Annotated in this window: 46 protein-coding genes and 1 tRNA gene (1 of these 47 running past the window's edge); 14 read left to right on the plus strand and 33 right to left on the minus strand. The window is 68.8% G+C overall.

The genetic code is table 11. The annotated features are described in order from the left end of the window. The 3 genes from EGM46_RS04130 to EGM46_RS04140 form a co-directional block, all read right to left on the minus strand. Positions 1 to 1,262, minus strand: a 1,262-nt coding sequence (locus tag EGM46_RS04130; protein ID WP_125098914.1) for an L-aspartate oxidase, incomplete at its 3' end; no start/stop codon positions are given. Further along, the gene (gene nadA, locus EGM46_RS04135) at positions 1,259 to 2,596 is read right to left on the minus strand and encodes a quinolinate synthase NadA (protein ID WP_125098915.1); all 1,338 of its coding nucleotides are present in this window, start codon (positions 2,594 to 2,596) and stop codon (positions 1,259 to 1,261) included. The genes nadA and EGM46_RS04130, both read right to left, overlap by 4 nt. Then, a complete protein-coding gene (locus EGM46_RS04140; RefSeq protein ID WP_206427494.1) occupies positions 2,593 to 3,513 on the minus strand; it encodes an NUDIX hydrolase in 921 nt (306 codons plus the stop codon). The genes nadA and EGM46_RS04140 overlap by 4 nt, the downstream gene beginning before the upstream one ends. 333 nt (positions 3,514 to 3,846) lie before the next feature. On the opposite strand from EGM46_RS04140, the gene EGM46_RS04145 reads away from it, so the two are divergent. After that, positions 3,847 to 4,050, plus strand: coding sequence for a cold-shock protein (locus EGM46_RS04145; RefSeq protein ID WP_125098916.1), 204 nt, complete (start codon positions 3,847 to 3,849; stop codon positions 4,048 to 4,050). 199 nt (positions 4,051 to 4,249) lie between these two features. Then, entirely contained in the window at positions 4,250 to 6,322 is a 2,073-nt protein-coding gene (locus tag EGM46_RS04150) for an NADPH-dependent 2,4-dienoyl-CoA reductase (protein WP_277425209.1), read from the plus strand. A gap of 9 nt (positions 6,323 to 6,331) precedes the next feature. Here the strand turns inward: EGM46_RS04150 and EGM46_RS04155 are convergent, their stop codons facing one another. Continuing rightward, on the minus strand, positions 6,332 to 6,895 hold the full coding sequence (locus EGM46_RS04155; RefSeq protein ID WP_125098918.1) for a TetR/AcrR family transcriptional regulator: 564 nt from the start codon (positions 6,893 to 6,895) through the stop codon (positions 6,332 to 6,334). A gap of 121 nt (positions 6,896 to 7,016) precedes the next feature. On the opposite strand from EGM46_RS04155, the gene EGM46_RS04160 reads away from it, so the two are divergent. The 4 genes from EGM46_RS04160 to EGM46_RS04175 are packed head-to-tail and all read left to right on the plus strand — an operon-like array spanning position 7,017 to position 12,197. Next, a complete protein-coding gene (locus tag EGM46_RS04160) occupies positions 7,017 to 8,687 on the plus strand; it encodes an ABC transporter substrate-binding protein (protein WP_125098919.1) in 1,671 nt (556 codons plus the stop codon). A 2-nt stretch (positions 8,688 to 8,689) separates the two neighbouring features. Continuing rightward, complete coding sequence (locus EGM46_RS04165; protein ID WP_125098920.1) at positions 8,690 to 9,697, plus strand: ABC transporter permease; 1,008 nt, start codon at positions 8,690 to 8,692, stop codon at positions 9,695 to 9,697. Continuing rightward, positions 9,694 to 10,521, plus strand: coding sequence for an ABC transporter permease (locus EGM46_RS04170; RefSeq protein WP_241156170.1), 828 nt, complete (start codon positions 9,694 to 9,696; stop codon positions 10,519 to 10,521). Before EGM46_RS04165 ends, EGM46_RS04170 begins: the two co-directional genes overlap by 4 nt. Then, positions 10,518 to 12,197, plus strand: a complete 1,680-nt coding sequence (locus tag EGM46_RS04175; protein ID WP_125098921.1) for an ATP-binding cassette domain-containing protein — start codon at positions 10,518 to 10,520, stop codon at positions 12,195 to 12,197. The genes EGM46_RS04170 and EGM46_RS04175 overlap by 4 nt, the downstream gene beginning before the upstream one ends. Before the next feature lie 269 nt (positions 12,198 to 12,466). Here the strand turns inward: EGM46_RS04175 and EGM46_RS04180 are convergent, their stop codons facing one another. Beyond that, on the minus strand, positions 12,467 to 14,683 hold the full coding sequence (locus EGM46_RS04180) for an MMPL family transporter (protein WP_125098922.1): 2,217 nt from the start codon (positions 14,681 to 14,683) through the stop codon (positions 12,467 to 12,469). Positions 14,684 to 14,757: 74 nt separating this feature from the next. Here EGM46_RS04180 and EGM46_RS04185 point away from each other — a divergent pair, with 74 nt between their 5' ends. Together EGM46_RS04185 and EGM46_RS04190 are read left to right on the plus strand one after the other, a co-directional pair. Continuing rightward, positions 14,758 to 15,339 (plus strand): MarR family winged helix-turn-helix transcriptional regulator, encoded by a 582-nt coding sequence (locus tag EGM46_RS04185; RefSeq protein WP_125098923.1) that lies wholly within the window; start codon positions 14,758 to 14,760, stop codon positions 15,337 to 15,339. A gap of 11 nt (positions 15,340 to 15,350) precedes the next feature. After that, entirely contained in the window at positions 15,351 to 15,893 is a 543-nt protein-coding gene (locus tag EGM46_RS04190) for a YaeQ family protein (RefSeq protein WP_125098924.1), read from the plus strand. 45 nt (positions 15,894 to 15,938) lie between these two features. Here EGM46_RS04190 and EGM46_RS14680 read toward each other — a convergent pair whose 3' ends face one another. Further along, the gene (locus EGM46_RS14680) at positions 15,939 to 16,076 is read right to left on the minus strand and encodes a putative transporter small subunit (protein WP_164512809.1); all 138 of its coding nucleotides are present in this window, start codon (positions 16,074 to 16,076) and stop codon (positions 15,939 to 15,941) included. After that, positions 16,073 to 17,758 carry a sodium:solute symporter family transporter gene (locus EGM46_RS04195; RefSeq protein WP_125098925.1) on the minus strand — a complete coding sequence of 562 codons (1,686 nt, stop codon included), beginning with the start codon at positions 17,756 to 17,758 and terminating at the stop codon, positions 16,073 to 16,075. The genes EGM46_RS14680 and EGM46_RS04195 overlap by 4 nt, the downstream gene beginning before the upstream one ends. Before the next feature lie 348 nt (positions 17,759 to 18,106). Between EGM46_RS04195 and EGM46_RS04200 the strand changes: the two genes are divergently transcribed. Beyond that, complete coding sequence (locus EGM46_RS04200) at positions 18,107 to 18,532, plus strand: ester cyclase (RefSeq protein ID WP_125098926.1); 426 nt, start codon at positions 18,107 to 18,109, stop codon at positions 18,530 to 18,532. On the opposite strand, the gene EGM46_RS04205 is transcribed toward EGM46_RS04200, so the two are convergent. Beyond that, on the minus strand, positions 18,529 to 18,735 hold the full coding sequence (locus EGM46_RS04205; RefSeq protein ID WP_125098927.1) for a hypothetical protein: 207 nt from the start codon (positions 18,733 to 18,735) through the stop codon (positions 18,529 to 18,531). The genes EGM46_RS04200 and EGM46_RS04205 overlap by 4 nt on opposite strands. 46 nt (positions 18,736 to 18,781) lie before the next feature. Continuing rightward, positions 18,782 to 19,621 (minus strand): CPBP family intramembrane glutamic endopeptidase, encoded by an 840-nt coding sequence (locus EGM46_RS04210; protein ID WP_125098928.1) that lies wholly within the window; start codon positions 19,619 to 19,621, stop codon positions 18,782 to 18,784. Between the two features lie 244 nt (positions 19,622 to 19,865). On the opposite strand from EGM46_RS04210, the gene EGM46_RS04215 reads away from it, so the two are divergent. After that, positions 19,866 to 20,534, plus strand: coding sequence for a pentapeptide repeat-containing protein (locus tag EGM46_RS04215; protein ID WP_125098929.1), 669 nt, complete (start codon positions 19,866 to 19,868; stop codon positions 20,532 to 20,534). Here the strand turns inward: EGM46_RS04215 and EGM46_RS04220 are convergent. Then, a complete protein-coding gene (locus EGM46_RS04220; protein WP_125098930.1) occupies positions 20,524 to 20,838 on the minus strand; it encodes a chorismate mutase in 315 nt (104 codons plus the stop codon). The two genes, EGM46_RS04215 and EGM46_RS04220, sit on opposite strands and share 11 nt — an antisense overlap. A 298-nt stretch (positions 20,839 to 21,136) precedes the next feature. Further along, positions 21,137 to 22,780, minus strand: a complete 1,644-nt coding sequence (locus EGM46_RS04225) for a DUF6119 family protein (RefSeq protein ID WP_164512810.1) — start codon at positions 22,778 to 22,780, stop codon at positions 21,137 to 21,139. A gap of 579 nt (positions 22,781 to 23,359) precedes the next feature. Here EGM46_RS04225 and EGM46_RS04230 point away from each other — a divergent pair. Together EGM46_RS04230 and EGM46_RS04235 are read left to right on the plus strand one after the other, a co-directional pair. Next, on the plus strand, positions 23,360 to 24,163 hold the full coding sequence (locus EGM46_RS04230; protein ID WP_125098932.1) for a MerR family transcriptional regulator: 804 nt from the start codon (positions 23,360 to 23,362) through the stop codon (positions 24,161 to 24,163). 52 nt (positions 24,164 to 24,215) lie between these two features. Beyond that, positions 24,216 to 25,085, plus strand: coding sequence for a TrmH family RNA methyltransferase (locus tag EGM46_RS04235; RefSeq protein ID WP_125098933.1), 870 nt, complete (start codon positions 24,216 to 24,218; stop codon positions 25,083 to 25,085). Positions 25,086 to 25,206: 121 nt separating this feature from the next. On the opposite strand, the gene EGM46_RS04240 is transcribed toward EGM46_RS04235, so the two are convergent. The 3 genes from EGM46_RS04240 to typA all read right to left on the minus strand — a co-directional run bounded on the left by EGM46_RS04240 (position 25,207) and on the right by typA (position 28,076). After that, positions 25,207 to 25,283 (minus strand) — tRNA-Pro (locus EGM46_RS04240). A gap of 96 nt (positions 25,284 to 25,379) precedes the next feature. Next, positions 25,380 to 26,048: a maltokinase N-terminal cap-like domain-containing protein gene (locus EGM46_RS04245; RefSeq protein ID WP_125098934.1), complete on the minus strand. Its 669-nt coding sequence runs from the start codon at positions 26,046 to 26,048 to the stop codon at positions 25,380 to 25,382. A 120-nt stretch (positions 26,049 to 26,168) separates the two neighbouring features. Further along, a complete protein-coding gene (gene typA / locus EGM46_RS04250) occupies positions 26,169 to 28,076 on the minus strand; it encodes a translational GTPase TypA (RefSeq protein WP_125098935.1) in 1,908 nt (635 codons plus the stop codon). A 153-nt stretch (positions 28,077 to 28,229) separates the two neighbouring features. On the opposite strand from typA, the gene EGM46_RS04255 reads away from it, so the two are divergent. Continuing rightward, complete coding sequence (locus tag EGM46_RS04255) at positions 28,230 to 29,420, plus strand: multidrug effflux MFS transporter (RefSeq protein WP_125098936.1); 1,191 nt, start codon at positions 28,230 to 28,232, stop codon at positions 29,418 to 29,420. Positions 29,421 to 29,754: 334 nt separating this feature from the next. Here EGM46_RS04255 and EGM46_RS04260 read toward each other — a convergent pair whose 3' ends face one another. The 4 genes from EGM46_RS04260 to EGM46_RS04275 all read right to left on the minus strand — a co-directional run bounded on the left by EGM46_RS04260 (position 29,755) and on the right by EGM46_RS04275 (position 35,126). After that, complete coding sequence (locus EGM46_RS04260) at positions 29,755 to 31,452, minus strand: dipeptide ABC transporter ATP-binding protein (protein ID WP_125098937.1); 1,698 nt, start codon at positions 31,450 to 31,452, stop codon at positions 29,755 to 29,757. Beyond that, complete coding sequence (locus tag EGM46_RS04265) at positions 31,449 to 32,402, minus strand: ABC transporter permease (RefSeq protein ID WP_125098938.1); 954 nt, start codon at positions 32,400 to 32,402, stop codon at positions 31,449 to 31,451. Before EGM46_RS04265 ends, EGM46_RS04260 begins: the two co-directional genes overlap by 4 nt. Further along, positions 32,395 to 33,321 (minus strand): ABC transporter permease, encoded by a 927-nt coding sequence (locus tag EGM46_RS04270; protein WP_125098939.1) that lies wholly within the window; start codon positions 33,319 to 33,321, stop codon positions 32,395 to 32,397. Before EGM46_RS04270 ends, EGM46_RS04265 begins: the two co-directional genes overlap by 8 nt. 182 nt (positions 33,322 to 33,503) lie before the next feature. Continuing rightward, the gene (locus EGM46_RS04275; protein ID WP_206427495.1) at positions 33,504 to 35,126 is read right to left on the minus strand and encodes a peptide ABC transporter substrate-binding protein; all 1,623 of its coding nucleotides are present in this window, start codon (positions 35,124 to 35,126) and stop codon (positions 33,504 to 33,506) included. Between the two features lie 249 nt (positions 35,127 to 35,375). On the opposite strand from EGM46_RS04275, the gene EGM46_RS04280 reads away from it, so the two are divergent. Further along, the gene (locus EGM46_RS04280) at positions 35,376 to 36,179 is read left to right on the plus strand and encodes a CPBP family intramembrane glutamic endopeptidase (RefSeq protein WP_125098940.1); all 804 of its coding nucleotides are present in this window, start codon (positions 35,376 to 35,378) and stop codon (positions 36,177 to 36,179) included. A gap of 27 nt (positions 36,180 to 36,206) precedes the next feature. On the opposite strand, the gene EGM46_RS04285 is transcribed toward EGM46_RS04280, so the two are convergent. The 15 genes from EGM46_RS04285 to EGM46_RS04355 form a co-directional block, all read right to left on the minus strand. Continuing rightward, positions 36,207 to 36,911 carry a hypothetical protein gene (locus EGM46_RS04285; protein WP_241156171.1) on the minus strand — a complete coding sequence of 235 codons (705 nt, stop codon included), beginning with the start codon at positions 36,909 to 36,911 and terminating at the stop codon, positions 36,207 to 36,209. A gap of 13 nt (positions 36,912 to 36,924) precedes the next feature. Then, on the minus strand, positions 36,925 to 37,848 hold the full coding sequence (locus EGM46_RS04290) for a homocysteine S-methyltransferase family protein (RefSeq protein WP_125098941.1): 924 nt from the start codon (positions 37,846 to 37,848) through the stop codon (positions 36,925 to 36,927). Positions 37,849 to 37,859: 11 nt separating this feature from the next. Further along, positions 37,860 to 38,678: a phosphotransferase gene (locus tag EGM46_RS04295; protein ID WP_125098942.1), complete on the minus strand. Its 819-nt coding sequence runs from the start codon at positions 38,676 to 38,678 to the stop codon at positions 37,860 to 37,862. Between the two features lie 57 nt (positions 38,679 to 38,735). Continuing rightward, entirely contained in the window at positions 38,736 to 39,356 is a 621-nt protein-coding gene (locus EGM46_RS04300) for a GTP pyrophosphokinase (RefSeq protein ID WP_206427501.1), read from the minus strand. Positions 39,357 to 39,539: 183 nt separating this feature from the next. After that, on the minus strand, positions 39,540 to 39,749 hold the full coding sequence (locus EGM46_RS04305; protein ID WP_125098944.1) for a DUF4287 domain-containing protein: 210 nt from the start codon (positions 39,747 to 39,749) through the stop codon (positions 39,540 to 39,542). Positions 39,750 to 39,813: 64 nt separating this feature from the next. Next, complete coding sequence (locus EGM46_RS04310; protein ID WP_125098945.1) at positions 39,814 to 41,445, minus strand: alpha/beta hydrolase; 1,632 nt, start codon at positions 41,443 to 41,445, stop codon at positions 39,814 to 39,816. Beyond that, positions 41,438 to 41,938, minus strand: a complete 501-nt coding sequence (locus EGM46_RS04315) for a DUF1801 domain-containing protein (protein ID WP_125098946.1) — start codon at positions 41,936 to 41,938, stop codon at positions 41,438 to 41,440. Before EGM46_RS04315 ends, EGM46_RS04310 begins: the two co-directional genes overlap by 8 nt. A gap of 26 nt (positions 41,939 to 41,964) precedes the next feature. After that, a complete protein-coding gene (locus EGM46_RS04320) occupies positions 41,965 to 42,393 on the minus strand; it encodes a VOC family protein (protein WP_125098947.1) in 429 nt (142 codons plus the stop codon). 97 nt (positions 42,394 to 42,490) lie between these two features. Continuing rightward, a complete protein-coding gene (locus tag EGM46_RS04325) occupies positions 42,491 to 42,892 on the minus strand; it encodes a zinc ribbon domain-containing protein YjdM (protein WP_125098948.1) in 402 nt (133 codons plus the stop codon). A 56-nt stretch (positions 42,893 to 42,948) separates the two neighbouring features. Beyond that, positions 42,949 to 43,203, minus strand: coding sequence for a hypothetical protein (locus EGM46_RS04330; RefSeq protein WP_125099020.1), 255 nt, complete (start codon positions 43,201 to 43,203; stop codon positions 42,949 to 42,951). Next, entirely contained in the window at positions 43,172 to 43,594 is a 423-nt protein-coding gene (locus EGM46_RS04335) for a hypothetical protein (protein ID WP_125098949.1), read from the minus strand. The genes EGM46_RS04330 and EGM46_RS04335 overlap by 32 nt, the downstream gene beginning before the upstream one ends. Positions 43,595 to 43,714: 120 nt before the next feature. Further along, positions 43,715 to 44,083 (minus strand): hypothetical protein, encoded by a 369-nt coding sequence (locus EGM46_RS04340; RefSeq protein ID WP_125098950.1) that lies wholly within the window; start codon positions 44,081 to 44,083, stop codon positions 43,715 to 43,717. Positions 44,084 to 44,129: 46 nt separating this feature from the next. Then, positions 44,130 to 44,966, minus strand: a complete 837-nt coding sequence (locus tag EGM46_RS04345; protein ID WP_125098951.1) for a MerR family transcriptional regulator — start codon at positions 44,964 to 44,966, stop codon at positions 44,130 to 44,132. A 22-nt stretch (positions 44,967 to 44,988) separates the two neighbouring features. Next, positions 44,989 to 45,408, minus strand: coding sequence for a hypothetical protein (locus EGM46_RS04350; protein WP_125098952.1), 420 nt, complete (start codon positions 45,406 to 45,408; stop codon positions 44,989 to 44,991). 86 nt (positions 45,409 to 45,494) lie between these two features. Beyond that, a protein-coding gene (locus EGM46_RS04355; RefSeq protein WP_241156172.1) for an SdrD B-like domain-containing protein crosses the window boundary here: on the minus strand, positions 45,495 to 57,671 show its 3' portion. It continues 4,164 nt past the right edge of the window; only the last 12,177 of its 16,341 coding nucleotides appear in the window; its start codon lies beyond the right edge, outside the window; the stop codon is at positions 45,495 to 45,497.

The raw sequence follows: 57,671 nt of genomic DNA on the forward strand, positions 1-57,671 counted from the left end.
GCGAACCCGGTGCCGCGGCTCGCCCACGCCCCGCCGCGCGCACCGCCCCACGCCGCAGCAGCGGCGCCGGCGCGTCCGCCGAAGACGAGCCCCTCAAGGAGCGAGTTCGACGCCAGCCGGTTCGCCCCGTGGACACCGGAGGAGGCCACCTCACCGGCAACGAACAGGCCGGGCACGCTGCTGCGCCCGTCGAGGTCGCTCGCTACCCCGCCCATCGTGTAGTGCGCGGCCGGAGAGACCGGCACCGGCTCGCGTCGCCAGTCGATGCCGTGCGCGGCGAGCGTCGCGGAGATCCCGGGGAAGCGACGCGACAGCGTGCCGGCTCCCCCTGAACGCTCGATCCCCGTCGCGTCGAGCCAGACCGTGCGCTCGCCCCGCTCACGCAGCACCCGGTGGATGGTGCGCGACACCACGTCGCGCGGCGCGAGCTCAGCGAGCGGGTGCGCCTCGACCATGAACCGGCTCCCCGCGCCGTCGCGCAGCACCGCACCGGCGCCGCGCACCGCCTCGGAGACGAGGTCCCCGCGCCCGGCCCCATCGCCGAGGTGCAGCACCGTGGGGTGGAACTGCACGAACTCGAGGTCGGCGACGAGCGCGCCGACCCCGGCTGCGAGCAGCACGCCGCTCCCCACCGCGCCTGCGTCGTTCGAGGTGCGCGGGAAGAGGCTCGCGTAGCCGCCGGTGGCGAGCACCACGGCGTCCGCCGCGCACGCGCTCGACGCGCCGTCCGGCAGGGCGAGCTCGGCGCCCGTCACCACGCCGGCCGTGCGCCGCAGCCCGGTCACCCGAGTGTTCTCGCGGAGCACCAGCCGCCCGCCGTCGACCGCGGCGCACACCCGCGCGCGCAGGAACGCGTGCAGCGCGGCGCCCGTGCGGTCGCCGCCGGCGTGCACCACGCGCGGGGCGCCGTGCGCGGCCTCGCGCCCGAGCGCCGGACTGCCGTCGCCCCCGCGGTCGACCTGCCAGCCCGCCGCGATGAGTGCGCGCACGCGCGCCGCGCCGTCGGCGACGAGCACCGCAGCGGCCTCCGCGTCGACGAGCCCGGCGCCAGCGGCCACCGTGTCGGCAAGGTGATCGCGCACGGCGTCACCCGGCCCGATCGCCGCGGCAACGCCGCCCTGCGCCAGCGCGGTGTTGCCGCCTGCGCCGCCGGTGAGCGGATCGAGTCGCCCAGGCAGCACCAGCTCAACGTCGGCGCCGGCGTCGAGCGCCGCAAGCGCCGCGGAGAGCCCGGCGACACCGGAACCGACGACGAGGATCATGGCCGGGCCGCGAGCATGCGCTCGAGCGCGACGCGCGAGTCGTCGGCCACCGCGTCGGACACGGTGATGCGGTTCGGCGTCTCGCCGGCGAGCAGCGATTCGAGCGTCCACGCGAGGTACGCGGGGTGGATGCGATACATCGTCGAGCAGGGGCACACCACCGGGTCGAGGCAGAAGATCGTGAGATCCGGCCGCTGCTCCTGGAGGCGGTTCACGAGGTTGATCTCGGTGCCCACCGCGATCACGCTGCCCGGCGCTGCCGCCTCGATCTCCTTGCGGATGTACTCGGTCGAACCGGCGCCGTCCGCCGCCTCGACGACCGCTGCCGGGCACTCGGGGTGCACGATGACGCGCACGCCGGGGAAGTCCGCGCGCGCCTGCTCGATCTGGGCGACGGTGAAGCGCTTGTGCACCGAGCAGAACCCGTTCCACAGGATCACCTTCGCGTCGCGCAGCTGCTCCTCGGTGTTGCCGCCGAGCGCGAGGTGCGGCCGCCACAGCGGCATCTGGTCCTCGGTGATTCCCATCCCCTTCGCGGTGTTGCGGCCGAGGTGCTGGTCGGGGAAGAACACCACGCGCTGGCCGCGCGCGAACGCCCACTCGAGCACGGTGCGCGCGTTCGATGAGGTGCACACGATGCCACCGTTTCGCCCGCAGAACGCTTTGATGGCCGCCGAGGAGTTCATGTAGGTCACGGGGATCACCGGCTGCAGTTCCCCGTCGGCCGCTGAGCCGAGCGCGGCGGTGAGCTCGCGCCAGCAATCCTCCACCTGCTCGATCGTCGCCATGTCGGCCATCGAGCAACCGGCGGCGAGGTTCGGCAGGATGACCGCCTGCTCGGGGCCGGAGAGGATGTCGGCGGTCTCCGCCATGAAGTGCACGCCGCAGAACACGAACGCCTCGGCCTCCGGGTGCTGCTTCGCCGCCTGCGCGAGCATGAACGAGTCGCCGACGAAGTCGGCGTGCGCCACGATCTCGTCGCGCTGGTAGAAGTGGCCGAGGATCTGCACGCGCTGCCCCAGCTCGGCCTTCGCCGCGCGAATCCACTCGGTGAGCTGCTCGTCACTCGCGTTCGTGTAGCGGACGGGCAGCGGTCCCTGGCGGGGGGCCGCCCCCGGGATCTCGTCGTCGGCGGAGGCGCCGGGCCCGTAGCCCGGATCCTGATCGATCGCCCACGGGTCGCGCACGAGCCCCGTGTCGCAGCTGGAGACACCGGTGGCGCGCAGCGCGATCGGTCGCCGGTGCGGCGCAGCGCTCGGCCGGCCGGTGCCCTGCGGCGCGGTCGCCGCCTCGCGCGTTGCCGCGTCGCGGATGAGTTCGTGCACGCTCGTCATGCTGAGCTCCTTGTGGGTGTGTGGGTGAAGAGTGGGGTGGTCTGTGGTGCGTCGTCGCCGTCGGCCTCGCCGAAGCGGTAGAGCCGCGCCGGTCGATGCGCGCCGCCCGAGGTGCGGCGCCCCGTGTCGCGCAGGCCGCCGCGCGCGAGCGCCTGCCGGCGGAAGTTCGCGGGATCGATGGGCTCGCCGAGCACCGCCTCGGTGACCTCGCGGAGCTGACTGAGCGTGAACTCGGAGCCGAGGAAGCGGTACGCCACCGCCGCGTACTCGGTGCGTGCGCGGAGCCTGGCGAGCGCGTAGGCCACGATCTCCGCGTGGTCGAAGGCGAGCTCGGGCAGGGCGTCCGCGGTGAACCAGCGCACGTTGCCGCTCGCCGCCGCGTCGTCGGCCGCGCGGCGCCCAGCTGACCTCGACGCTGGCGCCGGCGCGAGCGCTGGATCCGGTGCTGGATCGTCCCAGCGCCGCGGCGCGTGCGCGAGCGGGGACCGCTGCTCGGGATCGGGATCCGCGGCGGCGGTCGACGCTGGCGCGGCGAGCTCGCGCTCACCGTAGAGCGCCCAGTACGCGATCGTGACGAGCCGCTGGGCGTCGGCCGAGCGCTCGACCCCACCGAAGGAGTAGAGCTGTTCGAGCGAGCCAGGATCGCGCCGCACGGCGCCGCGCAGCGTGCGCTCGGCGGTGTCGGTGAGCGTCTCGTCCCACTCGGTCGGCCCGCCGGGGAGGGCCCACTGCCCGAGGAACGGCGCGCGGGTGCGGCGCACGAGTGGCAGCCAGATCGCTGGCGCGCGGCGCGCGGTGAGTGCGGCGTCGTCGCGCTCCGCATCACTCGGCGGCTGCAGGGCGAAGGCCACGACCGACACTGCAACCGCAGGGGGCAGCGTGCGCCGCTCGCTCACGCTCGTGGTGCCGTAGGGCATCGCCGCTCCGTCCGTTCAGGAGGCCTCGCCACTCCCCGGGCGGGAGTTAAGGTCAAGATGACTATAACTCAGCGTACGCCACTTCTGCGCTCCGTCAAGTGGCGTGCGGGCACCCAGCGACCGCACCGCAAAGACACGAGATTGTCACGATTCCGCAACAGCGGGCTGCAGTGGGATATGCTCAGCCGCAAGACCAGTAATGCCGAACGTTGGGATTCACCAGCAAGTTTTGTCCGTCGCAAACATGCGGCACCGCTACCAGTCTCCACGTCGGCGCCGTCGCCGTGGCACCCCGGCCGCCTCTCGCGGCCAGCAACACAAAGGAAATACAGTATGGCCACCGGCACCGTGAAATGGTTCAACTCCGAAAAGGGCTTCGGCTTCATCACCCCCGACGATGGGGCATCCGACGTCTTCGCGCACTTCAGCGCGATCCAGGGCTCGGGCCGTCGCGACCTGTTCGAAGAGCAGCGCGTCGAGTTCGACATCGAGCAGGGCCCCAAGGGCCTGCAGGCAAGCAACATCCGCGCGATCTAAGCAGCGGACGTTCGGCGGCGCGCACGCGTCGCACCCACTGCTTGAGCGGTGAACGCCACAGAGAGGCGGGGCTTCGGCCCCGCCTCTCTGCTGTGTTCTCCCCCTCCGCGGCCGCATTGTAGAAAGGCCACAGCCCGTTCGACACCGCGCGCATCGCGTCGATACATTCGGAGGCACCGCGCACACCAGAGAGGGCCGCATGTCAATGCCGACGTATCCCCACCTGTTCAGCCCGCTCGACCTGGGCTGGGTCACCCTCCCCAATCGCATCATCATGGGTTCGATGCACCTCGGGCTCGAGGAGGAGCCCGACGGGGCCGAGCGCCTCGCGGCGTTCTACCGCGAGCGCGCGGCTGGCGGGGCCGCCCTGATCATCACCGGCGGCGTCTCCCCCAACGCGGCCGGCCGCCTCACCCCGGGCGCCGCGCTCCTCGCGGACGCGTCAGCGGTTGCGCAGCACCGCACGGTCACGGACGCCGTGCACGAGGCAGGCGGGCGCATCGCGCTGCAGATCCTGCACGCCGGACGCTACGCCGCGCACCCTGGCGCCGTGGCCCCCAGCCCCATCCAAGCCCCGATCTCCCCGATCACCCCGCACGAGCTGAGCGCCGCCGAGGTGGAGCAAACGATCACCGACTACGTGCGCACCGCGGAGCTCGCGCGCGACGCAGGCTACGACGGCGTGGAGATCATGGGCTCCGAGGGCTACCTCATCAATCAGTTCATCGCCGCGCGCACGAACCAGCGCAGCGACGAGTGGGGCGGCTCCTTCACGCAGCGGGTGCGCTTCCCGCTCGAGATCATCCGCCGCACGCGCGCGGCGCTCGGCGACGCCTTCATCATCGTCTACCGGCTCTCCATGCTGGATCTCGTGCCGGGCGGCTCCACCCCGGCGGAGGTCGCCGAACTCGCGCGCCTCGCCGAGGCCGCTGGCGCCACGCTCCTCAACACGGGCATCGGCTGGCACGAGGCCCGCGTCCCAACGATCGCGAGCTCCGTGCCGCGCGGAGCGTTCACGTGGGTGACGCGCCGCCTCATGGGCACCGTCTCGATCCCGCTCATCGCAACGAACCGCGTGAACACCCCGGAGGCCGCCGAGCGCGCGCTCGCGGCAGGCGACGCCGACCTCGTCTCGCTCGCGCGCCCCTTCCTCGCCGACCCGGAGTTCGTCGCGAAGGCCGCGGCAGGCACCCCTGAGCGCATCAACACGTGCATCGGCTGCAATCAGGCCTGCCTCGACCACACGTTCTCCGGCAAGCTGGCCAGCTGCCTCGTGAACCCGCGCGCCGGCGCAGAGACCGAGCTGCGCATCACCCGCTCGCGCGCGCCACGCAGGATCGCCGTCGTCGGGGCCGGGCCAGCGGGGCTCGCGTGCGCGACCACCGCCGCCGAGCGCGGCCACGACGTGACCCTCTTCGACGCGGCCGAGCGCATCGGCGGGCAGCTGAACGTCGCACTCCAGGTGCCGGGGAAGAGCGAGTTCCGCGAGACCCTGCGCTACTTCCAGGTGCGCCTCGCGGAGACCGGCGTCGACGTGAGGCTCGGCACGCGCGCGAGCGCCGAGGCGCTCGCGGACGGCGGCTTCGACGAGATCGTGCTCGCCACCGGTGTGCTGCCGCGCACCCCCGAGATCCCCGGCCTCGCAGATCCGCGCGTGCTCACCTACCTGGACGTGCTGCGCGACCGCGCGCCGGTCGGCGAGCGCGTCGTGATCCTCGGCGCCGGTGGCATCGGCTTCGATGTCGCCGAGTTCCTCACGCACGAGGGCACCGACGACCCGGCAGACGTCGCCGGGTTCCTCGCGCACTGGGGCGTGGATCCCGCATCGACCGAGCCGGGCGGCGTGCGCGCTGCGGTGGCGACCGGGGCGCGCGAGGCGAACCGGGCGAGCGGCGATCCCAGCGCGCACTCCCCCGCGCGCACGGTCACCATGCTGCAGCGCAAGCCGGGCAAGCTCGGCGCTGGGCTCGGCAAGACCACGGGCTGGATCCACCGGAGCGAGCTCGCCAGCCGCGGCGTGCAGATGGTGCCGGGCGCGAGCTACCTCGGAGTCACCGCGGCGGGCTTGCACATCGCCGCGGACGGGGCCGAGCGCACGGTGCCGGCCGACACGATCGTGCTCTGCACCGGCCAGGAACCCGAGCGCTCACTCCACGCGGCACTCGCGGAGCGCGGGATCGCGGCGCACCTCATCGGCGGTGCCGACGTCGCGGCCGAGCTCGACGCGAAGCGCGCGATCGATCAGGGCACGCGGCTCGCGGCGGCGCTGTAGCGGAAGGAGCTACTCGAGCACCTCGCCGGCGACGGCCAGCGCCTCGGCGAGCTGCGCGTCGAGCGGCGTCCGCCCGGCACCGCGCTCGGCCCACCGCCACACCGCGCCGAACATCGCCGCGGCGTAGCCGGCGCCAGCCACCTCTGCGGCGAGCGCGCCGCTGCCGTCGCGCACGAGCCGCTCGGAGATCGCTGCGCCGAGCCGGAGCTGGCGCTCGGCGCGGCCGGCGGCGAGCTCGGCCTCAACCCCCATCGTGCGCGCGTCGACGATCGCGAGCGCGAGCGTGTCGGGGTGCGGCCCGTCGGCGAGCCGCGCGAGCGCTGCGGGCAACCGCACCGCTGGATCCGCCACCGCGTCGAGCACGGCGGCGATGCGCTGGTCGAGCACGAACCACAGGATGTCCGCCTTCCCGGCGAAGTAGTTGAAGAAGCTCGAGCGGCTCACGCCCGCGCGCCGCGTGATTTCGGTCACCGCTGTGGCCTCGTACCCCTGCTCGAGGAACAGCTCGGTCGCCGCGTCAGCGATCGTCTCGCGGGAGGAGGCGCGGGGGCGCCCGCGCGCTGCGGTGCTCATGACCCCAGCCTATCGGGGCGCGGCCGGGCCGCCGCGGCACGCTGGCGCACCAGCGGTGCGTCCGTAGGCTAGACTGCTCGTTGTTGAACTCGATCTAACAACCCAGTTGGGAGCCGCCACCATGGCACTGCACACCCCGCGGGCACGCACCGCCCCGCGCGCACTCGGCCTCACCGGCCTCGCGATCCTCGCCACCGGCGCGGCCCTCGCGCTCAGCTCGTGCGCGAGCCCGGGCGGCGCGCAGCCCGACGCGGGGGCCGCGCGCGACGGCGGCACCCTGGTCTACGCCACCGGCGACGCCGAGCCCACCTGCCTCGACCCGCACGTCGGCGGCAACTACCCGCAGGCGCTCATCTCGACGCAGTACCTCGAACCGCTCGTCGGCCGCACCGCCGACGGCGAGATCACCCCCTGGCTCGCCACCGAGTGGAGCACCAGCGAGGACGGACTCACCTGGGACTTCACGCTCCGCGATGGCGTGACGTTCACCGACGGCACGCCGCTCGACGCCGCGGCGGTGCAGGCGAACATCGAGCACCTGCAGGATCCGGACACCCAGTCCTCGACCGGCTACCTCGCCGTCGAGAAGGTCGAGCGCGTCGAGGCGGTGGACGCCACGCACGCGCGCTTCCACCTCTCGGCCCCGGACTCGGCGCTGCTCGAATCGCTCAGCCAGCAGTGGACGGCCATCCAGTCGCCCGCCGGCATCGCCCGCGGCATGGAGGAGAACTGCCAGTCCCCCGTCGGCACCGGCCCCTTCATCGTCCAGGGCTGGGCCCCGCAGCAGTCGGTCACGCTCGTGCGCAACGAGGATTACGCGACGCCGGGCCCCGAGGCCGACCACGAGGGTGCCGCACACCTCGACGGCATCGAGTGGCGATTCATCCCCGACGCCGCGACCCGCTACGCCGCCCTCGCCTCCGGCGAGGTGCAGGTGATCGACAACCCGCTGCCCGGCGACATCGTCGCGGCGGAGGACGCCGGCATCGCACACATCAACGCGCCGCGGCCCGGCGCGTCAAACCGCATCGAGCTGAACTCGGCGCAGGCCCCGTTCGACGACATCCGTGTGCGCGAGGCGTTCATCCGCGCGGCTGACCCGAGCCCCGGGATCGAGTCGCTCACCCGCGGCACCGCTGAGCGCTCGACGTCAGCCCTCGCGAGTACGGAGCCCGCGGGCGTCAGCGATCCCGAGCGGTTCGTCACCGACACGGCGCAGGCGGCGACGCTGCTCGACGAGGCCGGCTGGGTCGACACCGACGCCGACGGCGTGCGCGTGAAGGACGGGAAGCGGCTCACCGTGCGCTTCCCCGTGAGCACGAACCAGTCGACCGCGGCCGAGCAGTCGCTCTTCGAGCAGATCCAGGCGAACACCGCGGAGCTCGGCTTCGACGTGCAGCTCTCCCCCGTCGACCTCAGCACCTGGTACGGCGCGCTCGGCGCGAACGAGTACGAGGCCGTGAGCGCTCCGTACACGAAGGTGGGCCCCGACGTGCTGCGCATCCTCTTCCACTCGGACGGGATCGTGCCAGCACCGTCCGGCTACTTCGCGAACCACGCGCAGCTCGCGGATCCCAAGCTCGACGCGATCCTCGACGAGGCGTCTCGCACCCTCGACGCCGACGCCCGAACGAAGCTGTACGCCGACGCGCAGGAGCGCATCCTCGCGAGCTACACCGTCCTGCCGCTCTATGATCAGCAGAACCACTTCCTCACGAAGGGGGTCACGGGCGTCGCGACGCTCGGCACCGTGGCCACACCGACCTTCGTGAACGCGCAGCTCACGGAGTAAGCATGACCGCAGGGGGCACCGGCTCCACCGGCACCGCGCGGGCGGCACGAGTCGCCCGCGCGGTGCTGCGACGCGCGGGATCGGCGCTCCTCGTGGTGCTCGTCACCGCGACGCTCGTGTTCGTCGCCGTGCGCGCCACCGGGGATCCGCTCGAGGCGATCCTCGGCGGGCCGGGATCCCAAGCGAGCGCCGAGGCCGTCGCGCGCGCACGCGCCGACTACGGCCTCGACCAGCCGCTCATCGTGCAGTACCTGGCGCAGCTCTGGCGCACCGTCACGCTGCAGTTCGGCGACTCGTACGCGCGCAAGCAGCCCGTCGGCGAGCTGCTCGCCGCGAACGTGCCGCCCACTGTGCTGCTCGCCTCGCTCGCGCTCGTGCTGGCCTGGCTGCTCGCGCTCGGCGGCGCGCTGCTCGCCGCGACCCAGCGCGGGCGCATCGGCCGCGCCGTGCGCGGGGCCCTCGCGGGCATCGAGACGATCGTGTCGGTGACCCCGCACTTCTTCCTCGGCGCGGTGCTGATCCTCGTCTTCGCCAGCGGGCTCGGGATCTTCCCCGCGACGAGCAGCGGCGCGTCCCCGGCCGGCCTCGTGCTGCCCGTCGTCACGCTCGCCGTGCCGATCGCCGGCTACCTCGCGCACGTGATGCACGGCTCACTCGAGGAGGCCGACGCCGCACCGTTCGCCACGACGGCACGCGCACGCGGCGCCGCGGAGACCCGCGTGCTGCTCACGCACACGCTGCGCCACGCCGCGCTCCCCGCGCTCGCGCTGTCGGGCTGGGCGTACGGCTCGCTCCTCAGCGGCGCGGTGGTGGTCGAGGCGCTCTTCGCCCGGCCGGGGCTCGGGCGCATGCTGCTCGAGGCCACCATGGTGCGCGACGTGCCCGTGGTGATCGGCGGCGTCACCGTGATCGCGCTCCTCTACGTCGCCGTGTTGCTCGCCACCGAGCTCGCCGAGCCGCTCGTCGACCCGCGCCTGCGCGCCGCCGTGCGGGCCGAGGCTCCCGCGTGAGCCGGGACCCTGGCGTGAGCGCGCCCCGCCTCCGCGTCCCCGAGCTCGCGAGCCTCGCCGTGCTCGCGCTCGCCCTCCTCGCCGTGTGCGCCCCCTGGCTCCTCGCGCCGGGCGATCCGCTCGCCATCCAGCCGGCCGACGCGTTCCTGCCGCCATCGCTCGCGCACCCGCTCGGCACCGACGAGTCGGGCCGTGACGTGGCCACCCGGGTGGTGCACGGCGCCCGCGCGTCCGTCGGCATCGGGCTCGCTGCAACGGGGATCGGGATCGGGGCCGGCGCGCTGCTCGGCTTCGTCGCCGGGCTCGGCCCGCGCCCCGTCGACGCCGCGCTCGGCCGCCTCTTCGAGGTGCTGTTCGCGCTCCCCACCCTCGTCATGGCGCTGCTCTTCATCGCGGTGCTGGGCAGCGGCCCCACCGCAGCGATCCTCGCGATCGGGATCGCCACCGTACCCGGATACGCGCGCATGCTCCGTGCGCGCGTGCGCGGGGTGGCGCGGAGCGGCTACGTGGAGTGGGCCCGCCTCGACGGGGTGTCCCCCGCGCGCGTGCTGGTGCGGCACGTCGCCCCGAACACGCTGTGGCCGCTCGTGTCGGCCGCGACGCTCGGCGTTGGGCAGGCGATCGTGTGGGTATCCGCGCTCGGCTTCCTCGGGCTCGGCGCCGAGCCGCCAGCCCCCGAGTGGGGCGCGATGCTCAACGCCGGGCGCGTCTACCTCACCTCCGCCTGGTGGATGACCGTCGGGCCAGGCCTCGCGATCGTCGTCACGGCCGCAGCACTCACCGTGCTGGGCCGCCGACTCGCACGCGGAACGGAGCTCGCATGACGGAACCGCTGCTCGAGGTCGCCGGGCTCAGCGTCGCGGCACCGGGCGGGGCTCCCGTCCTCGCCGAACTGGAGCTTGCCGTCTCGCCGGGCGAGTGCCTCGCGATCGTCGGCGAGTCAGGCGCTGGCAAGTCGGTACTTGCGCGAACCCTGCTCGGCCTCACGCAGGCCAGCGCGCGCTGGCGCGTCGACGCTGACGCGCTGCGGATCGCCGGGCGGGATCTGCGCCGCGCCTCGCAGCGGCAATGGCGCGGCGTGCGCGGGGCCGCCGTCGGCCTGGTGCTGCAGGACGCGCTGCAGTCCCTCGACCCGCTCCGCACGATCGGCGCGGAGGTCGGCGAGGCGCTCGCCATCCGCGGGGTGCGCGGGGCGGCCCGCCGGGCGGCGGTCGTCGCCGCGCTAACGGCCGCCGGCCTGCCCGACGCGGAGTCGCGGCTCGCGCAGCGCTCGGGCGAGCTGTCGGGCGGCATGCGGCAGCGCGCGCTCATCGCCGCCGCGCTCGCGGCTGGCCCACCGCTGCTCATCGCCGACGAGCCGACCACGGCGCTCGACTCGGCGACCGCGGCGCGCGTGCTCGCGCACCTGCGGGAGATCCGGGATCGCGGCACCGGCCTGCTGCTCATCAGTCACGACATCGGCGCGGTCGCGCGCGTCGCCGACCGGGTCGCGGTGCTGGCCGGCGGGCGGCTCGTGGAGTCGGGGCCGACCGCCGAGTTCCTTGCGCGTCCGAGGACCGCCGCGGGGCGCGCGCTCGTCGCGGCGATGCCGCGCGGCCCGAAGCCCGCGCTGGCGCGGGGCCAGGGGGCCGAGAACGGCGGTGCGCAGGATCACGGTGCGCAGGATCGCAGGGCCGGGGATCACCGCGCGCAGCCGGGTCTGGCCGATCCCACCGGCCTCCCGCCTGGCCGCGAGCTCATCACACTCACCGAGGCGAGCCGCCTCTTCGCCGCCCCGGGCGGCGGCACCACCGGGCTCCGCGGGGTCTCACTCACCCTCCGCGCCGGCGAGGCGCTCGGCGTGGTCGGCGAGTCGGGGGCGGGCAAGACCACGCTCGCCCGCGTGCTCGCGGGGGCCGAGCAGCCGGACGCTGGCCGCGTCGAGCACGGCCGTCCGGCACCGCGGGTGCGGCTCATCCCGCAGGACCCGCTCGCCACCTTCGACCCGCGGTGGCGCGTCGAACGCATCCTCGCGGCGTCGATCCAGCGCGACGCGGGCTCCGGTGTCTCAGGCCCTGGCATCTCACGCGCTCCCAGCGCGGCTGCACCGAACGCCCCCGCCACACCCCGCACCCCCGCGGAGCTGCTGCTCGCGGTCGGCCTCGATCCCGAGCTGCTGGGCCGCCGGCCGGCGACGCTCTCGGGTGGGCAGCGGCAGCGGGTCGCGATCGCGCGGGCGCTCGCGGCGGAGCCGGATGTGCTCGTGTGCGATGAGCCGGTGTCTGCCCTCGACATGGCGACGCAGGCGGGCATCCTGGCGCTGCTGCGCGAACTGCAGGCGCGGGAGGGCGTGGCGCTCGTGTTCGTGTCGCACGACCTCGCGGCGGTGCGCACGGTGGCCGATCGTGTGCTGATCATGCGCGACGGCGGCGTGGTCGAGGAGGGGCCGACGGAGCGCGTCTTCGGTGCCCCGAGCCACCCGTTCACGCGCGAGCTCATCGAGGCGGCGACCCCCTCCTGACCCTGCCGCTGCACCCACCCCACCCCACCCCACCCCAATCTTTGTTCGACTTTGATCCGGAACTGCCGTCTATTCCGACCCAAACCCCACGCAAGTCTGGGCAGCGGCGCGGGGGCACCCACCCACCCCGGATTTGGTGCGAGTTTGGTCGGGAATAGCGGTCTATTCCGGATCAAACTGGCAGGGAACAGGGGTGGGCGGGAGCGGGGCAGGCGGGCAAGGCGGGAGCGGAGCGGGCGAGCGGGCAGCGCCCCACCGAGCACCCCCTCCTAGCGCTCCCCCCGCGCCAGCTTCGACGGCCACCAGATCGCGCGGCCGATGTCGTAGCTCAGCGCCGGCACGAGCAGCGAGCGCACGATGAACGTATCGAGCAGCACGCCGAAGGCCACGATGAACGCGATCTGCACGAGGAACAGGATCGGGATCACCGACAGCGCGGCAAACGTCGCGGCGAGCACGAGCCCGGCCGAGGTGATCACCCCGCCCGTGATCGAGAGGCCGCGCAGCACCCCAGCGCGGGTGCCGTGCGCGAGCGACTCCTCGCGCACCCGCGTCATCAGGAAGATGTTGTAGTCGATGCCGAGCGCGACGAGGAAGACGAAGCTGTAGAGCGGCACCGCGGGATCCGCGCCGGGGAACTGGAACACGTGCGTGAAGAGCCAGCCGGCAACGCCGAGCGCCGTTCCGAAGGAGAGCACCGTCGTCGCGACGAGCAGCAGCGGGGCGACGATCGAGCGCAGCAGCAGCATGAGGATCAGCGTGATCACGAGCAGCACGATCGGGATGATGAGCGTACGGTCGTGGATCGACGCGTCGTTCGTGTCGAGCGCGGTCGCGGTGACGCCGCCGACGAGCGCGGCAGGCACGGCCTCAGCGAGCTCGGCACGGATCTCGCGGACGGTCTCCCCCGCGGCGTCGGAGTCGGCCGCGTCGCTCAGCGTCGCCTGCAGGAGCACGTCACCGTCCGCGACGGTGGGCTCGGGTGCCTCCGCGGCCGGCATCCCCGGCATCCCCGGCGGGCCGACCTGACCGATGCCGTCAGCCGTGACGGGCAGCGTGCCGCTCACCGAGTCGGTCGCGGTGACGCTCACGCTCTCGATGCCGTCCTGCGCGAGCAGCGCGTCGGCGGTGGCCTGCAGCTCGTCCTCCGGCGTGATCACCATCACGGGACTGCCTGATCCACCGGGGAAGTGCTCGCCGAGCGCCCGCTGGCCATCGCGCGCCTCGGAGGCGCCGAGGACGAGGTCGGACTGCGGCACTCCGCTCGCGTCGAGCTGGGACGCGCCCACCACACCGACGGCGAGCACGAGCGCGGTGACGATCCAGATCGGGCGGTGGCGGCGCTTGATCCAGCCGGCGAGCTTCGCCCACACGCCGCCGTGAATGCCGTGCTCGGCTGCGACGACCTCGGGCTCGAACTTCGGCCGCTTGGGCCAGAACGCTGCGCGCCCGAACGCGAAGAGCACGGCGGGCAGGAGCGTGAGCGCCGCGAGCATCGCGAACACGATCCCGATCGCGGCGATCGGGCCGAGCGAGCTGTTCGACTTCAGATCGGACAGCAGCAGGCAGAGCAGGCCGGCGATGACGGTTCCGCCGGAGGCGAGGATCGGTTCGATCGAGCCCTTCAGCGCGCGGACGGTCGCGGCGCCGCGATCCTCAACGAGCCGCAGTTCCTCCCGGTAGCGGGAGACGTAGAGCAGCGAGTAGTCGGTGGCCGCGCCGATCACGAGGATGAAGAGGATGCCCTGTGTCTGCCCGGAGAGCATGAGGAGGCCCCACTTTGCGAGCCACCAGTTGAGCAGGAGCGCGGCGGTGAGTGCGATGACGCTCGTGCCGAGCACGGCGACCGGGAGCAGCAGCGAGCGGTACACGACGATGAGGATGACGAACACCGCGGCGAGCGCGACGCCGAGCAGGATCCCGTCGATGCCGGAGAAGCCGTTGACGAGGTCGGCGGTGAAGCCGGCCGGGCCGGTGACGAAGACCTCGACGCCGGCCGGGGCAGCGGCGCGGAGCTCGTCGCCCACCGCGTTCACGGTGTCGCGGAGCTCGTCACCGCTGTCGATGGGCACGAAGAGCTGCGCTGCGCGGCCGTCCTCGGACGGGATCAGCGGCGAGAGGGCGTCGCTGACGCCCGGCACCTGATCGGGCAGCGCCGCTGCCGCGTCCCCCAGTGCGGCGAGCTGCTCGGGCGAGAAGGCCTCGTCCTGCGTGAGCACCACGACGGCGGGGATGTCGTCGCCGTCGCGGAAGTCCCCGAGCCGCTGCTGCACCTGCGTCGCCTCGGCGGAGGTCGGGAGGTAGGTGGTCTGGTCGTTCGATGAGACCTCACTCACCTTGCCGAAGTACGGGCCGCCGACGCCCGCCGCCGCGACCCAGATGAGGATCAGGGCCGCGGGGACCAGCACGCGCAGCCACGTTGGCCACCGTCGGGCGGTGCTGGAGCGCTGCGCGCGCTCCCTCGTGTCGTCGCGCTTCGTTGACATCCCCCACCTCACTTAGTTAGCCAGAGTTAATAATACCCCCTGGCACAATTTACCGGTGGGGATAACATAGCATCATGTCTGAGTTCGAGCCACCTCCCGGAACCCCCGGGATGTACGACGTGGCCGGCAACGATCCCGACGGCCGCCTCGTCGACCGCAGCGGGATGTCACCGCGGGACCTCGCCGAGATCGGCGCGCTCATGGCGGCGCTCGGCGCGCTCCGCGAGGCGGAGGACCGACTGTCCGAGGCGTCGCTCAAGTACATGGAGCTCGGCCGCACCGACATGCGCGCCCTCCATTTCCTCATCGTCACGGAAAACCAGGGCGGGATCGCCACCCCAGGCTCGATCGCCGCGCACCTCGGGATCACCACGCCCTCCACCACCAAGCTCCTCGATCGATTGGAGCGCGGCGGGCACATCAGCCGCTCGATCCACCCGAAGGATCGGCGCGCGTTCGCGATCGCGATCACGCCGGAAACGCGCGAGGCCGCTTTCCGCACGGTCGGCGCGCAGCAGGCGAAGCGATTCAACGCGGCGGCGCGCCTCACGAGCACGGAACGCGCGGCGGTCACCCGCTTCCTCACCGACATGACGCGCGAGATCGACGTCACCGGGCTCGACTGGGCGGGCGGCGACCCAGCCGCGGCCAGCTAGGCTCGAGAGCTATGGCTATCGGTGCGACCATCCACAACTTTGAGATCCAGCTGGCAGACGTCGACCGCGGGGTCTACGAGGAGCTGCAGCTGCGCGCTGCGCGCCACCCATCCGAAACCGCCGCGTACCTGGCAACGCGCGTGCTCGCGTACTGCCTCGAGTACGAGGAGGGCATCACCTTCGCCGCCGGGGGCGTGTCCGACACCGATGAGCCCGCGGTGCTCGTGCGGGATCTCACCGGCCAGATCACCGCGTGGATCGAGATCGGCGCGCCCGACGCCCAGCGACTGCACCACGGCAGCAAGCTCGCGGATCGCGTCGCGGTGTACACGCACCGGGATCCCGCCCGGCTCATGCCGAACTGGCAGGGGAAGACGATTCACGCCGCGGCAGCGATCCCGATCCGCTCGTTTGATCCCGGGTTCATCGACGCCATCGTGCCGCTCATCGAGCGCCGCAACACGATGACGGTGTCCGTCACCGAGGGGCAGCTCTACCTCGAGGTGAACGGCACGGCGCTCAGCTCGGAGATCCACGAGCACCGGATCGCGTAGCGCGATCCGGCACCCGCGGCGCAGAGGTCCGAGCGCGGCGCGGCGCTAGATCATCGAGCGCCCGTCACGCTTCGCCTCACGCCACTCCCGCACGAAGGCCCGAACAATGACCGTCAACGTGCCGGCAACGAGCACCGGCCACATCAGTACGTACAGGGTCAGGAGTACGGTGTTCCAGGTCATGCGCTGGTCCTCTCTACGTTGGTAATGGGTTCGCTCGCCGGTGAGCCTGCGACGGGATCAAAGTCGCCCGTGCGCTCGCGAATCAGCGCGAAATCGAAGGGCGCCTTCCGCGAAATGAGCGTCAGTGCAACGCACACGATGGTGCTCACTGCGTACGCCACGAGTGATCCCGAAAGCACCGGGTACAGGTGCAGGAACCCGATCGCGAACGGCGCTGCGGCGAGGGTCGACGCCGCGCCGACCACGAGCGCGACACGGAGCCCGAAGAACCCGAACGCCATGAGGCCGAGCACCACGCCGATGCCGATGGTGGCGAGCACGTCGCTCACGATCCCCACGCCACCGCTCAGTTCCACCCACGCGAAGCGCACCGGCAGGAACGCCGCGAGCGCCGCGACGACCGCCACACTGAACGCGACGTTCGTGACGCGGTCCCAATAGAAGCTCGCGATCACGGGGAACACCAGTGCGCCCCAGAGCGCGCCGACGAACACGAGCAGATCGAGGATGTTGAGCTGCGACCCCGCGAAGAAGATGCCCGCGGTCACCGCGACGATCATGGTGATCCGCCCGATGAGCACCATCGTGCGCGGGTTCGCGCGCCCCTTCCCTGCGACGTTCTGCCCGTAGATATCGGCCATCACAATCGACGCGAGCGCCGTCAGATCCGCGTCCGCGGTCGACGAGAGCGAACCGATGATCATGATGAAGAACAGCGCGAGCAGCGCCGGCGGCAGATATGTGGCCGCCAACTGCGGGATGAGGTTGTTCACGTCACCGCCCGCTGGCTCAATCCCCGCGTACAGCGCGATCACGCCGAGCATGCCAATGCCGATGATCGTGGCGCCGTAGCCCACCGTCGCGGTGACGAAGGTCTTCTTGATGAGGTCCTCGCGCACCGCGAAGAGGCGCTGCGCGATCGTCTGGTTGCCGATCGCGTACGCGAGCACGGCCGCAATGTAGGGTGCGCCTTGGTTGAAGAACGCGTCCGACGAGAAGAAATTCGACTGCTGCGGCGTGAGCCGGTGCGCGCCTGTCTCGAATAGCTCGGGCCCGCCTGCAGCGAAGAACACGACGGGAATGATGATCACCACGGCGCCCAGCATGAAGAGCACCTGCATGAAGTCAGTGAGCACCGAGGCGCGGAATCCCGCCCACAGCGTGTAGAGCAGCACACCCGCGCCGATCGCGATGATGCCCTGTGTGAAGGTGAACGGCGAGAGCATGTCGATGAGCGCACCACCAGCGATGAGGTTCGAGGTGAGGCTGATGATGCTGCCCAACACGTTGGAGCCCGCGAGCATCAATTGGCTGGAACGGCCATGCCGCGCGAACATCACCTCCGCGATCGTGTGCGCGCGGGGCGCGACCTGGCGGATCCGACGTCCAAAGGGATAGATCAGCAGAATCATCAGCGCGCCCCAGAGTCCGTAGTGGATCGGGCCAGAGAGTCCGTATTGGAAGCCGGAGGTGGCCGAGGCATACATCGACGCCGCCCAGATCCAGGTTGCGGTCATCGAAGCGGCGGAGATACCGAAGCCGATGCCGCCTCCGCCGGTCATGTACCCGTCGGCGTTCTCGCGCCTGCGGCTGATTCGGAGAGAAATGATGAGGCTCGCGCCAAAGAAGAGAATGAAGAGCCCGAGAACAACCGGGCCCGAGAGCTGCTGGAGCTCTGACATTGCGTGTTCCTTTCAAGATACGGATGGTCGGCGTCAGTGCCGGAAACCGAATGGTGAAAAGAGAAGACGCTAAGTGGGGATGAGGTCGGACGGCGTAAACCGCTTGGTGACATCGATCAGGCGCTCGCGGAGCGGCGCGGGACGAGCAGTGACGATAGATCGAGAATGGACGTGTACCGGCGGGTGGATAGGGCTCCCCTTTCGATGAGGTTTTGTGGAGTATCGGGCGAAGTCGCCAACACCATACCTATCGGTTTCTCGTGAGGAGGGCCAATTGGGGCGAATCTGAGCGCCTCATGCACGGGCGAACGCGGAGGGGGCGGGGGCCAACCATGCCAGAATCGGTACATGCCCCGAAACACTCGCGACACCGTCACCGCGTTCCTCGATACCGTACGGAGCGGCCGCGAGCCACACCGCGCCGCCGAGTTCCTGGCTCCCGTGGTGCGCGCCAACCAGGTGCGGGCCGGCGCACGCGAGACGATCGAGCGCTCCCCCGCGAACTACGAGGAACACGTCGCGGAGATGCACGAGATGTTCGGGCCGTTCGAGCTCGTCATCGACGAGCTACTCGTCGACGGGGATCGCGCCTACGCGCGGTGGATCCAGCGCGGCACACACGTCGGTGAGATCGACGGACACGCGCCGACCGACGCAACGATTGAGACCGTCGGCAGCGCGGTGTATCGCGTCGCCGACGGCCTGATCGTCGAGTACTGGATCCAGCAGGACGCTGCGGGCCTGGCCGCGCAGCTCACCGCAGCTGCGCGCTAGATCTTCGGGTCCTCGCCCGTCACCTTCATGCGCAGGGCTGAGGCGCGCATGATGTCGCCCTCCAGGAATCGGACGAGCGACTCGTCGCCGGCGGCCTGCGCCTCCTCGATGTGAGCGAACGATGCCTGCACCTCGGCGTCAAGACCCTCCGTGACCAGCGCGCGGATGGACTCGGGGAGGCGAAGAAAGCTCTGCGAAGTCATACCATCGAAGATACCCCGTGCACATCCCTCACCGGGAGTTCTCAGCTCAGGCTCCGTCAGGCCGGGCGTGTCGCATGTGCGCGGGGGCCTCGGCTGCTGACGCCCCATTCACCGAGCCGCGAATGGCCCAGAGCAGGCCGATCCCCGCAATGATCACGACAATGTTGCCGAGACCAGCGATGCCGGGAAGCGGGCCGGCCACCGGGTGCGCCGTCGCAAGGAAAATCGAGGGGTCCGTGGTCGCATGCAGCAGAATCGGCCAGATCAGGTTCCCGGTCACGCGGAGCGCGAGATACATGAGAATGCCGAAGCCGAAGGTGTAGACCAGCTGCATCAGGGTCGGGAACAGCGCCTGGCCAGTCAGCAGGTTTCCGGAGTGCATGAGCGCGAAGAGCGCCGCGGAAACCACGGCGACCACGAGTTCACGCGCGCCGCCCTTCCGCATGAGGTTCACCACGAGCCCGCGCGTCAGCACCTCCTCGGCGAACCCGATGCAGAGCCCGGCGACGAGCCACGCGAGCACGAGCGAGGCGCCGGCCGCGGTGTAGTCAATGCTCGCGAAGCGCAGCACGTTGAACACCAAGACCACCGCAACCGCGATCCACATCCAGCCGCGGCCGCTGATCGGCTGCCGCGCGAACAGCTCACGCGTCCACCCCACCGACCAGGCGAACGCCAGCAGCACGAGGCCGCCGAAGGCGATCGGGAGCACGGTGAACAGCCACACCTCGGCGGCCGGGTCCGTCGTCTTCGGGAACAGGGGAGCGAACAGCAGCGGCACCCCCTGGTAGATCACGAAGTAGGCGACGACCGCCAGCAGCGCGCGCCACCAGCCGCCCCGCTCCCAGAACGATCGCCAGCCCGTGACCTCAGTCTGCATCGACATCTGCGGTGTCCCTCCCCCTGCGTGAGCCAGCGCACCGCGCCGGTGCCTGGCACGAGGTGGGTGCGCGATCGCGGCGCTTCCGTGAAGGTTCGCATCTCCCCCGCGACTGAATTATCGCAGGCGTCCGCCCGCCAGCGCGCGCAACACGGCGCACGGGTAGCAGAGCCAACCGGGGAACTCCCCCACGCTGGCTCGGCGCGCGCGCCATACGATCGGGGGAACCGTTCTGTTCTTGGGAGATGGCATGCGCAACACTCGTCAGGCACGATTCCGGGCCCCGTCGCTCCCCGCGGTGACGCTGCCGGCGCTCACGCCCATCGAGCTCGAAGATCTCCGCGCCGAGAAACACCAGGAGAGCGCCAGCCTGTCCGGCCTGGACGTGAGCGATTGGGATCTCACCGGTGCCACGTTTACCGAGTGCGAACTCGTCTCCGTGACCGCTGACGGCACCCGCTTCGTTGGCGCCAGGTTCGTCGACACGGTGATCACGCAGCTCGTCGCACCGCGGTTCGCCGCGCCGCGCTCGACGTGGCGAAACTCCGAGATCGTCTCCTCGCGGCTCGGCGCTGTCACCGCGTACGAGGCGGAGATCGCGCACACCCTCATCGAGGGATCGAAGCTCGGCTGGGTGAACCTGCGCGCCTCGAAACTCACCGACGTGATGTTTCGGGGGTGCCGCTTCGACGAGCTCGACCTGAGCGGCAGCACGCTCACCCGTGTGGCGTTCGAGGATTGCACCGCAACCAAGCTCGTGCTCGATCAGGCGCGGTCCACGCACCTCGACCTGCGTGGCCTCCAGTTCGCGGAGGTGCAGGGCATCGACGGCCTCCGCGGGGCGCGCGTGTCCGAGTCGCAGGGCTGGGACCTGCTCGGCGTGCTCGCCAGGCACGCGGGGATCGAGATCACGGCGTAGCGAGGGGCTGGGCGGTGCCGGCGCTTCGGTGGAGTTCGAGCTCAAGGTCGATGAACCCGGCGATCAGGGCACGATAGGCCCGCTCCACGACGTCCGGTGATGCGCCGGTGTCGGCCGCGATCCCGCGCACCTTGGCGATGACCTGCGCGACGCGGTCCGGGGCGCGCACCGCATGCTCGTCCATCTTCAGCGTGCCGGCCACGACCACCCACCGCTGTCGCTCGGCGATCAACTCGATGATCTGACGGTCGAGGCGGTCGATCTCGTCTCGCACCTCGGCAAGTGACGGGGTGTGCTCGGTCATGTGACCACCCTACTGAGCCGGCGCCGCGGCGGGGTCCGATGCGTGATCAGGCGGCACGGATTCCCGTGTGCCCTCCATGTGCCCTGCGACCCCGTCCTTCAAGAGCCTTGATCATGATTGCTTTCGAGACCATGCGGATGAATACGGTTCCCTGGTGTTACTTGGGAATGTGGCGTTGCGCGAGCGCCGAGTGTAGCCATTTTGCCTGGGTTCGTCACAGTTGATTTCCTTGGGTCCGCGCGGCTCCGCCCATTGAGAATACCTTAAATGGCCCGCGTAGCACCCTCTCTGCTGGAGCTCAGTTGTCGAGGCGAGATACAGAGACTTCGAAGTTCATCGATTTCAGTCGAGTCGCATGTTGCATGAGATTGAGCTTGCTGAAGAACGGCATCCAATCGGTTGCTCCAGATTTGAGCGGCTTCGTCAAGACCACGTATGAGACTTTGAAATTCGAAGCATCAACGCTCGAGTTTGCGTCTGGAATTAGGGCTAGCCACGGAGCCGCAGCACTCTGCAACTTCTGGCTGATAATCTCACGCACTTTCGTCCTGAACTCAGAGTCGCTCATCAGGCTTGTCGCGGAAACTGTTCCCTGTGCAAAGAGGTGGCTAAGGGTAGCTGATCGAGATTTCCTCTTAACGTGGATCAGCGTGCCATCGTTTTTCAACAAGTCGCAGAACTCGATGCCAGAACTCGCTCCACCTGGCCGGATGATTTTTGCGTCAAGGTGAAGATACTCAGTGGGGTGAGTTGTGGCGATACGAAGGTTGTATGCCGGTTCACTTTCACCCGGGTTGGCAGCTGTCAGACTTGTTGTTACGGGCAGGGCGTGAAAAAACTTATCCACCCGATCTGAGAGGGTTTTCTCCACCGCGAACCAGCGCCCCTCGATGAGCACATAGAGATCCTTCGCGATTTGTTGTTCACTAATCAGGCACTGGTAGACGCTCCAGAGTCGATCCGTTTGCTGAGATCGCGAGTATGTGACACTGACCCCTCGCTGCCGGAGTACTGCAAGACTCAGAGCACTTAGAGCCGCTGGCGTGTGGTCGCTCAGGTACGCATCGAGATCAAGGTCGTCATACTTCTTACCCCGAGTCCCGTTGATAGTAAAGGAGTCAACGTCTTCCCAATCGATGTTTTCTGGCGCTGCCATATAAGTTGCGGATGTGTCCCCCGCCTGAAGTGCGTTGACAAGCAAGTCATTCAAGTCAGCTTCGATCTTAGGTTCCTCGACGAGCGCTAGCTGGTCAATCCATTCGAAGTTGGCCTTGTAATCAGTCGAATTGTAGGCAGAAAGCAACTGATCACAGATGCTTGGTAGATCGCTGGCGGTAGCTGATCTGGTCAGCACAATCGCGTCAGAACCCGCGAGACGTGAGGCGAAACCTTTGTCCCGTGGTACCCCAGCGACCCCGCGCAAAATATCCCGAGACACATCAACCCCGAACGCAGGGAGATCGGAGCTCTTGCTCGACTGAGTGCTCTTGCTCACGACGAGATCTTCGAAGGTCTTTGTGTCCATACTCCGCAACTGAGACGGATCGACGAGATTGAGCCCAACACGCAGGCCGAACTGGCGTTGGATCAGGGCAGGATCGATAAGCGACCGCCCGTAGCCGAAGGAAATCGCGAACCATCTCGAGGAAGTCTGCAGAATCATGACACCGCTCGCCGATGCAGATCGGATATCCACAGCAGGCACGCTGAGTACTGTGTCGACTTCCGTCACCCACGCAGGTTTTGCCGAGAAAGAAGGCAAGAAGAAGAAACTGCCGACGATGCCAGAAGCCGGCCGAATCGAAATCTCAGCGGCCCCCTTCTCTGCGCGAATAAAGTCCGAGGGCGCAGTTGCGCTTCCTCTCAACAGAAACACCGTAAGCCGCGAGAACGCCACCGTACCCCCCCTTAAGACCTTCTCCAGACTACTCTTTTCATCCACTTTGGGCCACCTAGCTATTAGCTGTACCTCGATGAGTTTCGCGCTTACCATCAATCCCCTTCGTTATCACGTCAGCGCCACCTTGCGGGACTGAGGCTCCGCATAGTTCACTGCCAGACCACCCGTTCGGACCGCCTAAGACCGGGCACCCTCCACCCCGCACAGGCCCTTCATCTGCGTCCCGTTCAACGCATTCTCCGCTATGCTCCCGTATCACTCGCGTTGCGTCGCAGAGGAAGCGCAATACCGAATTTGCAGGACGCGTGGTGGCTCGGAAAGCTGGACTGGTAAGGCTTTTGGTGAGCAGTCCATCGAAGGATCATTTTGGGCGGCCCAGCGTGGACCCGGGAAGTGACCAACTCAGTGCTGGGTGGCCTTCGATTCGGTAGCAAGATGACCGTCCCCCAGGAGTTCTGATAGATCGCACCGCGAACCGCTCGCTTTCCCAACGACACTGCACCTGAACCTCGCTGGAGACTAGCAAGCTCAGCATCCGTACCGTGCCTATACAAACGAAGACCGCGCAGCGAGCAGTCCCACGAGAGAATGGATACGCACCCCCCCCTGAAAGGAGACCTGATGTCCGCTGTCACATCTTCTGACAGTCTCACGGTCGGCGCGGTCTCTGATCTGGTCGGAGTCAGCGTGCGTACGCTGCACCACTGGGATCAGATCGGGTTGGTTCCGCCGACCACACGGACCCGCGCTGGCTACCGCAGCTATACGGCCGAAGATGTTGGCCGCATCCATCGAGTCCTCGTGTATCGGGAGCTCGGATTCAGCCTCTCCGCGATTACGGAACTCCTGGACAACCCAGAGATCGACGAGGTGCAGCACCTGCGCGAGCAGCGGCGGCTCCTTCGCACACAGATCGCCGAGTTGCAGCGCGCTGCGGAAGCCGTGGACCAGGTACTGGCACGGAAAGAAGCCGGCGTCACACTCACCGCGCAGGAACAGGCCGAGATCTTCGGCCGGGGCTGGCGTCAGGATTGGGCCGATGAGGCGCACGAGCGCTGGGGCGAATCTGAACAATGGAGGCAGTTTGAAACAAACGCTGCCGCTTTCACCGCGGATGAGCGGAGTGCCGTGCAGCAGACTGGCGAGGCGCTGCACAACGAGATGGCCGAGGCAAAGCGTTCCGGCGTGCTCTCCTCGAGTCCGGAGGCCGTTGCGCTTGCCGAACGGCATCGGGCGATGATTGGTGAGCTCTACAGCTGCACCCCGTCAATGCACGCACTCCTCGGACGGATGTACGTTGAGGATCCTCGCTTTCGCGACACGATCGACTCGACCGAACCTGGTCTGAGCGTGTGGTTGCGCGATGCGATCTTTGCGGCTGCCCGTGCACACGGCATCGACCCTGCTGCGGCTGTCTGGGCATAACCCCACCACGCGGATTTGACCCTCACGCTGCGTGAGGGTCAACGCTAGGTGCATGACCCCCGGCACTCTCCTCGACAAGGCGTACGCACCGGCACTGCCCGCCGAAGTCATCGAAAACGCTCGTCACCCTGCAGTCAGACGGGTCGCTGACGTGCTACGTTCCCGAACGTCAAGAGCACGGACGATACTGATCGATGACGAGGAGAACATCGTCCAGGCGGTCCGTGCCGGCGTCCAGATCCTCACGCTCTATTGCTCAGCCGAGCTGTATGAATACACCAGTCGGCGTCAGCTGGTGGGATCCGCCACCGACGTCCGGGTGCTCAGCGACGAGGTAGTCCGAGGGCTGTTCACTGGCGAAAAGCAGAGCCGCATGTTTGCGCTCGCCCGCGCCCCCAAGGCCGCTTCCTGGCGAAATCTTTCCTCTGCGCACGGTGATCTACTGGTGCTCGATGGGGTACGTATCCCCGGGAACATCGGCGCGATACTCAGGTCTGCTTGCGCCTTCGGGTCCGCCGGAGTCGTCCTGCTCGAAAGCGGGCTGACCTCGATCTACGACCGTCGTCTGATTCGTGCGAGCCGTGGCCTCGTCTTCACCATCCCAGTGCTGACCAGCACCCGCGATGACCTTGCGGAGTTCCTGCAGGCTGAGCGGATCCCGCTCGCAGCGCTCACCGCGGATGCCACTGACTCACTCGAAGCGATCAACCAGGTGCCCGCCCGAGTCGCAATCCTGATGGGCTCTGAACGCACCGGACCATCCGACGCGCTCCACGCCCAGGCAACATACCGGTACGGCGTGCCGATGATGCCGGGCGTGGAATCTCTGAATGTCTCGGTTGCCGCGGGGATCGCGCTACACGAACGGCACCGACGCAGCGGAGAACGGGACCGTGGTGCGCCAGAGAGCACCGAAGGCTGACCTCAGCGCTCGGAGCGGAGCCGACTGCTGGGGTGATTGCGCTCCTTCGAGCGCCTGCGCGCGAAGCGGTGCCGGGGATACCGAAAAAGCCGCGGAAACCTTACGGTTTCCGCGGCTTTCGTGGTCGGGATGACAGGATTTGAACCTGCGACCCCGTCGTCCCGAACGACGTGCGCTACCAAGCTGCGCCACATCCCGATTCTGCGCTTTCACGCAGGGACTACTCTATCGGGTCCGGCGGCAAACTGGGAAATCGTGAGCCGCCCGGGCGCGGCCCGCGCCCGGGCCGACCGCCTACTCGGGCGCGACAGCGCTGAGCGTCGCGACTGTAACGGGCGTGAGCTGCCCGTCCCAGGTGACCCGAAGCGACAGCTGCTCGCCGCCCGGCGCTGGCTCCGCTCCCCCGGCGAGCGCCGCAGCGTCGAGCACGTGGCGCACGCGCAGCGTGGCGAAGCCGGTGTCCGCGATACTCTCACTGCCGAGCCCGGAGACCGACGCCGCCCACAGCTCGGGCACGGCGCGGTCGGGCGATCCCGTGCCTGCGACGGCGCTCGTCGGCGCAATCGGCGACTGCTCGCCAGACGCCGAGACCCGCATCTCCTCGACGCCAGCGCGGCCGTGCGCGATCGCCTCGGCGATCACCGTGCGGAAGACCGGATCCCCCACCGCATCCGAGATCCAGCGCGTGCCGAGCACCCCGTGAGCCGACGTGTCGAGCAGGAACTCCTCGCCGTCCTGCAGCGGCGCCCCGCGATACGTGAGGGGCACGTGGTAGATCGTACGATCGCCAGCGGTGAGCAGGTGACCCTCGATGCCCACCTCGCCCTCGGGGTCGTCGTAGCGGTAGGCCGCCACCTTCGTGAGCGCCGACACGTCGCCCGCAAACCAGGGGCGGGTGGGAAGCCACGCGGCAAGCAGCTCAAGCTTTGACGGAGACATGGTGGTGTCGTAAATGAGTCCCATGGCCCGATCCTACGCTCCCGCATCCAGATGCGCCCAGAAAACGGCGCAGCGCCCCAGCCGCCTTGCGGCGAATGGGGCGCTGCGTGCACCGCGGCGGATGCCGCGGCAGCGATCCCGAGCTTACTTGCCCGAGTTCTTCTGACGCGATGCGGAGCGGGCACGCGCGTTCGCGTCGAGCTCCACCTTGCGGATGCGCACGTTCTCGGGGGTCACCTCGACGCATTCGTCCTCGCGGGCGAACTCCAGGCACTCCTCGAGGGTCAGCACGCGCGGGGGCGTCATCGACTCGAAGGTGTCAGCGTTCGCCGAACGCATGTTCGTGAGCTTCTTCTCCTTGGTGATGTTCACGTCCATATCCTCGGAGCGCGAGTTCTCACCGATGACCATGCCCTCGTAGACCTCAGCCTGCGGCTGCACGAAGAACGACATGCGCTCCTGCAGGTTGATGATCGCGAACGGGGTGACCACGCCGGCGCGGTCGGCGACGATCGAGCCGTTGTTGCGCGTCGTGATGACACCGGCCCACTCACCGTAGCCGTGAGCGATCGCGTTGGCGATGCCCGTGCCGCGGGTGAGCGTCATGAACTCCGAGCGGAAGCCGATGAGACCGCGCGAGGGCACGATGAACTCCATGCGCACCCAGCCGGTGCCGTTGTTCACCATGTTCTCCATGCGGCCCTTGCGCGCCGCGAGGAGCTGAGTGATCGCGCCAAGGTGCTCCTCGGGCGTATCGATCGTGAGGTGCTCGTACGGCTCGTGCGTCTTGCCGTCGACCTGCTTCGTGACGACCTGCGGCTTGCCGACGGTGAGCTCGAAGCCCTCGCGGCGCATGTTCTCGACCAGGATCGCGAGGGCGAGTTCCCCTCGGCCCTGCACCTCCCACGCGTCGGGACGCTCGGTGTCGACGACCTTCAGCGAGACGTTACCGATGAGCTCGCGATCGAGGCGGTCCTTGATCATGCGCGCGGTGAGCTTGTGACCCTTCACCTTGCCGACGAGCGGCGAGGTGTTCGCACCGATGGTCATCGAGATCGCGGGCTCGTCGACCGTGATGGTCGGGAGCGGGCGCACATCATCGGCGTCAGCGATCGTCTCGCCGATGGTGATGTCCTCGATGCCAGCGATCGCAACGATGTCGCCGGGGCCGGCCTGCTCGGCCGGGTAACGGGTGAGCGCCTTGGTGAGCATGAGCTCGGTGATGCGCACGTTCGCGACGGAGCCGTCGTGCTTCACCCAGGCGACGTTCTGACCCTTCTTGATCCAGCCGTTGTGCACGCGGAGCAGCGCGATGCGTCCGAGGAACGGCGAGGAGTCGAGGTTCGTGACGTGCGCCTGCAGCGGGTGCGTGTCATCGTAGGTGGGTGCGGGCACGCGCTCGAGGATGGTCTCGAAGAGCGGCTCGAGGGTCTCGTTGTCGGGCAACGAGCCGTCCGCGGGGCGGGTGTGGCTCGCGGCGCCCGCGCGGCCCGAGAGGTAGACGGTGGGGACGTCGAGCACGGCGTCGACGTCGATCTCGGGGTTGTCCTCCGAGAGATCAGATGCGAGGCCGAGCAGCAGATCCTGCGCCTCACCCTCGACGGCCTCGATGCGCGCGTCGGGGCGGTCGGTCTTGTTGACCGCGAGGATCACGGGGAGCTTCGCCTCGAGCGCCTTGCGCAGCACGAAGCGGGTCTGCGGCAGCGGGCCCTCGGAGGAGTCGACAAGCAGCACGACACCGTCCACCATGGAGAGCGCGCGCTCCACCTCGCCACCGAAGTCGGCGTGACCGGGGGTGTCGACCACGTTGATGACGATGGGGCCGTTCTTGGCGTGCTCACCCTCGTACGTGATCGCGGTGTTCTTCGCGAGGATCGTGATGCCCTTCTCGCGCTCGAGATCGTTCGAGTCCATGACCCGGTCGTCGACCTCAGCGTGCGCGTCGAAGGAGTTGGTCTGGCGCAGCATGGCGTCGACGAGCGTGGTCTTGCCGTGGTCGACGTGTGCGACGATGGCGACATTGCGGAGGTCTTCGCGAGTAGCGAGAGCCATAGAGGTGGTGTCCTAACGTGACGAACGGGTCGTCGACACGGCGGGGTGCCGGGCACCGCGGGGCGTTCCCCCAAACGGCGCCGAAGAAGCCGACGCACTATTTTAGCGGATCGCAGACGCGACCGCACACTCCAGATCATATATGATTCGAGGATGAGCGCCCGACCGAAGTTCACCCGCGGTCTGCTCGCGGTCCTCTCGTTTCTCGCGGCAACTGGCCCCTTCGCCACGGACATGTATCTGTCCTCCTTCACGAGCATCGCGCGGGATCTCGGCGCACCGGCCTCGTCCGTGCAGCTCACGCTGACCGCGTTCCTGCTCGGCATGGGCGCCGGACAGCTGGTGCTCGGCCCGCTCTCGGACCAGCACGGGCGCCGCCGGATCCTGCTCGCCGCGCTCGCGGTGTTCGCCGCGACGAGCATCGCCATGGTCTTCTCGCCGAGCATCGAGGTGCTGATCGCGCTGCGGTTCGTGCAGGGCTTCGCCGGCGCGGCCGGCGTGGTGATCTCGCGCGCCATCGCCGTCGACCTCACCGAGGGCGCCGAGTCGATCCGCGCGATCAGCCTCATCGCCCTGTTCGTCGGGCTCGGCCCGCTCCTCGCTCCCCCGATCGGCGGCGCGATCGCCGCGGTCTCCGACTGGCGGATGGTGCTCGCGGCGCTCGCGTTCCTCGCGGTCGCGATGCTCGTGCTCGCCGCGCTCCTCATCCCCGAGTCGCTTCCGCGTGCACTGCGCCACGCAGGCGGCCTCATGAGCGCCGTGCGGAACTTCGGAAAGCTCCTGCGCGATCGCACGTTCCTCCTCCTCATGAGCGTCTTCGGGCTCGGTTTCGGCGGGATGATGGCGTACATCTCGGCCTCGCCGTTCGTCGGCCAGGTGGTACTCGGCATGTCGCCGTTCGTGTACTCGCTGGCCTTCGCGCTCGGCGCGCTCGCGATGATCACGGCGAACACGATCAATGCGCGGCTGGCCGGGCGGGTGCCGCCGACGCGCATGCTGCTGCTCGGCACCCTGCTGGCGGTCGCCGCTGGCGCCGCGCTGACGGTGCTCACGCTTGCTGGCGCGCTCACACCGATCGCGTTCACCGTCTGCGCGTTCACGCTCACGGGCGGCACCGGCTTCATCATGTCCAACGCGAGCGCGCTCGCGCTCGCACGGGCACGCGAGGCACGCGGCGCGGGATCGGCGCTGCTCGGCGCCGCCCAGTTCGCCGTCGGCGGCCTCGCCTCTCCGATTGTCGGGGCGTGGGGCGAGCACACGGCGCTGCCCATGGCACTGTTCGTGCTGGCGGTGGCCGCGCTTGCGGTGGTGGGCGCGGTCGTCGCGCGCCGCGCGGAATCGTAGCGGCTCTAATCCGCTTGGCTGGTGCGATACCGGCCCAGACCCTCACTTTGTTGGGGGTTGATCCGCTGAGCTCGGCGAGACCCGGGCAACCGGCTCGACGGGCCCTACGGGCCCGTAGGGCCCGAGCGGCCCAACCGACTCAAACTCCCATTTAGTAGGGGTTTGAGTCGATACGCGGCGGGCAAAGCGGTGCGAGGTCTCACTAAGTTCGAGGGAGCCCACCCTGAAACACCCGCCGGCCGCACCCAGACATACCCGCCAGCCGCACGCAGAAACGCCTCGGGGCAGGCCGCCAGTCGACGACCTGCCCCGAGGCGTTTCGGGTCACACCGTGCTAGCTGATCCCCAGCTCGATGTTCGCACCAGGGATCGCCGCGAGGAGGTTCTTCGTGTACTCCTCCTGCGGGTTCTCGAACACCTCGTTGGTGGTCGCCTGCTCCACGATCTTGCCCTGCTGCATGACGCAGACGCGGTCCGCGATCAACCGCACCACCGCGAGGTCGTGCGTGATGAACAGGTACGTGAGGCCCAGCTCGCGCTGCAGCTCCGCGAGGAGATCGAGGATCTGGGCCTGCACGAGCACATCGAGCGCGGAGACCGCCTCATCGAGCACGAGGATGTCCGGCTTGAGGGCCAGGCCGCGGGCCACCGCGACGCGCTGACGCTGACCGCCCGAGAGCTCGTTCGGGTAGCGGGTCGCGAGTTCACGCGGCAGCGCCACCTGGTCGAGCAGTTCGAGCATGCGCGCCTGCCGGCTCGCCGCGTCGCCGACCCCGTGGATCTTCAACGGCTCCATGATGGTGTTGCCGATGTTGTGGAGCGGGTCCAGCGAGCCGTAGGGATCCTGGAACACGGGCTGCAGGGTCGAGCGCAGCTGGAAGAGCTCGCGCGCAGACATGCCGCGGGTCTCCTTGCCAGCAATGCGGACGGAGCCGCTCGTTGGCTCCTCGAGCTGCAGCACCATCTTCGCGATCGTCGACTTGCCGGAGCCCGACTCGCCGACGAGGGCCATCGTCTCGCCACGGTTCACCGTGAACGTGGCCCCGGAGACCGCGTGGAAGTCCTCTGACCCGAAGTTGCCCTTGCGGATCTTGTAGACCTTCCCGAGGTCGGAGACCTCGATCACCGGCTCGTCCGCGACGTGGGCTCGCTTCTCCCCCTCGGCGAGCGCCGAGAGATCGAACGTCTCCGTGGGAGCCGTCGGCAACGAGGCGCCGTCGCCGATCCGGCGGGAAGCCAGGCTCGGCGCGGCGGACACGAGACGCTTCGTGTACGGGTGCTGCGGGTGCTGCAGAATCTCGCGGCTCGGCCCGGACTCCACGATGTTGCCCTGGTACATCACGATGAGCTTCTCCGCACGCTCGGCAGCGAGGCCGAGGTCGTGGGTGATGAACACCACCGCGGTGCCGAGCTCGGTGGTGAGCTTCTCCAGGTGGTCAAGCACCACGCGCTGCACGGTGACATCAAGCGCGGAGGTCGGCTCGTCAGCGATCAGCAGATCGGGTTCAGCGGACAGCCCGATCCCGATCAGCGCGCGCTGCTTCATCCCGCCCGAGAACTGGTGGGGGTACTGCTTCATGCGCTGCTCGGCGTTCTGCAGGCCGGCTTGCTCGAGCACCTGGACGGCGCGCTCGCGCACCTCCTTCTTACCCTTCGCGAGACCGTTCGCGCGGATGGCCTCCTCGACCTGGAAGCCGACCGACCACACCGGGTTGAGGTTGGACATCGGATCCTGCGGGACGAGACCGATCTCGCGGCCCCGCAGCGTTTCCATCTCCTTGCGGCCGATCCCGACGAGGTCGCGGCCCTTCCACTCGACGGAGCCGCCGGTGATCTTGCCCGTGCCGGGCAGGAGGTTGATCACCGCGTGCATGGTCGTCGACTTGCCGGAACCGGACTCGCCAACGATCGCAACGGTCTCGCCAGGGAACACGTCGAACCCGACCCCGTGGAGCACCTCGCGGCGCTCCTTCTTCGTCCCGAATTCGACGCGGAGATCACGGACACTGAGAATTGGCTGCTGCTCGCTCATCGCTGTGCCCTCGCCTTCGGATCGAGTGCGTCGCGAACAACCTCGCCCAGCATGACAAAGCCGAGGACGGTGGTCGCGAGCGCGAGAGACGGATAGAGGAGGATCTGCGGGTCGTTGCGGAGGTCACGCTGGGCCGCGGAAATGTCGTTGCCCCAGCTGATGTAATCCGCGGGCGGGAGGCCGACACCGAGGAACGAGAGGACCGCCTCGGCAACGATCGCGGCCGACAGCGACAGCGTCGTGACGACGATGAGCGGTGCGATCGAGTTCGGGAGCACATGACGCACGAGCGTCTTCAGCTTCGACAGCCCGAGCGCGGTGGATGCCATCACGAAGTCAGCGTTCTTCACGCGGAGGATCTCCGAGCGCAGAATACGCGCGGACACCGGCCACGAGAACCCACCAATCGCGAACGCGATCACGAGCGGCGTGCGGTGCTCCTGGAACACCGTCATCACGATGACCGCTGCCAGGATGTAGGGGATCGAGAAGAAGATGTCACCGACGCGCGAGAGCACGGTGTCCACCCAGCCGCCGAAGTAGCCGGCGAGCGAGCCAGCGATCACGCCGCCGACGAAGGTGATCATGATCACCAGCAGGCCGACGGACACGGACGTGGAGGTGCCGTAGATGAGGCGCGAGTAGATGTCCTGGCCCTGCGCGGTGAAGCCGAGCGGGTGCCCGTCCGTCGGGCCCTCCTTGGACATGCCAAGGTCGGCCGCGCGCGGATCAACGTTCGTGAAGAGCGAGGGGAAGAGCGACACCACGATCACGACAAGGATGATCACGGCGGAGATCCAGAACATTGGACGGCCGCGCATGTCGCGCCAGGCGTCGAGCCAGAGGTTCGACTTCTGCTCCTTGACGACCACCGCGTCGACCGCGGCCACCGGCGTCTCGTCGAACGGTGCGACGAAGTGCTCCATTTTCGGGTTCTGCGGCTCAGGCATAGCGGATCCTCGGGTCAAGTACGGCGTACAGCAGGTCGACGATCAGGTTCACGCCGAGGTAGATGAGCACCATGAACGTGACGAACGAGACGACCAGCGAGTTGTCGCCCTTCAGGATCGCGTTGAAGAGTGCGTTGCCGACGCCGGGGACGTTGAAGATGCCCTCCGTGACGGTCGCACCCACCATGAGCACACCGAAGTCGGTCGCAGTGTTCGTGATCGTGGGGATCAGCGAGTTGCGCAGCACGTGCACGGGAACGACTCGGCCGCGGCTCAGGCCCTTGGCGTACGCGGTGCGCACGAAGTCCTGGTTGAGCGTGTCGATCACGGAGGCTCGGGTGAGGCGCATGCTCGTCGCGTAGAGGCTGACGCCCAGCACGATCGCCGGCAGGAGGAGATCCTGCACCGGAGCGCCGGTGCCCACCGTGGTGCGGAACCAGCCGAGCTTGATGCCGAGCCCCCACTGCGCGATGAACGCGATGACGAAGATCGGGATGCTCATGAAGAGCAGGCCGATGATGAGGTTCACGTTATCGAACAGCTTGCCCTTGCGCAGGCCCGAGATGAGGCCAATGGTGATCGCGAGGATGAGCTCGATCACGATCGCCATCGCGGCGAGCTTGATCGTCACCGGGAAGGTGCGCGCCAGGATCTCCGAAACGGGCTGGCCCGCGAAGCTCATACCGAAGTCGCCGACGAGGACGCCCTTCAGGTAGAGGAAGTACTGGACGATGAAGGGCTGATCGAGGTTGTACTGCTCGCGGAGCCGCTCGAGGATCGCGGGGTCCGGCGTCTTGTCGCCGAACATCGCGAGGATGGGGTCGCCCGGCATGGCGAAGACCATGAAGTAGATGAGGAACGTGGTGCCCAGCAGAACCGGGATCACTTGAAGGAGGCGGAAAAGGATGTATCTCAGCATGTGCTGGCCCTCCCCCGCTCGACTGAGCTATGCATGTGGGTATTCTCTCGCAGTTGTAGTGCGCGGCACACCTTTTGACGTCGGTGTCACAGGTGTGCAAATTGGGGGCCGTGCCGCCCGACGGGTAGTCGAGCGGCACGGCGCAGGCCCCGGGGCGTACCCCGGGGCCTGCGTCAGAAGGGTTACTTCTTGGTGATCTCGTGGTACAGCGGAACCGAGTTCCAGCCGAACTCAACGTTGTCCACGGACTCGCCGTAGCCACCGTTCACGTTCGAGTACCAGAGCGGGAAGGCCGGGAGGTCCTGGAGCAGCACTTCCTGTGCCTCCTGGAACTTCTCGTTTGCCTTTGCGGGGTCGGTCTCCACCGAACCAGCGGTGACGAGCTCGTCGAACTTCGGGTTCGAGTAGTCACCGTCGTTCGACGACGCGTTGCTTGCGTACAACGGTCCGAGGAAGTTGAACAGACCCGGGTAGTCGGCCTGCCAGCCGGTGCGGAACGCCGTCTTGATCGTGCGGTTGGTGACTTCCTCACGCAGCACGTCGAACTTCGGGTATGCCTTGCCTGCTGCGTCGATGTCGAGCGTCGACGAGATGCTGTTCGACACTGCGTCGACCCACGCCTGGTGGCCGCCGTCAGAGTTGTACGCGATCTCGAAGGTGCCCTCCCACGGCGAGAGCTTCTCAGCCTCGGCCCAGAGCTTCTTGGCCTCTTCGGGGTTGTACTCGAGCACCTCAGCGCCCTTGAGCGAGTCGCTCCAGCCGTCGATGACGGGCGAGGTGAAGTCGCTCGCGGGGGTACGGGTGCCGTCGAAGATCTTGTCGGTGATCTGCTCACGGTTGATCGACATCGAGAGCGCCTGGCGACGGAGCTTGCCAGCCTCACCCTCGAAGCGCGCGTCGTTCGCCGGGATGGTGAAGGACTGGAAGATCGCCGCAGGCTGGTTCACCGCGCGGTCGCCCAGGTCATCCTGGAAGTTGGCGAGCTGGGTCTCGGGGATCTGGTCGATCACGTCGACGTTGCCGCCGAGCAGATCGGAGTACGACGCGTCCTGGGTCGCGTAGAACTTGATCGTCAGGCCACCGTTGACCGGCTTGCGCGGGCCGTTGTAGTCCTCGTTCACGACGAGCTCGATCTGCTCGTCGTGCTGCCAGGCGTCCTCGCCGGCCAGCTTGTACGGGCCGTTGGCGACGGGGTTTTCGCCCTGCGCGGCCATGTCCTCGAACGCCGAGTCAGGCAGCGGGTAGAAGGCCGAGTAGCCGAGGCGCTGCGGGAAGTCCGACGCCGCCTTGTTGAGCTTGACGGTGAAGCTGGTGTCGTCCACAACCTTCAGGCCGGGCAGCTCCTTGACGCTCTCCTCGTAGCTGAAGCCCTCGATGTCCTCGAAGAAGTAGCTGTTGAGCTGCGCGTTGTCAGCGTCCGCACCGTAGTTCCATGCCTTCACAAAGTTCTCGGCCTTGACGGGGGTGCCATCGGTGAACGTCGCGTCGTCGCGGATCGTGATGGTGTAGTTGATCGCGTCGTCGGACTCGATGGAGGTTGCGATGTCGTTGTGCGCCGCGCCCTCTGCATCGTAGTAGACGAGACCAGCGAAGATCTGGTCGAGGATCTTTCCGCCGCCCACCTCGTTGGTGTTCGTGGCGATAAGCGGGTTCTGCGGCTCCGACCCGTTGGTCGTGATGATCGCATCACTCGCGGCAGCGTCGCCGCCATTGTCCGATCCCCCACCCGACGTGCAGCCCGACAGGGCGAGCGCGCCTGCGGCAGCCAGAGCGATGAAGCTCAGGCCCATCCGTGATCGCTTCACTTGTTTCCTCCTTGAACGTTTCCCCAAAGGAGGCGGACACGACAAGGTGAATCCGACCCATCCCCGGGACTCGATGTAATCCCGCCCAGCCTATCGACCGAGGCGGGCGCACCAAAAAATTTGGAGCAGCCGTAATTGCTTCGTGACCGAGAACTGTAGTTCCCAGCAATAGCGACGCCGGAGTTTGGGAAAGATTCTGTACATATCAGCAACACGGCGCGCCGCCACCGCGCGCGCTACGCTGAGCCGGTGAGCAGATCCCCCCTTCCGCCCCTCGCCCAGACCGCCACCGCGCGCACGCGACTCCGCTGGGAGATCGGGATCGTCCTCGCGCTCTCGTTCGGCGCGTCCGCGATCTACGCGATCGTCTCGCTCGCCGATTCGCTCACCCGCGACACGGCGCTTGCCGAGCAGACGCAGACGATCAACCGGGCGCTCTCGGACCGCCCCGGCTTCGACCTCGTGTACCAGCTGCTCGGATTCTCGTTCGCGCTCGCGCCGGTGGCGCTCGTCGCGTACCTCCTCTGGCAGCCGCGGCGACCCCACTTCGCTGCGCTCGGCGTCGGCGGCCGCACGCGCTGGGGCCGCGAGCTGCTCGGCGGCCTCGGACTTGCAGCGCTGATCGGGATCCCGGGGATCGCGTTCTACGTCGTGTCCCGGCTGATCGGCATCAACCTGACCGTCGTTCCGACCGCGCTCGACACGTACTGGTGGACGGTGCCCGTGCTCGTGCTGCACGCGTTCCGAGCCGCGATCACCGAGGAGATCATCGTGGTCGCGTATCTCTTCGATCGGCTCCGCCGTCTCGGCGTCGGCACGGTCGGTGTGATCGTGTCGAGCGCGCTGCTGCGCGGCAGCTACCACCTGTATCAGGGGTTCGGCGGCTTCATCGGCAACGTCGTCATGGGTCTGCTGTTCGGCTGGGTCTACCACCGCTACGGGCGCTCCGTGCCGCTCGTCGTGGCGCACTGGATCCTCGACATCGTGAGCTTCGCCGGCTACCCGCTCGCGCTCGCGCTGTGGCCGGCATGGTTCGGGGCGCCCGGCAGCTAGCCGAACGCCCCGAACGCGCGCGCGGGATCAGCTGACCTTGATGGTCTTCACCCACGCGTCGAGCAGGCCCCACACCTGGTCGTACAGATCCGGGGCGGCCTCGCAGCGCGACGCTGGCTTCGCGACCGCAAAGGTGCCGTCCGGCTGCTTCGTTGCACCCCACTCGGTGCGCATCGCCGCGCACGACTCGGGGAACGAGTTGAAGAGGTCGCCGCTCAGCTTGAGGTGAGTCGCGTCCGGGATCACGAAGCTCGCCGCGCCGAGGCGCTGCGGCCACTCGGAGGACGCGTTCCACGGCCCGATCGGGAACGAGGTGGTCGGCCCGACGTCGACGCTCGGCACCTTGTCGGCGTCGGGCTCCTCCGTCTCCGGCTGCTCGGTCTCGGGCGTGGTGGGCTCGGGATCCGGCTGCTGCGTGCCCTCGGTCTGCGTCGCCGTTGGCTTCGGCGTGCTCGGCTCGGGCTCGCCCTGGCCGCGCGCGATGTTGACGACCACGATCGAGGCGACGATCGCGAGCACGGCGACGATGCCGACGATGATCCACGGCTTCGCCTGGGCAGCACGGTCGCGGTGCGGCGCCGCTCCGGCCGGGCGGCTGGCACCGCGCTCAGCAGGGAGCTGCGCGGTCCGCACACGCTCTGCCTGCTCGTAGGCGAGCCGTTCGCGGGCGGGGACGGGTTCGGGCGTCTCGTCGGCCGGGCCGAAGAGTTCCTCCAGTGGGTCCTTATTCACACCCCCACCCTAGCTACTCAGTATCCGAAGTGTGTGCCAGCGCGGCGATGTGTGGCGCGTCGGTGCCGCAGCAGCCGCCGAGCAGCCCGGCGTTGGGGGCGAACTCGCGCAGCCCCTGCACACCGCGCGCGAACTCGGCAGGCGCGTCCCCTGCGCCCTCCTCCCCGTGCCGCGCCGCGTTGAGCCGGAACCCGATGATCCGATTGGCCGCGGGCGATCCCGCACCGCTCTGCAGCCCCGGCGCGACCTCGCTCGGGTGCGCGCAGTTCACGAGGAAGCCGTCGGCGTACCCATCGGTCGCCTCGTCCACTGCGGCGATCGCTGCGGCGATCGTGGTGCCGTCGGCGAGTGCGCCGTCGGCACCGACCACGAACGACACGGCGACGGGGACGCGCGCCGCGCGCGCGGCACGCACCACGCCGATCCCCTCGGCGGCGTCGAGCATGGTGACCGCGGTGACCCGATCGGCCCCAGCCTCGGCCAGCGCCCTGACCTGCGGCGCGTGGTACGCCTCCGCCTCGTCCGCCGTCATCCGCTCCCCCGCGACGTAGTCGTCGAATCGCGGCCCAACGCACCCGTTCACGAGCGTATCCGCACCCCCGGCCTCGCGCACGAGCGCCACCGCGTCAGCGTTCGCGCGATCCAGCGCAGCGGCATCGGCGCCGACGCGCGCGCCCCAGTCCGGGTTCGCCCGCCACGTCGGCGTGTCGAGCACGAGGGGCAGCGAGCGCTCCGCGGCGAGTTCGACGAACGGCCGGTAGTACTCGCGCAGCGCGTCGCGCCCGTCGATCGTGTCGAGCAGCACGAACGCCGCGAACTCGGGCAGCTCCTGCCCCAGCCGCTCGATGAGCGCGGTCTCGATCCCGCCATCCGCGAGGGTGAGGGGCGCCGCGGCCCCGTGCTCACGCGATGCTGCCGGCGATGCGTCCTGCGTCATGGGATGCTCCTCTACTCGTTGGGGATCGGGGCCGTGCGCGGCATGCCGGTCTGGCTGCCGGCCTGCTCGTCGGCCGCGAGCCGGGCGCGCAGCTCACCGCTGCGGGCGGCGAACCCGGCGACGCGTTCTGCGTGGCGCGCCATAATGCCGCCGTCGCGCAGCGCGATCGTGCCGGGGTCCTCGCGCTCGAGCCCGGCGCGCCAGCGCGCGGCGATGAGCTCCATCCTGGCGTCGACCGCCACGAGCAGCTCCTCCGGTTCGATCCCGCCGTAGGCCGCCGCGGCGATCGCAACGCGGCGCGCGGCATCGGCCGGCGGAATCGGGCGAAGGAGCGGCACGCCTGACCAGCAGAGAAACGCGAGGTCCTCGATGGGGCGGCCGGGGCCTGCGCGATCCCAATCGATCATTCCCGCGAAGTCGCCGTCGCGCAGCAGCCAGTTGTACAGTCCAGGGTCGTTGTGGCAGATCACCTCGCCGGGGCCGAGGGTCTGCGTGCCCTGACGCCACACTCGCGGCTCGCGCGGGAAGTCGCGCACCGCATCGTGGAAGCGTCGCAGCCAGGCCGCGGCCGCCGCGAGCGCGTCGTCGCTGACCTGCGTCGTTTCGGGGTCGAGCGTCTCACCGGGAAGGTAGTCGAGCACCTCGCGGCCCTCGTCGTCGAGGCCGTGCACCGCCGGGATGCCGTCGAGCCCGCGCGCGCCGAGGTGGGCGAGGAGCTCGTGCACCGCAGGGGTCCACGGGCCGGTCGGCCGGTGCACGCGCGTCACTCCGTCGGCGCCGGCGATCCGCCAGACACCGCCCGATCCGCCCGGCAGGTGTTCGCTCTCCACGCTTCGACCGTAGCGCACCGGGCGGGCGACACGCGCGAGCCGGGCGCTGATGCCCGGCTAGACCTGCCGGACGATGCGGCGCCGGTGCACCGTCTCGCCGTGGAGCTGCACGTGCAGGCGCTCCATCCGCGTGTCGAGCTCCGCCGCGGTGTCCGCAGCGTGCTTCAGCTCCTGGGTGAGCGAGTCCGGAACCTGTCGCGCGTACTTGTAGTAGATCTTGTGCTCAAGGCTCGCCCAGAAGTCCATCGCGATGGTGCGAAACTGCACCTCGACGGGCACGTCGACGCGGCCGGTCGAGAGGTAGACGGGGATCGAGAGGATCGTGTGCAGGCTCTGATAACCGTTCTCCTTCGGCGTCTCGATGTAGTCCTCCACCTCCAGCACGGTGATGTCGTCCTGCTGCGTGAGCAGGTCGAAGAGCCGGTACACATCATTGATGAACGCGCACGTGACCCGCACACCGGCGATGTCGTGGATCTCGCGCCGGATCTCGTCGAACTCGCTGCCGATCCCGCGCCGCTCGAGCTTCGCGACGAGGCTGTCGACCGACTTCACCCGGCTCGAGACGTGCTCGATCGGGTTGTACTCGTGCATGTGGAGAAACTCCTCGCGCAGGATCGCGAGCTTCGTCTCGACCTCCTGCATAGCGAAGCGATACTCCAGCAGGAAGCGCTGCATCTGATCGCCGAGCGTGCGCAGCGCGCTCGCGGAGATCGTGATCTCATCGTTCTCTGCGGTGGCGAGCCCCGACGACGAGTCGGGCTCCGGGTCCTGCGCGGACACGTCGGTTGCGGCGGTGCTCATGGCAGCAGGCTACTGGGGAAGCTTCGGAAGCCGCTGTGATTCCAGCTGGCGCACGGGCTATGCGCCGTCGTGCTCCCCCCGGAACACGTGCACCAGCGCGTTCGCGTGGCCGTGCCCCATCCCCTGCTCCTTCAGAAACGCGACCTGCTCCATGTGCTTCTCCCCCGCGTGCGGGCGCAGCAGCTCGATCCACTCGTCGATCGTTTTGCCGTACTTCGCCTCGATGGAGGGAAAGTACGATTTGGGTCCGGTGACGGCTTCGCTCATGCCGCTGATCTTACGCCTGGCGACGGGCGCTGCACACCCCGGCACGCGTGCTCCCCGCCGCCGCTCAATTCGCCTCGGCCGCGTCGTCCCGGCACACCGCGCCAGCAGCTGGGAGCTCGCCCGCGAGGAGGTAGTCAGTCACCGCCTCGTCGACGCACGAGGAGCGATCGGAGTACGACGCGGCGTGCCCCTGACCGTCAAGCGTGAGCAGCCGCGCGTTGCCGAGCTCGTCCACCAATTCCTTCGCGTACGGGTACGGGGTCGCGTGATCGCCCGTGATCCCGATCACGAGGAGCGGCTCCGCCGTGTCCGGCGCGTGGAATGCGTCGGTGATGTCGAGCCCGCTCTCGGGCAGCGCGTAGCAGGAGAGGTCGACGAACGGCGCAAGGGTGTCGTCCGAGATCTCGGGGCCGCCGAGCAGCCGCGGCATGCCCGCCTCATCGATGTGCGCGAGCAGGCCAGGAATGTCGGGCTCGATGGGAAACGAGTGGCAGCTCACGATCTCCATCGCGAGGTCGATTCCGCCCTCGGGGTCGGGCGCCACCGCCGCACCGATCTCGTCGACCGCGTCCTGATCGCCAAACAGGGCGAGCGCGATGCGATCCAGCGCTCGCCCGCGCTCGAAGTGGCTCTGGTAGAGCGTGTCGGTGAGGTACCCCTGCAGGTCCTGCCCCGTGATCGGTGTCCCATCCGTTGCCGCGAGCGGTGTCTCGTCGAGCTCGCCGAGCACTGTGAGCAGGCTCGCCTCGTCCACGAAGGGGCACACCTCGACCTCGTCGCGGTACTCGGTTCGGCATGAGGTGGCGAGCGCGACGGTCGCCTTCGCGATGGCCGCGGCCTGGTCGAACGCGTGAATGGGGCTCGCCCACTGCGCATTCTCGGCGCTGTCGAGCACCATGCGTCCCGCGCGCTCTGGGAACAGGGTGGCGTACGTCGCACCGAGCATCGTGCCGTACGAGTAGCCGAGGAAACTCAGCCGTTCTTCCTCGAGCAGTGCGCGCATGAGCTCCATGTCGCGCGCCACCTGGGAGGTGCCCATCGTGTGCGCGATCGGGTTCGTCGCCACGCACGTGCCGATCTGGATCGCGGTGATCTCGGATCCGCCGCCGTCGCAATCCAGCGGTGTGCTGTTGCCGATCCCGCGCGGGTCAAAGCCCAGCAGCCCGTAGCGCTGCGCGATCGGCTCGAAGCCTGGGGACAGCGGCATGCCCAGCATGAAGTCGACGCCCGTGGCGCCCGGGCCGCCCGGGTTGCCGAGCAGCGTGCCGAGCGGTTTCGTTCCCAGTGCGGGGAGGTGCACGACGGCGAGCTCGATCCGCTGCGGATCGGAAGCGTCCTCCCAGTCGAGCGGGGCGAGCACCGTGCCGCAGCGGATGTCCGCGAGGGTGTAGCCCGCGCGTTCGAGCTCCGCGCCGGTGTCCGCATCGAGGCCGTCCTCGGGGAGGCACTCGCGCCAGGCGATGCGCTGCGCGTAGAGGTCCGCGAAATCGCGCTCCTGCGCAGCCGAGGCCGAGGCGCTGTTCGGCGAATCTGATCTGGATCCCGGCCCCGATCCTGCCGCACCGCCGCCCGGCCAGCCGCGCCACCCGGGGAAGCCCACCATGCATCCGCTCAGCGCGAGCAGCGCGACGAGCGCGCCCGCGATGCTCGCGCTGCGGATTCCGGCCAGGCGATGTGCTCGGCCGGCGCTACGCATCGGGCTGCGCGGCCTCGTTCGGGGCCGCGTTCCCCTCCGCGGCCTGCGCCTCAGCGCCGGCGCGGGTCTCGGCGAGCGCACGTTCGAGCACCGCGCGCAGGACCGTGAGGTCCACGCGGGCGAGGCGGGTGATGTACAGGCAGCCGACGCTCGCGGTGTGCGGGCCGAGCTGCCCGAGCAGGTCCTGCCACCGCGTCGAGAACCCGGACGGCAGGTACACCGTGTGCTTCGCCTTGCCGGTGGCGAACGCGAGCTCGGGCATGATCCCGCTGTGCCCGCTGTCGTACTCGTACCCGACCTCACCGAAGCCGATGATCCGTCCCGCCCAGACGATGGGCTCCTCGCCGCTCACTTCGCGGTGCATGGCGAGGAGTTCGTTCGCCTCCGCGCGTCGGGTGCCGGCGAGCCGGTCGAGCACCTGCTCGGCTGGCTCGTCGCCCGGGCGCATCGCGGGTTGCTTCGCTGGCGGCTTCGCTGGCTGTGTCACTGCCATGCTCAGTGCTCCTCCGTGTCAGGCCCTCACGCAGCGGCGCTGCACGAGAACGACCACATCACCCCGTATCGGTCGAATACCTGACCGTACCAGTCGCCCCACGGGGCCTCCTCGAACGGCATGCCGGCGGTTCCGCCGCCAGCGAGCAGCTTCGCGATGTACTCACGCGCCTCGTCCGGGGTGTCCGTGGTGTAGAGCAGCGAGTACGCGGAGCCGCGCACGGGGTACTCGGTCTCGGGATCCATGGAGTCGCCGCCCGCGATGATGCCGGCTGGCAGAGTGAGGGTCGAGTGCGCGACGGCGCTCGGGTCTGGCTCGAAGGGCATGTCGGGCATGGGCGGCATGTCCCCGTAGCGGAGGATCTCGAGCTCACCCCCGAACACCTCGTGCCAGTGCTCCATCGCCTCGCCGGTGGAGCCGGGAAGCGAAATGTATGTGGCCAGCGTGTGCGTCATGATGGTTCCCTTCGACGGAGCGGACGGTGCCGCGTGCGCTCAGTATGCACCGTGCGGCTGCGCCAGGAAACCCCTCCGTGGAGATTTCCGCGGCGGACTAGTTCGACTTCCGTACGACGCTCGATTTCAGCATCATCTTCCCGAAGCCGGGCACGCGCGCGTCAATGTCGTGCCCGCCCGCGCCGCCCGGCGCGAGCCGGATCCCGCTCACCTTCGTGCCGGCCTTGATCGACCCGCCGCCCCCGCCGGACACCTTCACGGTCTTCACGACGGTCACGGTGTCACCGTCGGCGAGGATGTTGCCCACCGAGTCGCGGATCGCATCGGCGTCGGCGTCCGCACCGGCGTCCGCACCGCTTGCCGCCTCGTCGCCAGCCGCTGCGGCCCACTCGTGCCCGCACATGGGGCAGACGAGGAGCGCGCCCATCTCGTACGCGTACTCGCTCGCGCACTCGGGGCAGGGCGGGAGCTGCGTCGTCTCGGGCGTCTCGTCAGTCATGGCGTCCTCCTCAGGGCTCGCGGTGCACCGTCACCCGGTTTCGGGGCTGGCCGACTTCAGACCCTACCCCGCTCGGTGCCGCGCCGGTAATTCCCCGTGACGCGCGCGAGCACCTGCTGGTCCTGCTGCGGATCTCGGCCGAGCCGCGCGAGCGTGCGCTCGGCACTGGTGCCGCGGAGCACCGTCACGGTTCGACCGCCCCGGAACACCCGCAGCTCCCCGCTCGCGGTGACACGATAGCTGAACGGGTCGTTCGCAAGCCCGGGCGGCAGCGCCGAGCTACTCCCCTGCCGGGGGTTCCCCGTCGACATCGCCGGCTTCCACATCATCATCGTCGTCTTCATCATCACCCGCATCGCCATCGAGACGGGCCTCGAGCGCCGCCAGCTCGGCACGCACCGCGGCGAGGACCTCGGGATCGTCCTCCCACAGCTCACGGAACTCGGAGTCTGGCTCGAGCATCTCGCTGAGCAACTCGATCCCACGTTCGAGGAGCGCGTCGAGGCGTTCCAGATCACCGGGCCAGATGTACCCTCGACCGAGCACGGCGAGCAGGTAGGCGGCTGCACGAATGCGGTCGTAGTCGTCGTCCGCCTCGAACGCTTCGGCGATGCGCGCGTCTGCGTCAATCCCCTCAAAGAACTCGGGGAACCAATCCGCCGCGCCGTCCGTGTCCCAGGGTGCGCTGCCCCATGCTCCCATAGTGTCTCGCCTCTCGATTGAGCCAGGGCCGCAATCGACTGATCTGGGCCGTGCTCTGAGTGTACCGACCGCCTCGGACACTGCGATGGGGTGCAGCTGACGTCGCGACGAACGAACGGTTCACTCCGCGGCATGCCGCTCAGGCAGGCCGTCCTCCCCGAACCTCACGCCCTCGCGTTCGAGCCGTGCTCGGGCAGCGTGGTGCACCACCCCGCGGCGGGCCGACTTCTCCTCGAGCAGCCCGAGCACCGTCTCCCGGCTCGTGCGCGGATGCTCGGCGACGGCAACGCGAACACTCCAGAAGCGGTCCTGTGCAAAGCGCGCGAGCACCGCCGGGCTGGCATCGGGGTTCAGCGCCGCGGCATTGCGAATGGCCTGATTCGCGTCATCGAAGAACGGTTCAAACTCCTCGTCCGTGCAGGCTCCCTGTGCGCGGATGTAGCGTTCCGCTTCGGCAGCCCGTTCCTCGGGCGTCTTCCGCTTCCCCATGCGTTCCTCCCGATGCTGTCTCCGGCGCAGTCGTCTCCCCCCGAGGCTAGCGTTCCTCGACCCGCACCGACACTTCCACGCTGAATCCATCGGGATCCTGGCCGCGAACCGTTTGCCGAACCTCCATGCGGCCGAGCCGCAGCTCGATCCCACGCGCATCAAGCGCGTCGAAGAGCGCGATGATCGCGGGGTGCGTGGCCCCCTCCGGAAGCGCTTCCCCGTTCTCCGGCCGCCACGTCGCGACGAGTTCGGTGCGGGGTGGAAGTGTGCCAGCCTGGTCCCCGGGGAATGTCCACTCGTCACCGAGGGATTCGGGCACTTCCCAGCAGCCCACGAGCGCGGCGCCACCGTTCTCGCCTGATCCCAATGTCGTCCAGAACTCACCGCTCACCGGGATTCCCGCGCCAGCGAGACGCTCGAAGAGCTCGCCGAAGACCGCGTTCGCATCATCGTCGGTGAGTCCGTCCAGATCGTCGCCAGGTGCGTGCAGTGCTCGCCCAACATAGTGCTGTTCTGGCTGCTGCCGCAGGGCAACGTCGACCGGCACCCGAAGTGCACGCAGCTCGCTCACCGCGGCTTCGTGCGCAAGATCCTCCCGCGCACGCTCCTCGAGCACACTGACGCGGTGGGCCTCGAGCGCACCCAGTGCCCCGTCGGCTCCAGACGAGCTCGCGCCCAGCGCCTCAGCGATTTCCGGGAGCGGCACCCCGGCGGCCCGCATCGCACGAATCGTCGCGCCGGCGCGCACCTGCCCCTCGGCGTACCAGCGGTATCCGGACCGCTCGTCCACCACCTCGGGCACCAGCAACGCCTTCTCTCCGTAGTGGCGCAGCGCTTTCACGCTCAGTCCGGTAATCCCCGCGAAGTCTCCGATTTGCAGCATGGTTCAAGCTTGCATGCTCCCCCTACGGGAGGGTCAAGGACAGGCTCTCCGCAGGCTCCTCGGCGATCCCGTCGACGATGATGTGCAAGTTCGATGCGCCGAGGGACACCACGTGTTCACCAGGCACCAACGTATCGAGTGTGGCGAGGAAGTCCTGGATCGTGCGTGTGTCGTCAGCGTCGGACACCTCGAGCACAATGGATCCCACCACCGTGTTCACCGGCACGGTGACGTAGGGATACCCGTTGTGATCCTCGACGTCCAGATTCGTTGTATAGTCCACGCCGAGTACCGTCACGGTGCGTACGTCCGTCTCGGGCCACAGCGACCAGGTCACCGCGCCGATCGCAATCGCCGCGGTGACGCCGACGCCAAGCCAGACGGCACGGCGCCGAGGGCGACCGCTACGCGCAGGGGCCGCACCGGGTGCTTCCCCAGCCACCCGTGGCGCCCCTCCTTCGGGAATCTGTGCCGCGTCGTCATGCTCGGATGCTCCATGCTTCGCCACTCGGGTGCCCTCCGCTCCCACTACTCTCGTTCCTGCTTCGCTCGCTGCCGACGCACACCGAACAGTACCGCGCCCGATGCGAGCAGCAGCACACCGAGGGCCGCGCCGATGCCGAGCCCTGCTCCGGTGACCGCGAGGTCACCGATCACGGGAACGCCGGGCTTCGGCCCAACGGGCACGGGCACCCGCGCGAACGGGTAGCTCAGCGTCAGATCCTCCCGCACACTCGTCACATCAATCCGAGCCGGTGAGGGATCGAGGTCGTCCGCGAGTGACGCAGCAGCCTCGGCTTCCTCAGGTTGTTCAGGGTCTGCGCGCTCCAGCTCCACGATCTGCGCCTCCAGGGAAACGGCTCGCGTTCCTTCGAGCTCGGCAGTGAGACTGCCGAGGCTCAGACGGAAGGCCTGGGGCACCTCAACCGTCGTGCGGTACGCGCGGGGCAGCAAGTAGCCGGGAGCTGCCGCGTCGTACTCCGTCGGCAGCACCGCGAACGCGTAGCGCCCCGCAGCATCAGTGCGCTGCGTCGAGTGACCGTTCGCGTCGCTCGCGATCCGCCACTCCCCGTCGACGCGCTCCCACAGCGTCACCTCACGGTCGACGAGCGGCTCCTCACCAGGCTGCTGCTCGCCGTCCTCGTCAGCGTCGTCCCACACGGTTCCACCAATGGCCGCGAGGCTCGGGTGGGTCTTCACCCCGATGTCCATCCGCACATCGTCGCGGACGGAGGCGAGGTCAATCACCCCATCCACGTCGTCCGCGATCGCGAAGTTCAGGGACGCTCCTCGGTGCGACACGAGTTCAGGCGCCTCCAGCAGCGCACTGATGTCGCTGTCGATCGCACGATCGTCGCCAGCGTTGAGGGGCGACCACAGCTGGTAGCCCGCGCGCTCGGTGGTGACACGGTACTCGCGCGGCGCGAGGAAGCCCGCGGCGCCCTCCTCGAAGTGAGTGGGCGCGACCCGGAAGCGGTACGCCCCCAGGGCGTCGGACATCGTCTCGCCAACGCCGTCGAGATCAGCGGTGCGGGCCCAGACACCGTCGACGCGCTCCCACAGGGTGACCATGTGGCCAGCGATTCCCGCCTCATCAGCGTCTTGAATCCCATCGTGGTTGGCGTCCTCCCACATGCGGCCGCCGATGGTCACGTCGGTGTCGAACACAGTGAAGCCAGCGTCCGCGGTGAGCACATTGTGTGCGGTATCGAGGTCAAGCGGCGCGGACGCTGCCGCCTCAATGAGCATGATCGGCTCGGTGAGCACAGTGCTGAAGGGCCTCGGGATCGGAATCCCGTCGACGTCGCCACCTGGCTGGCGGAAGAACACGTTGTTCACCTCCACCAGCTGGAGATTCGCCGGCGCGTCGAGGCGCACGCGGTACTCCGCGGGCGCGCGGTAGTGCGGCGAGTCCTTGTCGAGATCGGCGACCTCGACCGCGAATGCGTAGTGCCCGTCCGCGTCCGTGATGACCGTGTGCCGCCCTTCGGCGTCCGTGTACGGCTCCCAGCGCCCGGTGTCCCGGTTCAGGACGAAGGCTGCCGCCTCGATCCCGGGAATTCCCGGCTCGTCGGGATCCTGCACGCCGTCGGCATTCACGTCGTGGAAGACGGTGTCTCCGAGGATCCGGATCGAGTCGTGCGTGATCACGCCGCCGTCGATGCGGTCGGTCCCGGCCGCCGTCGTGTAGTCGGCGCGGCCGTTGCCGTCGGCCGACACGAGCGAGAACTCCTCGGAGATCACAGTGTGCGCGGGGTCCGCGATCGCGTGGCCGTAGCGCGCGCCGCCGCCTCCGAGCAGCTCGGCGAACGTCGAGTTCTTCGCGTCGTCGCCGCCGACCGCGAGCGGGGAGATCGTCTGGCGCGAACTGAGGGCGAACTCCACGACGTAGCGGTGGGGCTGGTCGACGCGCGCGCTCGTGGGATCCTCCTCGGCAACCGCCGCGGTGAACGCGTACCCACCGTCGGCGTCCGTCTCCGTCTCGGCGACGGGCACGAGCTCGCCGTCGATCACGCGGTTGAGCACCACGCGGACGCCGCCCAGCCCGGGCTCGTCCGCTCCCTGCAGCCCATCGCGATCGCGGTCGTCCCAGATGAAGTCACCGATCTGCGCTTCGCGCTCGAGCGGCACGAGCCCCAGGTCGACATGCTCAGCAGGGACTCCCGTGCGGGTGTCGATGGGCAGCAGTTCGTCCTGGAGCGCGCCGAGCACGCGGGTCTCGGACACCGCGGTGAGCGTCGCGCCGCGGTCCGCCTGGGTGAAGTCGTTGTCGATGGCGGGATCGTCCCCGGCGCCGAGCGCCGCAATGCCCTGCCAGAGCGGCACCTCCGTGACCCGCACGCGGTACTCGTAGGGCACGAGCTGCACGCTGTCGATGATGTGCAGTTCCTCGAAGCGGTACGCCGAGACGCCCGCCTGCCGGATCGGCGCGTCGCTGTCGCGCGCCGCGGCCGGTTCGATCATGCGCCCCGCGGCGTCCTGCCGCGCGGTGACCCAGCCGGCCTCGGTGCGCACCTCGAGTGTGGCGGTGTAGCGTTCCTCTGCGGCAGCGACCTCGGCCGCGGTCTTCGTGCCGCTCGCGTCGGCGTCGAGGAACACCTCGCCCGAGAGCTCCGAGCGCGCGTGCGCCATGAGCCCGAGGTCGATCGTATTGTCCGTGATGCCGAACATGACGCCCGTCGCGTCGTCAACCTCCATGACGCTGATCAGGTGCTCACCGAGCGGCGCGCCGGACTCGTGCATCGTCCCATTCGGGAAGAAGTCGGAGTCGGTCTCGCGCGTGCCGGTGGGCGACAGCCCGGGCGCGTGCGTCGGCGCGAACGTGTAACCGGTGACAAGTTCTCGGACGACGACCTGGTACTTCGTCGGCAGTGCCTCCGCGCCGTCGGAGCGGACGCTCGGCACCTTCGTGAAGTAGTAGAAGCCATCCTCGTTCGACACCGTGCGCTGCGCGTAGTCGGTGCGCGTCCAGGCCCCGTCGATCTCGACGTACTGCTCGAGCTCGAGCTGCTGCCCGGCGATGCCCGGCTCCCCCGCGTCCTGGAGACCGTTCCGGTTGCGGTCGTCCCACACCCGGTTGCCGATCACGCCGTACGTCGTCTTGTCGTAGAAGCCGATGCTCACGCTCTCGCGCGGCGCGAAGTCGGAGGCGAAGAGACCCTCGAGATCAAAGTTCAGCGGGTTCGTCTTCACGATCCGCGTGCCCTTCTCGTTCAGGCCGTCGTTGTCGTTCGCCTCGGCGAACGGGTCGCTGTGGTGGAGGAACGGGGAGACGAGCCGCTCCGAGTTGAACTCGCCGTTCTCGTCGGTAATCTCCAGATAGTACTGGCGGTCGACCGGCAGCAGCGTGAAGCGGTAGGCGCCCTGGGCATCGGTTACGGCGACCATCGGGCGGCCGTGGGGGTCGCGCACGGTCTCGCCGCTCAGGTGCTTCAGCGTGACGTGGTAGCCGGGGATGCCCGGCTCGTTCGGCCCCGCCTGGTAGCCGTCGAGCGTGTCGATGTCCTCGGCGAACACCGTGCCGCCGAACTCGATCGTCTGCGCGACGCCGAGGTCGAAGCTCATGCGCTGCGCGTCGTCCGTTGCCGAGTCGACGGTCGCCGCCTCGGTGATGGCGACGAGCGCGGCGTCGTCGACCGAGGCGGGGATGTCGAGCGGCTCGCCCGGAGCGAAGCTCTCCACGCCGGCGCGCTCGAACACGGTGCGCGTGGTGGTCGAGAACGCGTCGTACTCGCGCGGGAACTCGAACAGCACCCGGTAGTCGCCCGGGCGGATGTTCGAGAAGGTGTAGTACCCCGCGTTGCCCGCGATGTCCGACTCGGTGACGGTCACGAGCGGCCCCTCGGAGGGGATGGGTCGCTGGAACACCTCGTCGAGCACCGACGTGCCGGTGGCCTCGTCGACGACCTCCCACGCGCCCGAGACCTCGTGGATCGGGTTGCCGAGCGCATCGACGTTGTACCCCGCTGGTGTCAGGAGCGTGACGCGCACACCGTTGATGCCGGGATCGTCGATCTCGCCGTCGAAGTCGAGGTCGCGCGTCGGCTGCAGGTGCGTGCGGCCGTTGCCGTCGCGCACCGCGTCGCCCTCGTCCTGCTCGCCGTTGTAGTTCACGTCGTTCCAGACGTAGTTCCCGAGGTAGACCCCATCACGCTTCTCCGTCGCGTAGACGCCCGCGTTGTTCGACTCCTGCGGGATGAAGCGGCTCACCCGCTGCGTCGCCATGAACGAGTTCCACAGGGACGCGTCGGCCTTGCGCTCGGCCCCGTCGAACTGCTCGAGGTAGACGGGCGCATTGAGCGGAGACTGCATCGTGTACGTGAGCTTCAGCTTGTTCTGCCCGGGCAGCTGCTCGGTCGCGCTGGTGAAGAGCACGAGGATCGACTGCGCGCGGTGCAGCAGCTCCGGGCGGTCCGCGAGCTCTGCGAGCGGCACGAAGTGCCGATCACGCACCGCGGACGGAGCCCCCGGCAGGCCGAGCGCGTCGTAGAACGACTCGCTCGCGGCCTCGGCGTGGGGCACCGGTTCGGTCTCCACGATCTCGCCAGCCTGCTTCGTGAAGGGCCCGACGAACACGGTGTACTCGTTCGGCCGGTACGTCTTCTTGTCGGCGCCCTCGCGCTCCAGCTTCACGCTGTCGGGGCGGAGCCAGGCCGAGTACTGCGATCCGCGCGGGATCGTGGCGTTGGTGATCGAGGTGTCGCCCGCGGCTGGCAGCACGTCGTAGATGATCGGGTACGGGTAGGGCCGGTCACCCGCCTCCTTCGAGTTGTCGACCGACACCTCGAAGGTGAAGTCGCCGCCCTGGCGCACAGGAGTCTGCTCGGGTGCGACGCTGCCCGCGCGGTTGAGGTCGGAGTACGCCACTTTCCGCTTCCCGAAGTTGTCGTAGGTCTCGTACTGGAACAGCGACTTCTCCGAGAAGACCAGGCGGTCGTTCATCAGCTTGTTGTCGTTGAAGTCGTTGCCGTCGGTCGCGTAGCCGAGGCGGTTCGCGGCGTTCTGCTGCGAGTTCAGCGGGTGGAGCAGGCCGGTGTTGTTCGTCACCATGGCGCGGGACTTCAGGTCCTCCGCGTCGGCCCCCGGCGAGTAGGCGTCGACCGCGCCGATGAACTCGACGACGATCTTGTCACCCGGCATGACGCTGCCCTCGAACCACACCGACACGACGTTTCGGTCGAAGCCGGGCCAGGATCCGGTCGCGATCCGCGTGTGCGTGAGGTGGGACTCGGGGTCCGCCTCGCTGCCGTCGGCGCGCACGAGCTTCCACGTCCACAGGTTCGTGTCTTCGGCGGTGAGCGAGTAGCGCGAGCGGTGCGCGCTGTCGAGCGGGTGATCGGCGGTGATATCGGCCTGCGGCACGTAGGTGAACGCGCCGCCTGACTCCATCACGGTGGGGAGCTGGAACGTGACGAAGGGATTCACCAGGGTGTCCTCGGCGTACGTGTTGTCCTCGTCGCGCGACCACATCGAGCGGTCGGCGTTGATGAACTCGCCGCTGAACTTCAGGTGCGGGGACGACTTCGGCGCGATCGCCGTGATGTCGGACCAGCCGAAGCGCTGATCGCTCGGCTTCGTGGAGTCGCTGCGGTAGTAGAGCGAGTCGTACTTCACGTTGACCACGGGGCGCGACGGGGTCAGGTACGAGCGGGTCTCGCTCTGCGCGAGCTTCGACACCCGCGTCGAGACGTAGTTGCCCCAGAACTGGGCCGTGTCGTAGACGAACAGCGTCGACTTCGCGTTGGACCCGATCCGCACGCCCAGCGAGATCGCGTGGTCCGTGACCGAGGCCGGGTAGGGCGAGGTGCTCCGGTTCGTCGGATCGGTGTCGAGCACCGACTGCGTTCCCGGGGTCTCCGGGTCCGCGTCGATCGCGAGGCGCGTGCCCTGCGGCACGAGGGTCGTCTCGGGATCGAGCGCGCGCACCACGATCCGAATCTTCTGGAGGCCCCCCTGCGCTGCGGCCGGGATCTCGAAGCGCTCGTTGCGCAGGATCGGGGTGCCGCCCGGGTTGAGCAGCGTCCATGCCCCGGCCTCGTATCCGTCCTCGGCGAGCTCGTCGGAGACGTAGACGAAGGTCTTGAAGGCGTCGTCGATCTCGGTGCCCGCATCGGCGAGCCGGTCCACCGTGCGCTGCGGCAGCTCCCACGTGCCGGAGGTGACGTAGCGCGTGCTCGTGGTGATCGGCTGGTTACTGACCGAGACGGTGCTCTCGTTCGTGTCATCCGTCGGGAGGATGTTCTCGATGACAAGTTCGCGGAGCCCGGAGCCGGTGTTCTCGGCGTGGGTGATGAGGTACTCGATCGTGTCCGATGAATTGAAGTACGTGTCTCCCGAGAGCCCGTTCGAGTAGGCGATGCGTGGCCGGGTCGTGTTGACGCGCACCTCGGCGCGCGGCTTCAGGATCTCGATCTCCGCGGAGTCCGCGGCGTAGCGGCCGGCGAGGTCGCCATTGCTGTCGATGTCGATGCCGGTGCCACGGTCGCTCGTGTGCGTGTGGTACGCGATCGACGCGAGCGACTGGACGATGAAATCGGCCGGGCGCTGCGCCCCCTGGCTCCCCTGCGGGATCAGCGTCGTGTCGTCCGTGATCAGGGAAACGTACGTGTCCATGACGAGTTCGTCGGCCGTCCAGACCGTGTCGTCGGAGACGACATTGTCCTCGTAGCCGTCGACCAACTGCAGCTCGGTGAGGAGCGTGAAGCGCTCGCCTGACTTCAGCTCGCCGCGCGTGCCGCGCTCCCCCGCTGGCGGCGTGACGACCCACTGGATCCGGTTGCGCGTCGCGTCGACCGCTGGCTCGGCCGGCGTCTTCCGCTCGACCGTGTAGCCGCGGGCCTCGAACGCGGCGCGGTCCAGCACCTCGTCGCCGACCGCGATGCGCACCTCGTCGGTTGCGGCTGCGAAGTTCGTGACGAACTGCGTTACCACGAAGCGCGCGTTGTGGACGTCGCCCGCGGTCTTCAGCCGCTCGTAGGGGTTCGTCTCGTCCTCCGGCGCGTTCGACACCTCCGTCGCGAGCCAGTACTTCCCCGCGGCATCGACCTGGATCAGCTCGGCGAGCGCGCCGTCAGCGAAGGAGGCAGCCTTCGTGGTGTTCGTGATCGACGGCTTCTTGAGGTTCAGGTCGCTGCTGCCGTATGCGCCGGTCGTCGCGGGCGCGCTCGCCCCGACGACTGATCCGGAAGTTCCCGCCCGCGTAAGCTCGCCGGCCCGCTCTGTCCAGCCCGTGCCGGTGTTGAGGGTGAGTTCGGTGTCCCCGCCGTACGGCTGCGTGGCGGCGATGAGGCGCTCGGTGATCTTCAGCGCACCCATGTTGCTGCTCCACGTGCTCGTCGAATCACGACGGATGCGGTCGTTCGCCGTGATGGCGAGGCCGTTGGAGGACTTCACATTGTTCGGGGCGGCCGAATTGCCCTGGTCTCGGGCGGCGAGTGACGGGGGCGCGCCGGTCGTGTAGCGCTCCGAGATGACGGGGGCGAAGACCGGCCGCTGCGTCCCAGCGAGCGTGAGCACGTGCTGGTAGCGGCTGTCGTCAGTGTCGGCTCCGAAGAGCGGCGTGTCGATCGTCATCACGCGCGGCGCGATCTCGAGCGCCTCGCCGTAGGCGATCTCGGTGTCCTGACCCGCGCGGGCGGTGAAGTGCAGCAGGAAACGCTTTCCGAGCTTGTCTTCGAGGAGTTCGACGCGTACCTCGAAGAACTCACGCAGATCCCGGGCAAGCTCTGAGGTGCCGATCCCGAGCGTCCGCGCTGACGCCGAGAACTTGACGCTCTGCTGCTCAGCGGGCTCGCCGTCGTAGCGAGCGACGGATCCGTCATCGAGGACGGGGGCAATGCCGTATGGCAGTGCGATCGTCACGGTCGGCTCGAACCAGGTCCCGCGCGCGCCACCGATGGTCTGGGGCGCGTTCTTCCAGATGTCGTCGTTGAAGTTTTCCCCCGAGTAGCGGTTGTACCCGCTGTTCACCCGGTTGTACTCGCCGAGCACTTCGAGCTGCTGGTTCTCGACCGTCGAGCGGATCGAGAACTCCTCGTACAGGTCGACGCTGAAGTCCTCGATCGTGGGGTCGATCCCCGCGGGGTACTCGGCCTTCGCCGCGCTGCTCCACACTCGGAGTGTCGGGCGGCGCATGGCGATCTGGTCGCCCGTCACGATCGCGGGGCGGTCCCCATCGACGGAGGTCCCGGTGCCCTGCGCGTTCAGGCCGCGCACATACCGGCCCCACGGTTCCACCGCGAAGTAGGAGGTGTACGAGCCGAAGTCGTATGCAAGGTCGTTGACGTTCAGGCCCTGCGCCATGCCGTCATTCGGGAAGCGCGCCGTGTTGTACACGCCGATCGGGCGGCTGAAGCCGCCGTACTCCGCACCGTAGATCTCGAGGTATTCCTCGGGCGCGATCGTGCTGAGTGTGAACTGGTCGTGCCAGAGCGAGAGGCCCTTCGCGTTCGCGGGCACCTCGCCCGCGACGCGCACCCGGATCTCGACGCGCTGCGTCTGCAGGCTCTGGTCGGCGGCGGCCGAACCGAAGAGCCCGGTCACCTCGCCGGCGACCCGGACCCGGAGCACGTAGGGAATCCCATCGTCGCGGGTCCCTTCGGCGTAGGTGCCAGCCTCCTGCGACTGCGCGGGAGCGCGGTACCCCTGATCGTTGTCCGGGCTCTGGAGAATCTCGACTTCGCTCGCCAGCTCGGCGCCGCCGCCGCTCCGCGCGGTCACGCCGAGGAGCTGGCCCGACTCGTCGTACGGGCTGATCCCGAGCGGGAGGACCTCGGTGTACTCGAGCCCGCTGCCGATCGCGCGGTCTCCCAGGTTGGCCGCGTGGAGGCGCACCGTGAACTCCTCGTGCAGCTCCACGGCGTAGCTGTAGTCGTCCTCGACGTAGGGCGTATAGCCGAGACGGTGGCGCTCGTACGAATTGAGCGAGCCGTCGTGCTCGACGAAGTTCGCGGCGTCAGTGCCCCACGCGGCGCGCTCGGCATCGGGCACCATCTCGCTCGCGCCGGAGAGCCAGGCGCGGTTCAGCTGCATGCCGTCCTGCGCCCAGAGGATCCGCTCGGGCGCGGTCACAGTGCCGTCAGTGACGCGGGCCTTCGTGGCGTACGCGAAGTTCTCGTCGAGCGCGGTCGACGAGAAGCTCGTGTAGAGCTCGCTCGCGGCCGTCTCGCGGAGGAACGCGGTGTGCGACTTCTCGACGTTCGCCGAGGCGTCGTAGTAGGTCGCCTGGAGGTACGACCCCGGGGAGTTGCTCGCGTCGCGTCGGCGCTCGGTCGAGCCGGGCAACCACGCGTGCGAGTTCGACAGGAACTCGGAGGGGGTCATCTCGTGCCCGCGGTCGCCGGTGATCCCGGCGTCGTGGAGCAACGCGGCGAGGTCCATCGAGGTCTGCTTCGCGGAGTTCGCGACGGGAACGTTGCTGCCGTACCAGCCGAAGAGCGGCGCGAACACCGCCGTGCCGTCGGCATACTGCGCGCGGGGCAGATCGTGCTGACGCGCGGTGGCGGTGTAGACGATCTCGAGCTGCTCGCCGCGGCCGAGATCCTCGTCCGCGAAGGTGTAGCTGAACACGTCGAAGTCGATCGTGTCGGCCGGGTTCACGGTCGTGTTCACGGGCTCGGCGGAGGAGAGCCGGCCCCAGCCGTCGTTGTGCCGGTCGTTCGCGAAGGTCTGGGCCCCCGCGACATCGAGGCCGGTCACCGAGCGCACGGTGACCCGGGGCAGCGCGAAGTCGCGCGGCACACCCGCGGCGTCGAGCATGCGGATCTCGAGCACGCCAGCGGCGACGGCGCCGGCGACGTCGAGCTCCCCGGCGTGCACGAAGCGGCTGAGCTCGGTGCTGAGGTACTCGGGGATCTTGTCGACGATCACGGGGTGACGCAGCGGGGCCTTGCCGTACGGCGTGTTCGTGCTCGTGCCCTGATCCGTGCTGTGATTCTTCGCGGTGAGCCGGTAGTGCACCTCGTCGCCGGCCAGATAGCCGGTCTTCCCCGGCTGCGCGCCGTCGTAGGGAGCCGTCGCCTCGGCGCGGGTGTCGAAGGACTGGATGTTGAACTCGACTGTTGGGATGGCCTTGTACACGGTCTGCGCCGCCTCGGTGCGGTAGCTGTACTCCGCGATGCCCGTACCAGCTTCGTCCTGGTGCGTGAGGCGCGTCTGCGCCTGCGAGGTGAGGCGGTAGGACTTCGTGTTCTGGGCCGCCGGCGTGCGCCAGTGGCCGATCCCGGAGATCTCGAAGCTCGACGGTCCGGCGCCAGCGTGCACGGTGCCGTAGCGGATCCAGAGCCGATTGATCTCGCGCATCGCGTGCTGCGCGGGATCGAAGTCGGCCGCGTCGACCCACTTCCCGTCCCGGTCCTGGAAGAGGACCGTCGGCGGCGCGCTGCCCTCGGCGTTCTCCGGCGCGTGCAGCGCGGGGACGCTCGGGAACTCGGTCAGCTCGAAGCCGAGCAGGCCACCGGTGTCGAGCGTGAGGAACAGGTCGAGCGCGGTGTTGTCGTGCCGGATCTCGTTTCCGATGTTCTTCACGGTGAGGGTCATGTCCTCGCCCGACACGTTCTCGCGGTCGAAGCGGCTCTCGATGACGAGTTGCTTCGGATCGGCGTAGCGGTACGCCGTGTTCGTCAGTCGCCCGAGCTGCTCGGCGAACGCGTCGCCGTCGAAGTTCACGGCGGCGGTCGATCCCGTCACCCGGTTCCCGTTCGCGCCGTCGCTGTTGTAGCTCATGAAGTGGTGCGTGTACGCGGGCCGCGCGTACACGTTCCACTGCAAGGTCTTGCCCTGGGTCGCGCCCGGGGTGCTCGGTTGGTCGTTCGTTGCCGTGTATTCGACGACGAAGAACACAGACTCACCGTCGTGGAGCGTGACGTCGAATGCAACGTCGGCGCGCTTCGCGTTCTGGCGCGTGATCCGCACCTGGTCCTCCGGCACCTCGACCGCCGAGTTGACGCTCTCCGCGATGACCCCCGCCCGGTTCGGGTCGGCGAGCAGGTACGCCGAGGAGGCCTGCACGTCGGAGACCTCAAGGAAGGCGGGCGCCTCGATGTGCGCAACCGGAGAAAACACCGGGAGCGCACCGGGGCCGGCATCGTCGTCCGCCGTCGTTCCGACGTTTCGCAGCTCGTAGAGCACGCGGGTCGTGTCACCAACCGCGATGTTCGTGAAGTCGATCTGGGTGCCCGTGTCCGCGTCGTAGAACAGACCCGTCGCGTCGGCTCGCGAGAAGTCCTCGCGGAGGTGCACGGCGTGCGCCTGCATGCGCGCCACGCGGGTGAAGACCCGCGGCGCCGCAGCGCTGCTCGAGCTGCTCGCGAGGCGCAGCGTCGGCTTCTCGCCCGCGTTGCCCCCGCCCGCGGAGACGAAGATCGGGTTGTAGGAGGTGACCACCGCGCTCGCGGTGAAAGCGCTGTGGAGCATGATCTGCTCGTCGCTGCCCTTGCTCCGCTCCGTCACAAACGTCGGCTTCGAGCTCCAGCCCGGGCCGTCGGCGTCCTCGTCGACCCAGACGCCCGTGACGAACACGTCGCCCCCGTCGCGCATCCGGGTGGGGAGGAGCTCGCTCGAGTTGGCGCGGGTGATCGAGCCCCACAGACCGACCGTGCGGTCGCGCGGCGCGAACGCCACCGTGATGCTGTCGATGTGCTCCTTGAGCAGGGTCGCCTGCCCGCCCAGGGTGACGTCGAACGGCTGCGAGCGCAGCGTGCCGTCCGCGAACAGGGTGCGCAGATCGAACTCACGCATGCCCGTCTCCGGGTTCGGGGTGAAGCGATCACGCGCGATCTCCACGCTCGTGCCGCCCTGGGTCACCGCGACCCGGTCGACCGACCAGTCGCCGTCGAAGATGTCCTCCGGGATCGCCACGAGCTGCGAGCGGTACGCGGCGTCGGGGGTGAAGGTGATCACCGCGTCCTTGATGTCCGCCTCGGAGGAGTTCTCGATCCCCACGGCCACCTGCGTCGTGCTCGGCGTGATGCCGTCGGCCTGATAGTCGTACACCTTGACGCGGTCAAAGCTCATGTCGAGCTTCGCCCCGAGCTTCGGCGTGTAGCCGGTCAGCGTGGCGCTCGACGAGTGCATGAGGGCTTTGATCCCCGTGTCGCTCGGCACCCGGTAGAGGTTGGTGGTGCCCTGGAGCGCGCGGTTGCCGTTCACCACGCCGCCGACGCGCACGTCGACCTCGGCGAGCGAAGCGCCGAGGGTGTCGGGGGC

It is taken from the genome of Leucobacter chromiireducens, from assembly GCF_003917135.1.
GTDB lineage: Bacteria > Actinomycetota > Actinomycetes > Actinomycetales > Microbacteriaceae > Leucobacter > Leucobacter chromiireducens_A.

Bases quoted from the DNA above. Each gene is read 5' to 3' on its own strand.
- EGM46_RS04180 (WP_125098922.1), bottom strand. From the start codon at position 14,683: ATGTCAACGAAGCGCGACGACACGAGGGAGCGCGCGCAGCGCTCCAGC.
- EGM46_RS04160 (WP_125098919.1), top strand. From the start codon at position 7,017: ATGGCACTGCACACCCCGCGGGCACGCACCGCCCCGCGCGCACTCGGC.
- EGM46_RS04140 (WP_206427494.1), bottom strand. From the start codon at position 3,513: ATGCCCTACGGCACCACGAGCGTGAGCGAGCGGCGCACGCTGCCCCCT.
- EGM46_RS04220 (WP_125098930.1), bottom strand. From the start codon at position 20,838: ATGACCGAGCACACCCCGTCACTTGCCGAGGTGCGAGACGAGATCGAC.
- EGM46_RS04300 (WP_206427501.1), bottom strand. From the start codon at position 39,356: ATGCAGCGCTTCCTGCTGGAGTATCGCTTCGCTATGCAGGAGGTCGAG.
- EGM46_RS04315 (WP_125098946.1), bottom strand. From the start codon at position 41,938: ATGGCAGTGACACAGCCAGCGAAGCCGCCAGCGAAGCAACCCGCGATG.
- EGM46_RS04255 (WP_125098936.1), top strand. From the start codon at position 28,230: ATGAGCGCCCGACCGAAGTTCACCCGCGGTCTGCTCGCGGTCCTCTCG.
- EGM46_RS04185 (WP_125098923.1), top strand. From the start codon at position 14,758: ATGTCTGAGTTCGAGCCACCTCCCGGAACCCCCGGGATGTACGACGTG.
- typA (WP_125098935.1), bottom strand. From the start codon at position 28,076: ATGGCTCTCGCTACTCGCGAAGACCTCCGCAATGTCGCCATCGTCGCA.
- EGM46_RS04260 (WP_125098937.1), bottom strand. From the start codon at position 31,452: ATGAGCGAGCAGCAGCCAATTCTCAGTGTCCGTGATCTCCGCGTCGAA.
- EGM46_RS04165 (WP_125098920.1), top strand. From the start codon at position 8,690: ATGACCGCAGGGGGCACCGGCTCCACCGGCACCGCGCGGGCGGCACGA.
- EGM46_RS04335 (WP_125098949.1), bottom strand. From the start codon at position 43,594: ATGGGAGCATGGGGCAGCGCACCCTGGGACACGGACGGCGCGGCGGAT.
- EGM46_RS04325 (WP_125098948.1), bottom strand. From the start codon at position 42,892: ATGACTGACGAGACGCCCGAGACGACGCAGCTCCCGCCCTGCCCCGAG.
- EGM46_RS04175 (WP_125098921.1), top strand. From the start codon at position 10,518: ATGACGGAACCGCTGCTCGAGGTCGCCGGGCTCAGCGTCGCGGCACCG.
- EGM46_RS04245 (WP_125098934.1), bottom strand. From the start codon at position 26,048: ATGGGACTCATTTACGACACCACCATGTCTCCGTCAAAGCTTGAGCTG.
- EGM46_RS04230 (WP_125098932.1), top strand. From the start codon at position 23,360: ATGTCCGCTGTCACATCTTCTGACAGTCTCACGGTCGGCGCGGTCTCT.
- EGM46_RS04330 (WP_125099020.1), bottom strand. From the start codon at position 43,203: ATGTCGACGGGGAACCCCCGGCAGGGGAGTAGCTCGGCGCTGCCGCCC.
- EGM46_RS04290 (WP_125098941.1), bottom strand. From the start codon at position 37,848: ATGACGCAGGACGCATCGCCGGCAGCATCGCGTGAGCACGGGGCCGCG.
- EGM46_RS04310 (WP_125098945.1), bottom strand. From the start codon at position 41,445: ATGCGTAGCGCCGGCCGAGCACATCGCCTGGCCGGAATCCGCAGCGCG.
- EGM46_RS04265 (WP_125098938.1), bottom strand. From the start codon at position 32,402: ATGCCTGAGCCGCAGAACCCGAAAATGGAGCACTTCGTCGCACCGTTC.
- EGM46_RS04305 (WP_125098944.1), bottom strand. From the start codon at position 39,749: ATGAGCGAAGCCGTCACCGGACCCAAATCGTACTTTCCCTCCATCGAG.
- EGM46_RS04190 (WP_125098924.1), top strand. From the start codon at position 15,351: ATGGCTATCGGTGCGACCATCCACAACTTTGAGATCCAGCTGGCAGAC.
- EGM46_RS04210 (WP_125098928.1), bottom strand. From the start codon at position 19,621: ATGTCGATGCAGACTGAGGTCACGGGCTGGCGATCGTTCTGGGAGCGG.
- EGM46_RS04150 (WP_277425209.1), top strand. From the start codon at position 4,250: ATGTCAATGCCGACGTATCCCCACCTGTTCAGCCCGCTCGACCTGGGC.
- EGM46_RS14680 (WP_164512809.1), bottom strand. From the start codon at position 16,076: ATGACCTGGAACACCGTACTCCTGACCCTGTACGTACTGATGTGGCCG.
- EGM46_RS04270 (WP_125098939.1), bottom strand. From the start codon at position 33,321: ATGCTGAGATACATCCTTTTCCGCCTCCTTCAAGTGATCCCGGTTCTG.
- EGM46_RS04235 (WP_125098933.1), top strand. From the start codon at position 24,216: ATGACCCCCGGCACTCTCCTCGACAAGGCGTACGCACCGGCACTGCCC.
- EGM46_RS04155 (WP_125098918.1), bottom strand. From the start codon at position 6,895: ATGAGCACCGCAGCGCGCGGGCGCCCCCGCGCCTCCTCCCGCGAGACG.
- EGM46_RS04195 (WP_125098925.1), bottom strand. From the start codon at position 17,758: ATGTCAGAGCTCCAGCAGCTCTCGGGCCCGGTTGTTCTCGGGCTCTTC.
- EGM46_RS04320 (WP_125098947.1), bottom strand. From the start codon at position 42,393: ATGACGCACACGCTGGCCACATACATTTCGCTTCCCGGCTCCACCGGC.
- EGM46_RS04215 (WP_125098929.1), top strand. From the start codon at position 19,866: ATGCGCAACACTCGTCAGGCACGATTCCGGGCCCCGTCGCTCCCCGCG.
- EGM46_RS04145 (WP_125098916.1), top strand. From the start codon at position 3,847: ATGGCCACCGGCACCGTGAAATGGTTCAACTCCGAAAAGGGCTTCGGC.
- nadA (WP_125098915.1), bottom strand. From the start codon at position 2,596: ATGACGAGCGTGCACGAACTCATCCGCGACGCGGCAACGCGCGAGGCG.
- EGM46_RS04345 (WP_125098951.1), bottom strand. From the start codon at position 44,966: ATGCTGCAAATCGGAGACTTCGCGGGGATTACCGGACTGAGCGTGAAA.
- EGM46_RS04205 (WP_125098927.1), bottom strand. From the start codon at position 18,735: ATGACTTCGCAGAGCTTTCTTCGCCTCCCCGAGTCCATCCGCGCGCTG.
- EGM46_RS04200 (WP_125098926.1), top strand. From the start codon at position 18,107: ATGCCCCGAAACACTCGCGACACCGTCACCGCGTTCCTCGATACCGTA.
- EGM46_RS04340 (WP_125098950.1), bottom strand. From the start codon at position 44,083: ATGGGGAAGCGGAAGACGCCCGAGGAACGGGCTGCCGAAGCGGAACGC.